Source organism: Halogeometricum pallidum JCM 14848, assembly GCF_000337095.1.
GTDB classification, from domain to species: Archaea; Halobacteriota; Halobacteria; order Halobacteriales; family Haloferacaceae; genus Halogeometricum; species Halogeometricum pallidum.
This window is the reverse complement of sequence record NZ_AOIV01000042.1, coordinates 55,887-112,577: the sequence shown is the minus strand read 5'-3', so window position 1 is coordinate 112,577 and position 56,691 is coordinate 55,887. Positions and strand designations below refer to the sequence as shown.

The following is a 56,691-nucleotide window of genomic DNA, read 5'->3' as shown; positions in this document are numbered from 1 at the left end:
GCGGCGTCGCGACCCTCGCGCCAGAAGTAGTAATCGCGGTACTCGGCGTCCTTCGACTCGAGGGCGTTCTGGAACCACTCGTGCTCGTCGGAGGTGTGGTTCACGACGAGGTCCATGATGAGACGCATCCCCCGTTCGTGGAGGGCGTCCCGGAGGTCCTCCCAGTCGGCCATCGTCCCGTACTCCCCGTGGATGGCGCGGTAGTCGGCGATGTCGTAGCCGTTGTCCGCCTGCGGCGACTCGTACACCGGGTTGAGCCACACCACGTCCACCCCGAGGTCGTCGAGGTGGTCGACTCGCTCGGTGATGCCGGGGATGTCGCCGATTCCGTCCCCGTCGGAATCGTTGAAGCTCCGCGGGTACACCTGGTAGACGACCGCCTCCTTCCACCACCGTCGCGTCTCCCCGCCGGGCAGGCGTTCGTCCTTGTTCTCGCCAGTCGCGTCGTTCATACGCTGTCGTCGTCGGAGGCGCACTTAGCATCCGTGCCCGTCGGACGAGTCGGATGTTCTTTTACGCGGGGACTCGAACGGTCGCGTATGAGCGACGAGACCAGAGAGAACCCCGACGACGACTACGGCAACCCGAGCGAAGAGTTCGAGAGCGACCACGACCAGTACGCCGAGGCCCACCACTCCTCGGACCCCGGCCGCGTCACCGCCCCGATGCAGGAGTTCTCCGCCGGGAAGGCGGCGACGGGGTTCGTCGTCCTCGTCGTCGGTCTCGCGGTCATCTTCGGACTGCCGTTCCTCCTCTGAGTTCCCCTTCCCCTTTCGCCTCCCTTTTGCGTCGAGCGTCCCTAACGCCGGTGTGAAGTCTATCGTCGTCACCGAGTTCGGTTCCAGCGACGTCCTCGAAGCACGGGAGACCGAAACCCCCGAACCCGACCCGGGGGAGGTCAGAATCGAAGTCGCCGCCGCGGGACTCAACTTCGCGGACGTGATGCAACGGCGCGGCCACTACCGGGGCGGCCCGGAACCGCCGTTCGTCCCCGGGATGGAGGCGGCCGGGACCGTCGACGCCGTCGGCGACGACGTCGACAGGGAGGTCGGCGACCGAGTCGTCGCACTCGCCGACGGGGCGTACGCCGAGTACGTCACCGCGCCCGAGGCGTCGCTGTTCGACGTGCCCGAGTCGATGTCGTTCGCGGAGGCGGCCGGCTTCCCGGTCCAGTTCCTCACCGCGCACAACTGCCTGCACAACTGGGGCGACCTGACCGCCCACGACCGCGTCCTCGTGCACGCCGCGGCGGGCGGCGTCGGGACGGCGGCCGTCCAGTTGGCCGACCACGCGGGCGCGGAGTCGTTCGGCACCGCGAGCACCGAGGAGAAACTCGAACTCGCCTCGGACCTCGGTCTCGACCACGGCGTCAACTACGAGGAAGCGGACTTCCGCGAGACGGTCGACGCCGAGACGGACGGGGAGGGCGTCGACCTCGTGTTGGACGGCGTCAACGGCGAGACGTTCGATCGGAGCCTCGACGCCCTCGCGTCGTTCGGGCGCATCGTCGTCTACGGGGCGGCGTCCGGCGACGTGGCGCGGCCGGAGACGACCGACCTCCTGTTCGAGAACAAGTCCGTGCTCGGCTTCCACCTCGGCAACGCCATCGAGGAGGGCCCCTCGCGCGTCCTCGGCGCGGTGAGCGACCTCCAACGCCTGCTCGCGGAGGGGGAACTCGAAGTCGTCGTCGGCGAGACGTTCCCGCTCGAAGACGCCGCCGAGGCGCAGGAGTACTTAGAGACCAGACGGAGCGTCGGGAAGGTCGTCCTCGAACCGTAACGCAGATGAACTGAATACGACGACGGAACGTCGGCTACCAGACTTTTCAGCGGACCGTCCGAAGTCGAGGTATGCCCACCCGCACGTTCGAAATCGCTGACTACGACGTCGCGGTCGAACCGTGGAGCCCCATCAAACGACGCATCGTCGTCCGGTCGCCGGCCGACGGCGACGCCCCGCGCGAGGAGGCGACGCTCCTCTTCACCGAGAGCAGGACCGAGACCGGTCTCGTCTCCGGCGTCGACGGGTCCGACGGCGTCTCCGCGTGGACGTACTTCGACATGAGGGAGTTCGACGACGTGTTCCGCCTGCTGGAGTCCGACGGCGAGGCGTACCTGCACCTCGGACACGTGAGCGGAACCGGCGCCACCCGGTCGCTGTACTTCGTCTCCGTCGAGACGTCGGCGTCGGTGCCGGGCGACGACGACGAGGAGATAGAGTCGTCGCTCCCGTTCGGCGTGCAGAACGGCGAGGAGTCGCTGGAACTGCCGGGCGACGACGAAGGGAAGGCGCGCGTCCGCGACCGAACCGGAAAGCGTCGGAACTGACCGTCTACCGGCCGACGCTCGGCGCCGAACCCGGGCGCCCGGCGCTCAGTCTAGTTCTCGCGCGAGGACGTCCCGGAGTTCGGCGATGTCCTCGGCTTCGTACTCCAGCATCTCCCCGGCGACGGTCAGCGACAGCGTGCCGTCCGTCGTTGCCGACCCGAGCATCGTCACGGGGGCGACGCCGTCGAAGGCGGCGCGGACGGCGTCGGCGTCCGCCGTCTCCACGACGGCGCGGCCCGGCGTCTCGTCGAAGAGCGTGAGGAGGCTTCCGAGCGCCACGTCCGCGCCCGCTTCGGCGGTGACCATCTCCGCCAGCGAGACGGCGAGGCCGCCGTGGCTCACGTCGTGGACGGCAAGCGTCGTCTCGGCGTCGGCCACGTCGGCCAGCGTTCGCAGCACCTCGCTCGCGTTCTCGGGCAGGGCCGGGAACGCGTCGGACCCGCCCGCCCGCGCGAGGAACTCCGACCCGCCGAGGGCGCCGCCGGACTCGCCGACGAGGAGGAGTTCGCCCTCGCCCGCGAACGCGGCCGGCGGAGCGTCGTAGCCGGCTTTCGTCCCGATAGCGGCCAGCGTCGGCGTCGGCGGGATGGGACCGGAGACGGAGTCGTTGTACAGCGAGACGTTGCCGCCGATGACGGGCACCGAGAGCTCCCGGCACATGTCGGCGAGACCGTCGACGATGCCTTCGAAACCGCCGTACACGTCCGGCTTCTCGGGGTTACCGCCGTTGAGGCAGTCCACCGCGGCGAGGGGCGTCGCGCCCTTCGCCGCGAGGTTCGTCGCGTTCTCCAGGGCGACGGCGCGCGCGCCGTCGTACGGGGCGCACGTCGTCCAGTTGGGGTTGGCGCCCGAGGAGATGGCGAGTCCCGTCCCCGCCTCCCTGATGGCCATCACGGCCGCGTCGTCGCCGGGTCGGACCGCCATCCGGAGGCCGACCTCGTGGTCGTACTGGCGGTACACCCACCGCTTCGACGCCGTCGACGGCGATCCGACGACGGCCTCGAACGCCTCGGTGAGGTCCGCGTCCGGCAGGTCCCGCGCCGGTCGTTCGGGGTCGACCGAGTCGAGGTCGTTCATCGGCGCCCCCTCGGCGAGGAATTCGGGGGGCACGTCGACGACCGTCTCGCCGTCCTTGGTACAGACGTAGTTACCCTCGGCCACTTCGCCGATGACCGAACAGCCGAGGTCGTATCGCTCGGCTATCTCGGCGACCCGGTCGACGTTCACCGCGCGCACCTCGTAGCACATCCGCTCTTGGGACTCCGCCAGCAGGATTTCCAGCGCGCTCATGTTCGGTTCGCGCTGGTGGACGCGGTCGAGGTCGATTTCGGCGCCGAAGTCGCCCTTGGCGACGAGTTCGGAGGAGGCGCCGCCGAGACCCGCCGCGCCGAGGTCGCGGGCCGACTCGACGAGGCTCTCGGCGACCAGGTCCTCGTTGGCTTCTATCAGGAGTTTCTCCGAGTAGGGGTCGCCCACCTGCACGGCCGGGCGGTCCTCCGTCTCGGCGTCCTCCGCGAGGTCCTCGCTGGCGAAGGAGGCGCCGCCGAGGCCGTCCCGTCCCGTGGCGTTACCGACCAAGACGAGTTTGTTGCCGGCGGACTGCGCTTCGGCGGTGACGAGACGCTCCTCGTCCAGCAGACCGACGCAGGCGACGTTGACGAGGGGGTTACCCTCGTAGCCGTCGTGGAACTCGACGCTGCCGCCGACGGTGGGGACGCCGATGGCGTTGCCGTAGTCGGCGATACCCTCCACGACGCCCTCCAAGAGGTAGCGGGAGTGCTCGCGGTCGAACCCGCCGAAGTAGAGGCTGTCCGCGAGGGCGATGGGGTAGGCGCCCATCGACAGCGTGTCGCGGACGATGCCGCCGACGCCCGTCGCCGCGCCGTCGTAGGGGTCGACGTACGAGGGGTGGTTGTGGCTCTCGATTCCCATCGTGACGTACGTCTCGCCGTCGGGGTCCTCAACCTCGTTCCCGTCGGCGTCGTGCGTCGGCAGTCGGACGACGGCGGCGTCGTCGCCGGGGCCGACGACCACCTGCTCGCCCTCCGAGGAGAACGCCGAGAGGAGGGGGCGCGAGGAGCGGTAGGCGCAGTGTTCGCTCCAGAGGTTCTCGAAGAGCACCGTCTCCGCAGGTGTCGGGTCGCGTCCGAGTTCGGCCACGACGAGTTCGCGGTCCGCGTCGGAAAGACTCATTCACTGGTGTGGTCAGAACGCAGGCTATAAGGCCTTTCTATGTGCACGGATGTGGGTATCAACCGTCGCCGAACCGCCGGCCGGGCGGCGGGTCGGACCGCGCCGCTTTTCTAATCGGGGCGATAAGCGTTACCCGTGTTATCGGTCGAGTTGCACGCGCATTCGTCGCTGTCCTACGACGGCCGCGACCCGATAGAGCTCCTTCTCGAACAGGCGCAGGCGGTCGGACTTGACGCCCTCGCGGTCACCGACCACGACGAGATAGAGGCGAGTCTGCGCGCCGCCGACGTGGCCGAGGAGTACGGTCTCGTCGGAATCCCGGGTATGGAGGTGACCTCGGCGGCGGGGCACGTCCTCGGACTCGGCATCGACGAACTCGTCCCCGCAGGCCTCTCGTTCGACGAGACGCTGGCGGAGATACGCGACCAGGGCGGCATCGCCGTCGTCCCGCATCCGTTCCAATCCTCCCGACACGGGGTCGCCCCGCACATCACCCGCACGCAACTCGCCGGCGCCGACGCCATCGAGGTGTACAACTCGCGGCTGTTCACCGGCCGCTCGAACCGCAAGGCGGAGAAGTTCGCCACCGCGCGGAACCTCCCGCGGACCGCCGGCAGCGACGCCCACATCAGCGAGATGGTCGGGCAGGCGGTCACGAAGGTCGCCACGGACGACCGCTCGGTCGAGGGCATCCTCGACGCCGTCACCCGAGGAGAGACGAGCGTCGTCGGCAAGCGGACGCCGTGGCGCATCTCCCTCCGGCAGTTCGGCGGCGGCGTCACCCGCCGCGTGAAGCGCGGCGTCGCCGACCTCCTCTGATGCTCCGCGGGGCCGACCCGGAGACGGTCCGCGCCGCCGTCGAGTCGGGCGACCCCCTGCCCGGTACCGCCGGGTTCGCGGGCGAACTCGACGGTGCTCTCGTCCGCGACGTGCTCGGCCGGCAACCGCTCTTTTCCGAACGCGACGCCGCCGACCCGGGTGCGCCTGGCGCGTGGTCGTTCGACCGGCGTGACCTCGACGATCCGGTTCGCGTCCCGGCCGGGACCCGCCGGAGCGCCGACGGGGACGAGACCCCGTGGACGCTCCCGATGCCCGCCGTCGAGACGAACCGAGCCGAAGCGCTCTCGGCCGTCGCGGACGCCGTCACCGAGTCGGTTCGCGGCGTCGACGACGAGGGCCTCGCGGTGGCGTTCTCCGGCGGCGTCGACTCGGCCGTCGTCGCCGCGGGCGTCCCGGACGCCCCCTGCTACGTCGCCGGGTTCGGGGGCAGTCACGACGTGGCCGCCGCGCGCGACGCCGCCGCGGCGATGGACCGGCGGTTGCGCGTGGTCGAACTGACCCACGACGCCGTCCGCGAGGCCGTCCCCGAACTCGTCTCGATACTCGGCCGGACGAACCCGATGGACCTCCAGATAGCGCTCCCCCTCTACCTCGCGGCGAAGCGGGCGTCCGCCGACGGCTTCGACCGACTCGCCGTCGGACAGGGCGCAGACGAACTGTTCGGCGGGTACGCCAAGGTGGCCAAGGCGCCCGAGGACCCCCGCGTTGAGGCGGACACCGTCCGCGGCGCGACGACCGAGATGGTGCGGACGCTCCCCGACCAGTTGGAACGCGACGTGCTGTCGCTCCGCGCGGCGGGCGTCGAACCCGTGGCGCCCCTGCTCCACGACCGGGTCGTCGCCGCGGCCCTCCCGCTGCCCGGGGAACTGCTCGTCGCCGACGGCCGCCGGAAGGTGGCGCTCCGCGAGGCGGCGCGCCGACTCGTCCCCGAGTCGGTCGCCGCCGCGGAGAAGAAGGCCGTCCAGTACGGGACGTACGCCTCCCGGGAGTTGGACCGACTCGCCCGGCAGGCGGGCTACAAGCGGCGGATGGACGACCACGTCGAGACGTACGTCCGGTCGCTGGTCGAGGACGAAGGATAACCCCGCTCCGCGGCGTCAGTCCGCCCGGTCAGCGGCGTCGATGGCTTCTAACGAGAACTGCACGGTGTCGGCGTCCAGGTCGCTTTCCCGTAGAGCTTCTGCGTCGTACCACTCCCACGCCGCGGCGCCGGCCTCGTCGTCGCCCGCGGGGTCCACCTCGCGCGAGTCGACCGTCGCGTAGTAGACGTGGTCGATGTGCTGGTGGCCGACGCGGCCGTCCTCGCGGACGTCGATGTCGTACAGCATCTGGCGGCGCGGGTTGGGGAGGACGGTTCCGGCGGGGGCGGCCACCGGGTCCGTCTCGTCGAGCAACTCGGCGACGAGGCCCGTCTCCTCGCGGACCTCCCTGAGTCCCGCCTCGTGCGGGAGTTCGTCCCGGTCGACGTGGCCGCCGGGCGGGACGCGGATGCCGAGTCGCTCGTGTCGGTGCAGGGCGACGGCGCCGTCGTTGACGATGTACACCGTCGCGGTGAAGTGTCGCGTCGTCTCCATGGACGCCGGTTCGCGGGCACCGGGTTGGGTGTTACGTTCCGCTCCGAACCCTTCGGTGAGCGCGGTCCGGTTCCCGCGCGCGGACGAAAAGAGTCGAACGGAACAGAGCGGAGAGGAAAGGAGGGAAAGAGGAGGTGGAGGTATCGCCGGGCGGGGTGAGGCGTTGCCGGGCCGTTACGCCATCAGGTGCTCTTCGGCTTCGAGCAGTTCGTGATACCGGTTTCGGATGGTGACCTCGGAGATGTTGGCCACCTCGCTCACCTGACTCTGCGTCACCTTCTCGTTGGCGAGCAGCGAGGCGGCGTAGATGGCGGCGGCGGCGAGACCGACGGGCGATTTGCCCGAGTGGATTCCCTGCTCTTTGGCCGTCTTCAGGAGCTGTCGGGCGTGTCGCTCGGATTCGTCGGACAGGTCGAGGTCGGAGGCGAACCGCGGGACGTACTGCTCGGGGTCGGCGGGTTCGATCTCGAGTTTCAGTTCGCGGACGACGTAGCGGTACGTCCGGGAGATTTCGTCTTTGCCGACGCGGGAGACGTTGGTTATCTCGTCGAGCGACCGGGGCGTGCCGGCCATCCGCGCGGCGGCGTACAGCGCCGAGGTGGCGACGCCCTCGATGGAGCGGCCGGGCAGCAGGTCGTCGTCGAGCGCGCGGCGGTAGATGACCGAGGCCGTCTCGCGGACGTTGTCCGGGAGGCCGAGCGCCGAGGCCATGCGGTCTATCTCGCCGAGCGCCTGTTTCAGGTTGCGCTCCTTGGAGTCGCGGGTGCGGAACCGCTCGTTCCACGTGCGGAGTCGCTGCATCTTCTGACGCTGGTTCGAGGACAGGGAGTTGCCGTAGGCGTCTTTGTCCTGCCAGCCGATGTTCGTCGACAGCCCCTTGTCGTGCATCATGTTCGTCGTCGGCGCGCCGACGCGGGACTTCGAGTCGCGTTCCGAGGAGTCGAACGCGCGCCACTCGGGGCCGCGGTCGACGGCGTCCTCCTCGACGACCAACCCGCACTCCTCACACACCGTCTCGCCGTGCTCGCTGTCGTTCACGAGATTCGTCGAACCGCACTCGGGGCAGCGAAGCGTCTCGTCGTCCTCCTCTCGGGTCTCTTCTTCCTCTCCTTCGTTCTCGCGCGCGCGTGCGCTACGCGTACGAAAACTTCGGGTGGTTTCGGTCATTTTGGTTGGGTGCAGAGAATGGGTCGGAGGGTTCTCCGTGTTAGAGACTACGCGCGACGCGTCCATATATCTGATGGCTAGGGGACGACGAAATCGGGTCACCGGGGCGTCGCGGCGGCGTCTCGGACGTCTCGGCGCCCACACCGAAACCCTTACTCCCGACCCCCGGTTCGTGAGGAATATGAGCGAGACGCCCGTGGACGCCGATGAGGTGCGTCACGTCGCGGAGTTGGCGCGGGTGAACCTCGACGAGGACGAAGTCGAGGCGTTCACCGCCCAGTTCGCCGATATTCTCGACTACTTCGACGCCCTCGACGAGGTTCCGGAGGTCGAGTCCGAACCCGACCTCGTGAACGTGATGCGGACCGACGAGGTTCGCGACGGTCTGAGTCAGGAGGAGGCCCTGCAGAACGCCCCCGAGTCGGAGGACGGCTTCTTCAAAGGTCCGCGGGTGTCGTAGATGGGCGCGAACATCTTCATCACCGAGGAGACGGTCGACGGCGACGACGACGGCCCGCTTGCCGGAACGACCGTCGCCGTCAAGGACAACATCAGCACGGAGGGGGTCCGCACGACGTGCGGGTCCGCGATGCTGGAAGACTACGTCCCGCCGTACGACGCCACCGTCGTCGAACGCCTGAAGGAGGCCGGCGCGACGATCGTCGGCAAGACGAACATGGACGAGTTCGGGATGGGCGGGACCACGGAGACGTCGGCGTTCGGCCCCACCGAGAACCCCGTAGACCGAGAGCGCGTTCCCGGGGGGTCCTCGGGCGGGTCGGCCGCCGCCGTCGCCGCCGGCGAGGCCGACGTCGCACTCGGCACCGACACCGGCGGGTCGGTCCGCAACCCGGCCGCCTTCTGCGGCGTCGTCGGCATCAAACCCACCTACGGGTTGGTCTCCCGCTACGGTCTCGTCGCCTACGCGAACTCCTTAGAGCAGGTCGGCCCCATCGGTTCGACCGTCGAGGACGCCGCCGCCCTCCTCGACGTCGTCTCGGGCGCCGACGAACGCGACGCGACGACGCGGTTCGACCAGTCGACGGACGCCCACCCGGCCGAGGGGTCGAACTACGCCGCCGCCGCGGACGGCGACGTCGACGGTCTGACCGTCGGCGTCATCACGGACCTCCTCGACGGCGCGGACGACCGCGTCGTGGAGACGTTCGAGGACGCCGTCTCGGACCTCGAATCGCGCGGCGCCGAAGTGACGGAGGTCAGCCTCGAATCGCTGGAACACGCCGTGCAGGCCTACTACGTCATCGCCATGTCGGAGGCCTCCTCGAACCTCGCGCGCTACGACGGCGTGCGCTACGGCCTCTCGACGGGGACGGACGGCAACTGGAACGAGACGTACGCCGAGACGCGCGAGGAAGGCTTCGGCGCGGAGGTCAAACGGCGCATCCTCCTCGGCACGTACGCCCTCTCGGCGGGCTACCACGACAAATACTACAAGAAGGCCCAGGACGCCCGCGCGTGGATAAAACAGGACTTCGACGCGGCGTTCGAGGAGGCGGACGTCCTCGCGACGCCGACGATGCCCGTCCTCCCGCCGAAACTCGGCGAGAGCCTCTCGGACCCCCTCCAACTGTATCTGATGGACGCCAACACCGTCCCGGTGAACCTCGCGAACCTCCCCGCCATCTCCGTCCCGGCGGGCGAGGCGGAGGGCCTGCCGGTGGGTCTCCAGCTAATCGGACCGAAGTTCGGCGAGGAGACGATGATTCGGGCGGCCTCCGCGGTAGAGCGGTAGTTCGCGGGTTTTTCCTCCAGGTTTTGCGGGGGTGAACGGAGTGAACCCCCGGAAAAAGTGGGGTTGTAGACACCCCGACGCGGAACGGTTACTTGTCAGTCAACGCCCGCAGCGCCACGCCCGCGAGGATGGTCACGATGCCGATGATGGTCGCGATGGGCGGAATGGGGATGAACAGGAACACGACGCCGACGAGTATCACGATGGTCGAGAGCTTCATGCTTCGTTCGACGCACATCAGACGGAAAAACGTGGTTGCCACAGGACGTGTTCGTAGACTGTCACCGAATCCTACCTCTCGGGAGTTCGAGTCGGGTCTCGGGGTCGGGACCGAACCGCACCGCACCGCGTCGGAGCGAACCGCAACACGACAGTTTTTCGGCGGGTCCTCTCGGACTCGAAGGCAAGGATGTACATCATCATCGTCGGTGCCGGCAACATCGGCACGCCGCTCATCGAAATCGCCACAAAGGGCGGCAACGAGGTGGTCGTCATCGAACGCGACTCCGAGAAGGCCGACGAGGCCGCCGGCGCGTTCGACTGCCTTGTTATCAACGACGACGCGACGGAGAAGTCCACGCTGTCGGACGCGGGCGCGGACCGCGCCGACGCCCTCATCACGACGACCGATCAGGACGCGACGAACATCATGGTGTGTCTGCTCGCCAAGGAGTTGGAGATTCCCGACATCGTCTCCGTCGTTCACAACGCCGAGCACATGGACATCTACCGACGCATCGGCGTCAACACGATGGAGAACCCGCAGCGACTCATCGCCGAGTATCTCTATCGTGCCGTCAAGCGGCCCTCCATCGTCGACTACATGCGCATCGGCGAGCAGGCCGAGGTGTTCGAGATATCGGTCGACGAGGACGCACCCATCGCCGGCCTCACCATCGAGGAGGCCGCCTCATCGGGCCACCTCGACGACGACATGCTGATCGTCGCTATCGAGCGGGACGGGCGTGGAAACCCCATCACTCCGCGGGGAGACACCGTCATCGAGGCCGGTGACCTCCTCACCGTCTACTCCGCCGAGGGGGCGACGCCCGAGGTGACGGACCTGTTCGGCCACTACGAGGACCACTGATGTCGTCGTCCCGTCGCCCGACCGTCGCCGGGTGGCCCGCCGACCTGGCGACCATCGCCCGCGACGTGGGGTCGCTTCTCACCCTGGAGTCGGTGCTCATGACCGTCTCCGTCCTCGTCGCCCTCGCCTTCCGAGAGTGGTACGTCGCCCTCGCCTTCCTCACCGCCGGCGGGGTAACCGCGGCGGTCGGACTCGGCGCCCGCACCGCCTTCGCGGAGGCGCCCAACCCGCGCATGAAACACGGGATGATAATCGCGGCCGGCGGGTGGCTGATGACCGCCGTGTTCGGTTCGCTGCCCTTCCTCTTCGCGGCGTACTTCCTCCCACCGGACGTGGCCGCCTCGTACGTGCCCGCCGGCGCCGACTACGCGGCGTCGAGCGTCCGCTACTTCCGCAACCCCCTGCACGCCCTCTTCGAGAGCATGAGCGGGTGGACGGGGAGCGGACTGACGATGGCCGTCCACGAACCCTCTCTGCCCAGAGGCATCCAGTGGTGGCGCTCGCTCATCCAGTGGGTCGGCGGCGTGGGCGTCATCGTCCTCACCGTCTCCATCCTCGCGCGGCCGGGGAGCGGAAGCTACACGCTCTACCGCTCGGAGGCCCGCGAGGAGAAGATTCACCCGAGCATCATCACCACTGTTCGGACCGTCTGGAAGATATTCGTCGCCTACACCGTCGTCTCCGTCTGCGTCCTCTTCGTCGCCATCCGTCTCTCGGAGTACGGGTCGCAGTTGCCCCTGTGGCGGGCCGGCTGGCAGGCGCTCAACCACGCGATGACCGGCCTCTCGACGGGCGGATTCTCCGTCACGGATAACTCCATCGCGACGTACGATTCACCGCTCATCGAGGGGGTTCTCCTCCCTATCATGGCGCTCGGCGCCATCGCCTTCCCCGTCCACTACCTCGTCCTGCGCGACAGGGAGCTCTCGCACCTGTTCGAGGACTTACAGACGAAGTGGCTGTTCGTCGGCTTCGCCGTCGGTATCGCCGTGCTCATCGCGCAGAACGTCGCTTCGATTCCCGCTACCGACGGCGCGTTCGTCGGCACGCCCGAGTGGTTGGGCGTCGGTGCGTTTCTCGGCCCGGCCGCCGCCGACGCCTTCCGCGACTCCGTGTTCCAGTGGATCAGCGCGCTCACCTGTACGGGCTTTCAATCGGCGCCCATCGGCCGGTGGGCGGCGGGCGGGAAACTCATCGTCTCGGGGGCGATGATCGTCGGAGGCGCGGCGGGGTCGACCGTCGGCGGCATCAAAATCATCCGCGCGTACACCATCAGTCGCGGCATTGCATGGCAGTTCTCCCGCGTGTTCCTGCCGGCGAACGCCGTCGTCGGCATCACGATGAACGGCCGCCGCCTCGACCGCAACGAGATGGAACGGGAGTTCAGCGAGGCTGCCATCGTCTCCATCCTCTGGCTCATCATCCTCGTCGCCTCCAGCCTCCTGCTCGTCAACCTCGCCGCACCCCAGTTCACCTACGCGGACGCGCTGTTCGAGGTGGCCTCCGCGCAGGGCAACGTGGGCCTCTCGACGGGCATCACTGGTCCGGAGATGAACCCGTTCGCCGAGGCGATGTTCCTCCTGAACATGTGGATCGGTCGCTTGGAGATAATCCCGGTGTTGGTGTTCGCGCGGTCCGTCGTCTACGGGCTGGACCCCTGAGCGGACGTGTCATTTCGACCCCGAAAAACTGTTTTACGGCGACGCGACGACTCGCTCGTATGGACAATTCCTTCGCCGAGACGGTCCCGAGGTGGACGTGGCGGTTCGCGGCCGGCAGCGCGACGCTCGCGGTTCTCTCGTATCTCTTCGGCGGTCCCGGGACGGAACTGCTCACCGGCGCACTCGCCGCGGCGTTTCTCGCCGTCTCGGGCTACATCCTCTACGAGTGGAGACGCGGCCGCGAGGGACCGCCCCGAAACGGCGGTGGCGACGACGAGGGGCAGGGGCAGATGCACCGGACGGAGACGACGGCCGAAGCGGGCGGCGACGGCGGCCCGTAGCTCCCGTCAGTTCGTAGTTCTTCGTCCGCGTCACCGCCGCCAGTACTCCGGCGTCAGGAGCACGAGCACGGGCAGTATCTCCAGCCGTCCGATCCACATTAGCGCGACCATGAACAGTTTGCCCGCGTTCGAGAAGGTGATGTAGCTACCCATGGGACCGACGACACCGAACCCCGGACCGACGTTGCCGAGCGTGGCCGCGACGGCGGACATCGTCTCGAGGACGGTGAACGTCTGCCCGTACCGCACCGAGTCGAGGAACAGGAGACCGGAGGCGACGAAGAAGATGACCAAGTAGAGGAGGGTGAACGCGTAGATGCCGCGAATGGCGCGTTCGTCGAGAGCGCGGCCGGCGAGTCGGACGGGGCGGACCGCTTCGGGGTGGCCCGTCGTGAACAGCTCCCGGCGGATGGACTTCAGGATGACGTACCAGCGGACGACTTTCACGGACCCGCCCGTCGACCCGGCCGACCCGCCGATGAACATCGCGAACAGGAGGACGTACTTCGCGGCCGGACTCCACGCGTTGAAATCCATGCTGGCGTACCCCGTCGTCGTCACGATGGAGACGACTTGGAACAGCGCCTGCCGGACCGCGGGTTCGACCTGTCCGGCGACGAGATTCGAGAACTCCGCGAGGTACGCGGCGTCGAACGTCTCCCCGCTCGGAGCCGCAGAGACGAAGCCCGCGCCCGCGAACAGGAGCATCGAGAGGATGGCCGTGAGAACCGCCATCACGCCGACGTAGGAGCGGAACTCCGTATCCCCGAAGATGCGCCGCGGGTTTCCGGTCAGCGCGTGCCAGAACAGCGCGAAGTTCGTCCCGGCGGCGATCATGAACGGAATGATTATCCACTGCGCCGCCGCCGAGAACGCCTCGATGCTGCGCGCCTCCGGGGAGAACCCGCCCGTCGGCATCGTCGTGAGGGCGTGCGCGACGGCGTTGTAGAGGGTCATGCCGTCGTCGATGCCGAGCAGGAACAGCCCGTACAACAGCGTGGCTTCGAGGACGGTGAAGCCGAGGTAGGCGCCCCAGAGCGCGCGAGCCGTCTCCGCGATTCGGGGGCTGAGTTTCTCGATTCCGGGGCCGGGCGCCTCGGCGTCCATCAACTGCGCGCCGCCCACCGAGAGCTCCGGCAGGATGGCGACGGCGAGGACGACGATACCCATCCCGCCGAGCCACTGGGTTAGCTGCCGCCACATCATGATGCCGCGGGTGTGGGCGTCGAACGATATCTCGCCGAGCACCGTCGCGCCCGTCGTCGTGAACCCGCTCATGCTCTCGAAGAGGGCGTTGGCGGGGTTTCCGAGCGTCGAGGCGGGACGGACCGCGGCGACGACGGGCGGGATGCCGTGCGCCTCGACGAGGTACGGGACGGCGCCGACGACGGCGACGGTGAGCCACGTTAGCGCGACCATGAGAAAGCCCTCGCGGGCGCGGATGTCCGGGTCGGGGTCCAATCGCTCCAAGCCGGCGCCGAGAGCGACGGTCAGGAGCATCGTGACGACGAACGGGACCACCGTCTCGCCGTAGTACAGCGCCACGAGGAGCGGAAAACAGAGCGGGACCGTGAGGTACTTGAGGACGGTTCCGACGAGGCTGAGGCTGGCCCGGTAGTCGACGCGTAGCTTCATGGACGTACTGTCCCCGTCCTCCCGGGTCGACGCGTACTAGCTCGTTGGGCCGTCAGCGGATCCGTCACCGGGGCGAACGATCGAGGGCTCACAGTCTGGGGGTCACCTCGTTGACGACGGCGGCGTCGACGAAGAGGACGACGTGGTCGCCAGCCTCGACGACGGTGTCCCCGCGTGGGGTGATGAACTCCCGGTTGCGCGTGATGGCGCCGACGACGACGCCGTCGGGGAGTCGCTTGATGGACTCGCGTATCTCGCGGCCGGCGAGGACGCTCGCGTCGTCGACCTCGATTTCGAGCACCTCGGCCTTGTCGGACTCGATGAGCGCGACGTTCTCCGCGCCGCCCTCGCGGGTGAACCGCGTTATCTCCTCCGCGACGACTTCGCGGGGACTCACGCCCACGTCGACGCCGACGGCCTCGAACAGGTCGACGTAGTCGGTGGTGTCGATGACGGCGACGGTGCGTTCGACGCCCAACCGGGCGGCGAGAAGCGAGACGAGGAGGTTCTTCTCGTCGGATTCGAGAGCGGCCACTACGAGGTCGGCGTCGCCGACGTGCTCGCGTTCGAGGAACTCCATGTCCGTGGCGTCAGACTCCATCACGACGGTTCCGGGTAGTTCCTCGGCGAGCCTCCGCGCCCGTTCGGGGTCGCGTTCGATGAGGCGCGGGCGGAACCCGCGCTCTTCGAGCAGTCGGGCGACGTGGTAGCCGACTTCGGACCCGCCGACGATGACCACCTCCTCGGCCGTCCCCGGCGACTCGTCCGGGGCGACCGACCGCGCGAACTCCTGGACGCTCTTCGGCGTGCCGATGACGACGACGCGGTCGTTCGGTTGGATGACCGTCTCCCCGCGGGGTATCTCGACGGTGCCGTTCCGCAGGATGGCGGCGAACGTCAGCGCCTCGAAGCGGTCGGCCTCGCGGATGGTGACGTTCGAGACGGGGCTGTTCTCGGCCACCTCGAACTCCGCCATCTGCACCTGCCCGCCGGCGAAGGGGTCCACGTCCCGCGCGGCCGGGAGGCCGATGATGCGCACGATGGACTCCGCGGCGAGCAGGTTCGTACACACCATGAAATCGATGCCGAACGCCTTCTTCGAGCGCTGCCACGTCCGCAGGTACTCGGTGTTCTTCACGCGGGCGATGGTGAACGCGTCGCTGATGGCCTTCGCCGTCGAGCAGACGACGATGTTCGTCTCGTCGTCGTCCGTCGAGGCGATGACCATCCCGGCGTCGTCGATGCCCGCCTCTTCGAGCGTCGAGACGGCCGTGCCGTCGCCGGCGATGGCTAACACGTCGTGCGAGTAGTTCAGGTCCTCGACGAGTTCGGCGTCCGAGTCGATGATGACGACCTCGTGCACGTCGGCGAGGTCGGCCGCGATGCTCGACCCGACCTGTCCGGCGCCGACGATAACTACGCGCACCCGTCGCTCCCTCCGAGTACCATCTCTGTGAAGGGTTTCGACCGAGCCGGTATTCTTCTTTCGACATCCGCCGGCCGGAGAGTGCGCGCCTCCGGGCCGATGCACCCCGATTCGCTCAGCCCTTCCGCCGGTCGACGGTCAGTTCGACGGGGCGGCGACGGCCTTCGAGGTCCTCGACGATGCGGGAGACGACGCGTTCGGCCTCCTTCTCTAAGGCGGGTTTCAGCTTGTCGATGACCCACCCGAACGAGACGAACCGCGGGAGGTTGAGCGTGCTCTCGTCGGCGGAGTCGGCGTCGTAGGTGACCTCGAAGATGACGCGACAGGCGGTCTCCGCGTCCGCGGGCGCGCGGTCGGGGAGTTCGTCCAACTCCTCGACGTGCCAGTGTCCGTGCGCGCGGAGGTCCTTGACGATTCGCCAGTCGATCCGGTCGGGGGGGTGCAGTTCCGTCACCTCCGAGACGGCCGTGTAGTTGAGTTTCCACCATGAGAAGCGCATCGCGTACCGCGTCCCCGCCTCGCCGTCACCCGTCCGACGGGTCACGTCGGTGAGGTGTTCGGAGTAGTGTACGTACCGAGGGAAGTCGGCGAGAAAGTCGTACACCTCCTCGGGCGGCAGGTAGACGACGGTGCTGACGACGATTTCGTCCACGACTTCGGGGTTCGGAGGCTGCGAACAAAGCCTTGTGGGAAACGCCCGCGGCGGAACCACAACGTTGATAGCTCTGACAACGAACTGTCGAGTCGAGATGGTGGGTGGGACCCTTAGAGATATTCGATCGCACGTGAGCGGACTGTCCGCGCCGACGGGACCGTACGCCGTGGTCTGTGCGCGTACGGCGCGCGAACCCGTTCCGCTGGCGGGCGAGCGTTTCGACAGCCGCGAGGACGCCGAGCGCGCGGCCGATATGGCCGACGAGTATCACTCCGCGCTCCGGCGGTACGACCCGGAGGCGCCGCGACATCACCTAATCGTCCGCGACGCCGCCGGTCCGCCCGCCCCCCGGTCGAACGCCGATTCCGACGTTCGACTGCGCTACGTCGCCTTCTGTCACGACGTCTCCGGCGCGGTGTTCGAGGCGCTTTCGGAGACGGGCTTTCGAGCCGCCGAGTCCGCCGCGATGGAGACGTACCTGACGCTGGCGGAAGTGGTCGAAGACCGCGACGACTTCTGTCTCGCGATGCTGTGGAGCGCGATGAACGAACTGGACATCGGACTCGACGCCGCCGACCAACGGACCGTCGTCGACGCCGCAGCGGAACTGTTCGGCGGGACGACCCGCGGCGCGACGCGACCCGCACCGACGGTCGGGTCGGCCTTAGAGCGGACGCTCGCGCGGCTCGACGAGGCGTCGTTCCTCGACGGCTACGACGTGGCGGCGTGCGCCGGCGGCGACGCGTGGGAGGCGACGTTCGCCGACTACGCCCTCGCCGAACGGACCGGTCGACTTCCGACGCTGCCGATAGCGGTCGACCTCGTGCGTCGACTCCCCGATCGCCCCGTCGCGTTCACCGAGGCGACGCCACTGGCGGACCGCCGGTGGCGGCTCCGCGTCGAGGCGGTCGACCTCTCGGACTCGAACGCAGACGACCCCGCCGGCCTCGTCAGCCTCGACGCGGCCGACGAGGGGCGGTTGAACGAGACCGACTACCGACTGTAGTCGCCGGCGCGTCCGCCCCGACTCCACCCCGACTCCGAACCGCTCTCTCCTCGCCGCGTCGTCGCCGGAACCGACGGACTCATTCTCGCCAGCGCGGTACCCCGTTTATGCAGCGAGACGAACACGCGCACGGTCCGACCGACGTCCTCGTGGTGGGCGGCGGTGTCGCCGGCCTCACCGCCGCGACCTTCACCGCCCGCGCCGGACTCGACACGCTCGTCGTCAACGACGGCGAGAGCATCTTGAACCGCAACGCCCACCTGGAGAACCTCCCCGGCTTCCCGGCCGGCGTGAACGCCCGACTGTTCGGCGACCTGCTCCGCGAGCAGGCGGACCGCAATAGCGTCCGGCGGCGCGAGGGGCGCGTCGTCTCGGTCGGACGCGTCGAGGAGGACGGCGAGGCGGGCGTGCGGTTCGTCGCCGAGGTGGAGGCGGAGGACGCCGTCGAGACGGTCCGGACCTCTGCCGTCGTCGCCGCGTCGTGGTCCGACGCCGACTACCTCGACGACCTGAACGTGACCACCCGCGAGGCCGGGAGCAAGCGCTACGTCGACGTGGACGAACGGGGCCGCGCCTCGGTCGAAGGCGTCTACGCCGCCGGCCGACTCGCCGAGAAGTACCACCAAGCGGTCGTCTCGGCCGGCCACGGCGCCGAGGTCGGTCTGACGGTCGTCCACGACAGCGACGCCGCCTACTACCACGACTGGGTCGCCCCGGAGGGCTACTTCACCGACCGCGGGCGCGAGGTGCCGCCGGGGTGTGAGGAGATAGACGCCGAGGAACGAGAACGCCGCGAGGCCGAGTCCCGCGAGGTGATGACCGACTTCTTCGCCGACCCCCACCCCGGACCCNCGGGGTGTGAGGAGATAGACGCCGAGGAACGAGAACGCCGCGAGGCCGAGTCCCGCGAGGTGATGACCGACTTCTTCGCCGACCCCCACCCCGGACCCCAGCGGACGCATCCGAGCCTGGTCGAGGACGAACGCGGGCGAGTGGACGAGTAAGAGAGGAGGGACGGCGTCGAGAGCGAACCGCTCACTCGTAGGCGACGAGTCCGCCCGCCGTGGCGAGGTACACCTGCGACCCGGCAACGATGAGCGCCTCGGGCGTTCGCTCCGTCGCCAGCACCCACCGTGTCTCACCCGTCGCCACGTCCAACGCGTGGACTCGTGCGGAGTGTCCGTCGGTCGCTTCGGCGAACAGACAGGTGTCTCCCGCGACGACGAGCGAGGTACCCCACTCGGCCACGGACAGGTCCTCCCGAGTCCAGCGGGTCTCGCCCGAGGAGAGGTCGAGCGCGGTGACGGTCCCCTCAACGTCGCCGAAGACGCCAGTTCCGTAGAGGACGGCCGACTGGTCGGACGCCACCGCGAGGTGTGAATGGCCCCCATCGCTCGATATCGAGCGGACGTGCGTGCCGTCGCGACGGTAGACGTGCAGGTTCCCGCGCGTTCGCCCGCCTCCCGCCCGGTCGGTATCTCCGAGGACGACGTACTCGTCGGTGACGACCGGCCAGGTCGGACCACCGGGTGCGTCCGACACCCACTCGGTCGACGGGGGTCGGCCGAGCAGTGATTCGGGGGACGACCGGGGCGAAAGCGACAGTAGCGGTCCCGGTCCGGCGACGTACAGTTCGTCAGCGGCGAGTGCGGGATACGTCGCCCCCGACCCGCCGGTGTCGGCGAACGTCCACTGATAGTCGCCGTTCGAGTCGAACACCGAGAGGCGGCCATGCCCCCCGAGGAGGACGCCGTCGCCGGTCGGAAGCACGCCGTATATTCGCGCTTCTCCTCCGGAGTTCTCCGGGTAGGCAGTCTGCCACCGGAACGTCCCGTCGCGGTCGAACGCGCGAGCGTATCGTCCGTCAGCCGTGTAGAGCGAGTCGGGTGCGAGCGCCGCCGCCCGTGGGAGGCCGGCGGCGGGCGTCTGGTCTCTCCCGTAGGTTCCCCACTTCCACGCGCCGTCGTCTCGGCTCACGACAGTCGTCCCGTTCGCTCGGACCGCATAGAGCGAGTCGGCCGAGGCAAGGAGCTCGACGGGGGGACCTGTCTGAAACGCCCGAGACCAGCGTCGCCCGGGCTTGGATTCGGGCGGTGTTGCCTCCGGCGCGCAGGCCGTGTTCCGTACGTCGCGGCGAGCGGTGTGCCACTCACCCGTTGGCGTCTCCGGTGCGTCGAAGTCGCTCCCGGTGCAGCCCGCGAGACCACTCGCGGCGGCGACGGCTGCGAGTCGGAGTACATCACGTCTGGAGGGCATCGTTCGGTTGTGTGCGACCGATGCTATCAGTCTTCTCTCGGTCACGAGGAACCGACCGGACGGTTTTACTCCGCCCGTCTCGAATCTCACGACCATGTTAGAAGGCGTGAACGTCGTCCTCGGCGTCTCGGGGAGTATCGCCGCGGTGAAGGTGGTCGAGTTGGCCCACGAACTCCGGCGTCGGGGGGCGTCGGTCCGCGGCGTGATGACCGAGAGCGCGCGGGGTATCGTCCACCCGTGGGCCGTCGAGTTCGCCACCGGGAACGACGTGGTGACCGAGATAACGGGCCGCGTCGAACACGTCGAACTCTGCGGCCGCGACGGGTGGGCGGACGTGCTCTTGCTGGCGCCGGCGACGGCGAACACCGTCGGGAAGATAGCGAGTGCGGTGGACGACACCCCCGTGACGACGTGCGCGACGACGGCTCTCGGCGCGGGCGTGCCCGTCGTCGTCGCCCCCGCGATGCACGAACCGATGTACGACCACCCCGGCGTGTTGGACGCCATCGACCGCATCGAGTCGTGGGGCGTCCGCTTCGTCGACCCGAGGGTCGAGGAGGGGAAGGCGAAGATAGCGACCGAGGAGGCCATCGTCACCGACGTGGCCCGCGCGACGGCCGAGCAGACGCTTGCGGGGAAACGAGTCGTCGTCACCGCGGGCGCGACGGCCGAACCCGTCGACCCCGTGCGCGTGCTGACGAACCGCGCCTCGGGGAAGACGGGCCGGGAGGTGGCCCGCGCCTGTTACGTCCGCGGCGCGGACGTGACGCTGGTGCAGAACGGCGCGGACGCGCCGTACGCCGAGACGGTCCGCGTCGAGACGGGCGCTGAGATGCTCGAGGGCGTTCGAGATTCGGTGGCGGACGCCGACGCCCTCGTCTCCGCGGCGGCCATCTCCGATTACACCGTCGAGGCGGCGGCGGAGAAACTCCGTTCGGGCGAACCGCGGACGCTCGACCTCGAACCGACGCCGAAACTCATCGACAGCGTGCGCGAGGCCCGCCCCGACCTCCCCGTCGTCGGGTTCAAGGCCGAGACGTCCGGCGACGACGAGGCGATGGTGGCGGCGGCGCGGCGGATTCTCGACCGCGCCGGACTGGCGTTCGTCGTCGCCAACGACGCCGCCGTGATGGGCGAAGAGGCGACGCGAGCGCTGTTCGTCCGCGCCGACGACGTCGCGGTGTTCTCGGGGTCGAAGGCCGACTTGGGCGCGCGCGTCGCAGACGAGTTGGCCGCGGAACTGGCGTGAGAGCGGGGAGCGGAGAGCGGAATGAAAGAGAGAAGAGCGGAGAGAAGCGAAGCGGAGTCAGTCGTCGCTCGGCGCCGCGCTTCCGTCGTCCTCCGAGTTCGGACCGGCCGTCGAGTCGTCGGGCCGGGCGTCCTCCGGCGGGTCCGGCGGCGGCGCGGGCCACGACACCTCTTCGAGGAAGTCGATGCCCATGCGCTGGGCGGCGCGCGAAATCATGTGTGCGCCCGTCGGCGCCGTGAGGAACAGGAACACGACGATGACGAGCGACATCAGTCCGTCGCCGCCGGGGCCGTAGAAGACGAACCCCGCGAGCGCGATGCTCGCCGCCCCGAGCGTCGTCGCCTTCGAGGTGGCGTGCATCCGGTTGTAGACGTTCGGCAGGCGGAGGAGACCGACGGTCCCGACGACGAGGAAGAACGTCCCGACGACTAAGAGGACGATCAGGAGCGCCGTCTGGATCGGCCCGACGGAGTGCGTCGCCTCGCCGCCCTCGGCGGCCAGCGGAATCGGTCGGGCGAGCGCCGACGCGAGCGAGAGGGCGTCCGGCGCGGGTGGCGTCGGAATCATTCGATGATGTCCCCCTCCGTGACGTACCGCGCCACGGTAACCGTGCTGATGAACCCGATGATGGCGAGGACGACGCTCACGTCGATGAAGTAGCCCTGCCACGTCAGCATCGAGTACAGCACGGCGATGGCCACGACGTTCGTGCCGATAGTGTCGAGGGCGACGACGCGGTCGGGCACCGTGGGCCCCTTGATGACCCGGTAGCTGACGAGGAGCGTCAGCGCCGCCGAAACGACGAGGGCGGCGAAGACGACGGCGCCGAGCAGTCCGTGCAGCGTCTCAGTCGCCACCGTCGTCACCCCCCGCGGGGTCGGCGCGTTCGACGGCGCCGTCGCCGTCGCCGCCGTCGGTCTCCAGTTGGGGAACCGGGTCGCCCGGTTTCAGCTCCTCGTCGAAGATGACGAGGGCGTAGTCCTCCCACGTTCGAATGGGCTCCAACAGCGCGTCGGGGTCGGAGCCGTCGAGGCTGTGCACGTAGAGCGTGTTCGTCTGCGCGTTGTAGTCCATGGTGAGCGTTCCCGGCGTGAGGGTGATGCTGTTGGCGATGGTCGTGATGGCGGCGGCGGTGCGGACCCGGAGCGGAACCTCGATGACGCCGGGGTCGATGGGCATCGAGGGCGCGAGGACGCGCTTGGCGACGTCCCAGTTAGCGGTCACGAGTTCCTTCAGGAACACCAGCAGGTACAGCCCCGCGTACGGCGCGACCTTGAACGCCCGCACGGGGCCGAGCGTCGGGGTGTAGAACCCGCGCAGGAAGTACGCGATGAGCATCCCGACGACGAGGCCGATGAGGAGTTCCCCGACGAGCGCCCGGGGGTCGAGTTCGACCCCGCGGACGAATATCCAGAGAACGGCGAGCAGCGCCCCCGTCAGCGGCCAGCGTCGAGTCATCCGACCACCCCCGCGAGGGCGGCGGCCGACCCGAGAACGGCGTCGACGTACCCCTGCGTGTCGAGGGCCGCCCGCGCCGCCGCCGTCGCCGAGGCGTACAGCGCGTCGAATCCGATTCCGAACCCGACCGCTGCGAGGGCGAGGACGAGCACGACGGTCACCTGCCCGGTGAGCGCGAAGTCGTCCGAACCGGTCGTCCCCTCGCCCTCCTCGGCCCCTATCTCGACCGGACCGGACCAGCGACCCGGCAGCGACGCCTCCACGGCGGGGCCGGGCGCCCCCCAGAAGGCGTCGTTCCACGCCCGCGTGTAGTAGGCGATAGTGAGCACCGCGCCGGCGAGGGCGACGGCAAGCGCCGCGCCCGCGCCGGCGGCGCTTCCGGAGAACGCGCCGGCGGCCGTCTGGAAGACGAGCAGTTTGCCGAAGAAGCCCGACAGCGGCGGGACGCCGATGAGCGTCAGGGCGCCGAGCAGGAAGCCCGTGGCCAGAATCGGCGCGCGGCGGGCGAGGCCGCCGAGTTGGTCGAAGCGCGCCGTGCCGACCGCCTCCTGCACCGTCCCGGACGCGAGGAACAGCAGGCTCTTCGCGAGGGCGTGGTTGAACGCGTAGACGAGCGTCGCGGCGACGCCCAGCGTCCGAACCGCCGCGCTCTCGGCCGTCGCCGCCACCGCAAGCGGCAGGAGGATGAAGCCGACCTGACTGATGGAGGAGTACGCCAGCAGTTCGTCGAGGTCCGTTCTCCCGACGGCGCCGACGCCGCCGAGGACGATGCTCGCGGTGGCCATCAGGAACATCACGGGGCCGAAGAACGCGAGCACCGAGTCGCCCGAGACGAACGGGAGCGAGACGGGGAGGCTCGCGGCGGCGAACACCGTGAAGTACAGGCGGACGATGGCGTACACGCCCACCTTCTTCACGACGCCCGCGAGCATCGCCGTCACCGGCGCGGGGGCGGCGCGATACGCCGCCGGCACCCAGAACTGGAACGGGACGAGGCCGGCCTTCAGCGCGAACACCGAGAAGAGGACGGCCGAGAGGCCGAGAACCGGGGTGACGGCGACGTTCGAGCCGTCGGCGAGTCGCTGCGCGAGGTCCGCCATGTTCAGCGTCCCCGTCGTCGCGTACAGGCCGCCGATGGCGAGCAGCATCACCGCGCTACCGAGGAGGTTCAAGACGACGTAGTTCAGCGCCGCGCGGGTGTGCTCGGGGCCGGAGTAGAAGAGCACGAGGATGTAGCTCGACATGAGCATCACCTCGAACCAGACGAACAGGTTGAAGATGTCCCCAGTGAGGAACGACCCCGTGACGCCGACCACCATGAAGTGATACAGCGTGTGATAAGAGAGCTTCTGCCCGTAGGCGTCGACGTAGAGGACGGAGTACGCGAGCGCTCCGAGCGAGACGAGGGAGGCGAACCCGACCATGAACGCCGACAGCGGGTCGGCGACGAGGACGATGCCGAACGGCGCCTGCCAGCCGGACACCTGATACACTATCGTCCGGCCGGCCGAGCCCAGGGGGAGGACGACGCTACGGAACAGAAGCGCCGCGGCGGCGAGGTAGCCCACGCCGCCGAGCAGGCTGACCGCCCGCTGGACCGTCAGGTTCGTTCGCGTCACGAGCGTCGCGATGGCCGTCACGAGGGCGACCAACAGCGGCGCGATGACGACGGTGCTCATTCGCCGTGACCTCCGAGTTCGTACATGTCGATGGTTCCGTGTTCCTCGTAGACGCGGTACGTTAGCACGAGCGCCAGCGCCGTCGTCCCGAAGCCGATGACGATGGCCGTGAGGACGAGCGCCTGCACGAGGGGGTCGGTGACCGACTCCGCGGACCCGCCGTGGCCGGTGATGGGCGCGAATCCGGACAGTCCGCCCATCGTGACGAGGTAGACGTTCGCGGACTGGCTGATGATGGTGATGCCCCAGACGACGCGGACCACGTCCCGCCGAAGGACGAGGTACGTCCCGAGGGCGAACAGGACGCCGAGGACGGCGGCGAGGACGAACTGCGGCTGTCCTCCCATCATTCCGTCCCCACCTCCGCGGCGACGGTGAGAAGCGCGCCGACGACGGTGGCGTACACGCCGAGGTCGAAGAAGAACGCGCTCGCCACCTCGAACTCCTCGTACAGCGGGACGTGCTTGAAGAACCACACCCCCTGCGTGAGGAACTCGTAGCCGAACAGGATGGGGGTCAGCCCGCTGAGCACGGCCAGCGCGAGGCCGCCGCCGAACAGCCAGCGGTACGCCCCGACGGGGCTGTGACCGTCCCCGTCGGGCGACATCCGGAGCACGTCCGTCTGGACGTACTCCAGTCCGAAGATGACGTAGATGAGGACGAACGCCGCCGCCGTGAGGACGGCGCCGATGAAGCCTCCGCCGGGCAGGTTGTGCCCCTGAAGCAGGAGGCTGACGGCGGTAAGGAGGATGAGCGGGACGACGATTCGCGTGACCGTCCGCGAGATGACCGTCGTTCGCCGGTCGCCCTCGTAGTCGTACGGTCGGTTGTCGAGTTCGCGTCCGCTCACTGCGTCTCACCCCGTTCGCGCATGCGGATGAGCGTCAGGATGGCCAGGGCGGTCATCGCGACGACGGATATCTCGCCCATCGTGTCGAACGCCCGGAAGTCCACAAGGATGACGTTGACGATGTTGCCGCCGCCGCCGGCGTTCGTGAAGAAGGGGGGGTGCTCGGCCGGGACGCCCGCGTTCTCCGCTAAGAAGCCCGCGATGGGCTCTGCGGGCGAGGCGGCGGTGGTGACGAGGACGGTGACGAACACCGTCGCGCCGACGGCCAGAGCGAGGACGGCGTCCCGCGCCGCCCGCGAGCGGTTCACCTCGCCGTAGAACGCCGGCAGGCGGTTCAAGACGAGCAGGAAGATGACGAGCACCAGCGTCTCGACGACCAGTTGGGTCAAGGCGAGGTCCGGCGCGTCCGCGAGGATGTAGAAGATGGCGACCATGAACCCGAGGATGGAGAGCGTGAGGACGCCGGCCACGTGCGACGGGGCGATGTCCACCGCGACGGCCCCGACGACGGCCACGAGGAGGACGAGGAAGATGGGCAGCGTGATGGCGAAGCCCTCGAAGGCGGGCAGTGACACGCCGGCGGCGGCGTAGCCGCCGAGTGCGAGCACCGTGACGCTCGCCAGCGCCCACGTCGCGTACGTGCGGAGCAGGCCGTTCTGGACGGAGGGGATGGTTCGAACGCTCGTCGCCGAGAGCCCCTCGACGGCGCCGTCGTACCACCAGTTCGCCCGCACCGGCCCGCGCAGGAGCGCGTTGATGCCGTCGTGCAGGCGGTCGTAGAACGGGAACAGCGCCGCGCCGACGAGAATCGTTACCGCGCTCATCGCCGCGTACGGGGACAGTTCCGTCGGGAAGTGCACGGAGAAGCCGTGCGGGTCGCCGGGGGAGACGCTGCCGTAGACGTGGCCGACGAACGCGTTGATGGGCGTCTCCGGGCCGAGTCCGAGCGTCGCCGAGGCGCTGATTCCGAGCACCAACAGCCCCAGAATCGCCGGCGGGACGAGCATCGTCGCCGGCGGCGAGTGGACGTGGCCGAGGTTGTCGTTCTCCTCGCCGAAGAACAGCGAGGCGAACTTCACCGAGTAGAGGAACGTGAACACGCTCCCGAAGACGGCGACGACCGGGAAGAGGTAGCCGAGGCCGCCGATCTCCTTACCGGCGTACCACGCCGCCTCGAACAGCAGCTCCTTCGAGTAGAAGCCGTTGAACGGCGGGATACCCGCCATCGACAGCGACGCGACGGTGGCGATGGCCGCCGTCACGGGGAGGTGTTTCCGCAGGCCGCTCAACTTCGATATCTGCCGGGTCCCCGCCTCGTGGGCGACGATGCCGGCGACGAGGAACAGCGCGGCCTTGAACGACGCGTGGTTCAGGATGTGGAAGGCGCCCGCCTCCGCGCCGTACTCGTTGGCGAAGCCGAACGACGCGACGATGAGTCCGAGGTGGGAAGCGGTGGAGTACGCGAGCAGTTCCTTGATGTCGGTCGACGACACCGCCAGAATCGCGGCGACGGTCATCGTCGCGAGGCCGAGGATAGCGAACAGGAGCGTCCACTCCCCGAGCAGGGGCGCCTCTTCGGAGAGGAACAGCGGTCGGAGCCGACCGACCAGGTAGACGCCGGCTTTCACCATCGTCGCCGAGTGGAGGAACGCCGAGACGGGCGTGGGCGCCTCCATCGCGTTCGGCAGCCAAATGTGGAAGGGCACCTGCGCGGACTTCGTGGCCGCGCCGAGGCCGACGAGGACGAGGGCGGGGACGAGCAGTCCGCTCGCGGTCAGCGCCTCCCGGATGGCGTCGGCGTTCTCCAGGAGGACGACGAGGCTGTACGTCGACTCCGGGAGGGCCTGTCCGGACGCCCAGACGAGGAGAAGGAAGCCGACGAGCATGAACAGGCCGCCGGAGACGGTGATGAGCATCGACTTCCGCGCGGCGTACTTGGAGGCGGATTCGCTGGTGTAGTGGCCGATGAGGAGGAACGACGACAGACTCGTCAACTCCCAGAACACGAACAGCGAGATGAGGTCGCTGGCGAGGGCGACGCCGAGCATCGATCCTAGGAACGCCAACAGCGTCGCGTAGTACTTCGCCTGACCCGGTTCGCCGTGCATGTAGCCGCCGGAGTACGTCAAGATGAGCACTCCGACGCCGCTGGCGAGGAAGGCGATGAGGAGCGCCAATCCGTCGACGTAGAACGCCAGCGAAACCCCGAGTGAGGGTATCCATTCGTAGGAGACGGTTCCATGCGCCCCCGCCAATGACAACTGGGTGACCAGTCCGAAGCAGACCAGCGCCGTCGCCGCCGCGAAGTACGCGGTTCGCTCTCCGAGAACCCGAAACACCGCCGGGGTGAGCGCTGCGGCGACAAACGGCAGGAAGACTACGGCGAGGACAACCTCCGGTGTCGGTTGCACGCGTGCATCTATCGGGAGACTGGACTTAGGTGTTGTCAAACCTCGGTGTACGTTTCGAACCGTGGTGTCCCGTAGCTCCCCCCGAAAACGGAGTCCCGCGCACCGTCGACCCGAACTTCCGCACGGACGTTGGGATAGGTTACGAAACGTATCTTTCTACCTTAGTGAACTTTCACCTAAAGTTTTATAAGATATCGTGTTTATCTAATGGAGTATGAATGTTCCAGGCGTGGATTCGGGGGATGGGAGACTCCCGCGTCGGGACGGAGGCGTGTGCGGATGATACGTAACCCCGCCCAGATGAAAAGTGCGAACTGGCCTGGTCCGAACCGCGACGTGGCGATGGAGACGTTGCGCCGGGCGGCCGACGAGCCGATAGATCTCGTCGCCGTCTACGGCGCGACGTCGTTCGACCTCTTTCACGTGAGCGACGCGCTCTCGGCGTCGTACGATGACCGGGCGTCGCTCGTCGCGACCATCTCCGATCTGGCCGAGGAGATGCGGGAGGAGTTCGTCCGTCACGGTCTGTTCGCGGGCCTGCGCCCGACGCAGAAGCAGGTCGAGTACAAGTCGGGGAGGCTCGACGGGCGGAAACTGCTCCAGGTGTACTGCGGCGGCCGCGGGATGGTGCTCTTGGTCCACCCCGACCAGCGAGAGGAACCGCTCGTCCGCGCCGCGATGGAACTGCTCGGCGTCTGAGCGGCCGCGGGACGCGGTGGCACGACCCGTGCGGACGGTCCGTACGCGGGGGGACGAACCGCCACCTTTTATTCCCGAACCGATGAACCGGCGACATGGACCAGTTGCGGCGGTCGCTCCTCGAAGCGCCGATAATCGAGAAAGGGGACTACGAGTACTTCGTCCACCCCATCAGCGACGGGGTGCCGATGCTCGAACCCGGCCTCCTCCGCGAGATAGTCATTCGGATCATCCGGAAGGCCGACCTCGAAGACGTCGACAAGATAGTCACGCCGGCGGCGATGGGCATCCACATCTCGACCGCCGTCTCGCTGATGACCGATATCCCCCTCGTCGTCATCCGTAAGCGACAGTACGGCCTCGACGGTGAGGTATCGCTGAGCCAGCAGACCGGCTACTCGGAGAACGACATGTACATCAACGACGTGTCGGAAGGCGACCGCGTCCTCGTCCTCGACGACGTGCTCTCGACGGGCGGTACGATGTGCGCGGTGCTCGACGCCCTGAAGTCCACGGGCGCGGACGTCGTCGACACCGTCGCCGTCATCAAGAAGGCCGGGCCGAACGAACTCGACGACACCGACCACCACGTCAAGACGCTCATCAATGTCTCCGTCGAGGACGGGGAAGTCGTCATCGTCGACGAGAACGGCGACGACTGACCGCTCCGAACCGACCTCCCGTCTCCGTCGGACCAGTCACGGACGGAAGATAATTATATACTCGAACGGATGAGAGTTAGATACGGGTATTCTATCACTATCTCGGGTCGCGACCGCCCAACAACCCGTCCAATCGTTCAACGTTCTCCTACCTCTCCCCTCCGGAAGAGTGATAACGCGCTGTTCATTTTTTGAGATGTGTCACGGATGAACGAACGAGGCGGCGACGACGAGCGGAACGGAATCAATCGTCGGACCTGGCTCAAAGCGCTGGGCGTGGCGGGCGCGACCGGACTGGCCGGCTGTAGCGGCGACGACGGGGGCGGGAGCACGGGGACGGGGTCGACGGCGACTGCGACCGACGGCTCCGAACTGGGGACGGCGGAGGGAACCGACGCCGCCGTCGACGAACTCCCCGAGGTCGGCGGCACGTACCGAACCATCGTCTCCTCGCCGCTGGCGACGATGAACCCCCTCTACAACAACGAACAGGGCGCGGCGGACGTGGCGTCGTTCGCGCTCGACCTGTCCTACGGGTTCCGGCCCGGGACGCGGTTCTTCCCGCAGCTCTACGACCTGACGACGGACGGCGGAAACGTGTGGGTCGCGAGCCTCCGCGAGGGACTCCAGTTCGGCGGCGACTACGGCGAGGTGACCGCCGAGGACTTCGTCTACCAGATAACGCAGCTTCACCAGAGCGAGTGGGCCGCGACGGCCGACGCCTCCTCGTGGCCGAGCGAGGTGAACGTCGAGCAGACCGGCACGTACGAGTTCCAGATCGAACTGCCCAACGTCAACCCGCTGTACCCCGAGACGTACGACCCCCTCCTGTACCCCGTCCCGAAGGCGCTCGTCCAGCCGTTCGTCGAAGAGGAGAACGCGCAGGGCCTCGAAGACAACCCGGAACTCGTCGAACTGCAGTACACCGAGGGCGGGAACCTCGGAGCGTACACGCTCGAACAGTGGAACCGGTCGAGCAGGCTGGTGTTCACCCGCAACGAGGAGTACTACCTCAGGGAGGCCGACGACGTGCCGGACCTCTTCGGCAACGCCCCCTACTTCGACCGGGTCGAGGTGCAGGTGGCCCAAGAGCAGTCGGCCCGTCTCGGCGCGCTGGAAGCGGGCCAGACCGACACGGCCGCGGTGCCGCCGAATCGGGTCACCGAGTTCGACGGGATGGACGGCGTCGACGTCTATCAGGTCCCCCAGCCGTTCAACGAGGTCTGCGTCTACAACATGCGCGACAACGGCTGGAACGCCGGTCCGGGGAACCTCTTCCGAAAGCAGAAGTTCCGGCAGGGACTCGGCTGCGCCGTCGACAAGCAGTCGCTCGTGCGGGGGGTCTTCCGCGACTACGCGCAGGTCCAGTACACCTGGCAGCCGCCCTGGTCGCAGTGGTACCCCGGCGACGAGGAGATACTGCAGTTCGGGACGGGCGAGTTGTACGGTCCGGAGGCCGCGCGGAGCCGCATCCGGGAGGCCGTCTCCGACACCGACTACGGCTACGACGGCGGCCAGTTGCTCGACCCGAGCGGCAACCAAGTCGAGTTGAGCCTCTATCACAGCGCCGGGCAGAACACCGAGCGCAACATGGGTCAGTACATCGCCCAGGAGTTCGCCGACAACGCCGGCATCCAAGTGAACCTGCAGGCCATCGACGGCGTGCAGTTCGTCAACAACTACTGGCAACAGCAGGTCCCGGAGAACCCCGACCAGTACGAGTGGTCCAACGGACCGTACAACGCCGGTCCGCGCGAGGTCACGGGCGCGAAGCCGTGGGACATGGCCATCGTGTTCGCGCTGAACACGTACCCGCTCAACCCGACCACCGCCGACGTGTTCTTCCAGCGGGACTCCTCGTACAACCCGTACGGCTACTACCCCTCGTGGAACGCCAAAGAGCTATTTCAGGAGGCCCGCGCCGCGACCAGCCAAGAGGAGATTCAGCCCATCTTCACGGAGATATTCAAGCGCGTCGCCGAAGACCAGCCGATGGGGATGCTGGCGTTCCCCGCAGACACCATCGGCTACTCGTCGGACATCGTCGGTCCGGCCGAGAACTTCTTCAGCGGATGGAACTCCGCGGCTTGGTACCGCGACGAGTGACCCCGGTCGCTCGCCGAGCACAGTAGACGAACGCATTTCAACACACTTGGAGAGACGCACAATATGGGACTCGGATGGTACATCGCTCGTCGGGTCGCGTGGTCGTTCGTCGTCACGTTCATCATCGTGTCCGTGACGTGGGGACTGCTCACCGCGGCGCCGAACCCGGAAGTACAGCAGGCGGCACAGCAGGCCGCGATGGCCGGTGACAACCCCGCCGAAGCGCAGGACAGGGTACGACAGTTACGCGGACTGGATAGACCGCTCTACGAGCAGTATATCGGCTACATGACCAACATCTACACGCTCAACTGGGGGTGGTCGGACTCCAGGGCGCAACCGGTGACCGAGGCGGTGACCGAGGCCCTGTACTACACCGTCCAGTACTCCGTCCCGTGGACGCTGCTGGTCGTCACGCTGGGTCCGCTGGTCGGACTGTACTCCTCGGCCAACCAGTACTCCTGGAAGGACCACCTCGCGACGGGGTTCGCCTTCTTCGGCTACGCGATACCGAACTTCTTCTTCGGTATCATCCTCCTCCTCATCTTCGGCGTGGAGTTGGGGTGGATTCCCATCACGTACAACACGGACGTGCCGGTGTTCAGCGTCGAGAACGCGATTCAGCTCGCGGTTCCGGTGTTCGTACTCGTGACCGGCTCTATCGGGGGAATCATGCGCGTCTCTCGGAACGAGTCCTCGGAGTACATGAACGCCGACTTCGTGAAGACGGCTCGCGCGAAGGGCGTCTCGACGTTCCGCATCTACGCGAGACACGTCCTCAGACCGACGATGGTCCCCCTCTCGACGACGATGGTCGCGCAGTTGCTCGCGCTCTTTACGGGGTCGTCGATACTCGTCGAGGTGGTGTTTTCGATACCCGGCCTCGGACGGCTTCTGTTCCGCGCCATCGTCGCACAGGACACAAGCGTCGTGCTCGGCACGTCGCTGTTTTTCGTGTTCGTCGCGACCATCGGCAACCTCCTGCAGGACCTCGTGTACACCGTACTGGACCCGCGAATCAGCTTCGACGAGAGATAATGGCCACGGAAGATTCACCACGATTCGACACGGTCGATTGGGACGAGATAACCAGCGGCGGCGGGCGGGAGGTGACGAAGAGTCTCGTCGCCCTCGGCGCGTCACTCGCGGGACTTGCCGCGTTACTCCTCTACGACTACGTCGTCGTTCCCGACCGCACGGCGACGTTCGCCGCCGTCGGGTGGGGCTACGACGTGACGAAGCTCGATTGGCTGCTCGCGCTCTCGCTGCTGTTCGTCGCGTTCTACGGCGCCCTCCCCCTGTACCGAAACGAGCGGATGACGCGCTACTACTGGAAGGAGTTCAAGAAGAACCGCCCCGCGGTGGCCAGTCTCGTCTTTCTCGCCGTCGTCTTCGTCGGCGGCGTCTTCGGACCGCTCGTCATCAGCAGCCCCGAGTCGGAACTGCTCCGGCAGTTCCAGCCGCCGGTGTTCATGGAGATTCCGCAGAACTACGTCATCGAGTGCGTCGGCGAACGGGCCGCCGGCGTCTGTCGGGGAACGTGGCAGCACCCGCTCGGAACCACGCCCGACGGGCGCGACATCTTCAAGATGATCGTGTACGGGATGCAGATATCGATGAAGGTCGGGCTCATCGCGACGCTCATGGCCGTCGTCATCGGCGCGAGCGTCGGCACCGTCAGCGCGTACGCCGGCGGAATGGTCGACGAGGTGCTGATGCGCTACGTCGACATCCAGCAGTCGTTCCCGACGCTCGTGCTCTACTTGCTCATCATCTACACCTGGGGCGGCGGTCTGTTCACGATGGTCCTCCTGTTCGGGCTGTTCTCGTGGGAGGGTACCGCGCGGTACGTGCGGAGCAACGCCCTCTCGAAGAGCGAGGAGGAGTACATGAAGGCGAGCCGTCTCAGCGGCGCCGGAACGTACCACACCATCCGACGACACCTCATCCCGAACACGGCCAGCAGCATCATCACCGACGCGACGCTTCTGATTCCGGCGTTCCTCTTAGCCGAGGCGCAGTTGTCGTTCCTCGGATTGGGCGATACCAGCGTCGCGTCGTGGGGGCAACTCATCAGCGTCGGACGGGACCACCTCTCCTACGCGCCGTGGATCACCTTAGCGCCGGGGCTCGTCCTGTTTTTGACCATCCTCGCGTTCAACTTCCTCGGCGACGCGTTGCTCGACGCGCTGAATCCCGAGGCGCGCGCGGAGGCGGAGTCATGAACGCGAGCGCAAACGCGGACAGACCGCTGCTGTCCGTCGAGGGGCTGACGACGACGTTCGACACCGACGCCGGCGTCCTCACCGCCGTGGACGGCGTCGACTTCGACGTGCGGCGGGGCGAGACGGTCTGCATCGTCGGCGAGTCGGGGAGCGGAAAGACCGTCGCCAGCGAGTCTGTCACCCGACTCATCCCCTCGCCGCCGGGGACCGTCGAGGGGTCGATTCGGTTCGGCGAGGTGGAGAGGGTCCGCGAGTTCGCCGAGCGGTTCCCGAAGCGGGTGGTCGACGCCGCCGACCGACCGGAACGCGACGGAGCCGACCGGGTCGGCGACGACGACCGATTCGTCGTCGTCGAGGAGCGAACGGACGGCGAGATAACCCGCGGCTACGTGGACCTCGCGCGCGCCCCGGAGACGGCGCTTCGGCGCGTCCGGGGGGCCGACATCACCCACGTGTTCCAGAACCCGCAGGACGCGCTCAACCACTGTTACACGGTCGGCTGGCAGATCGTCGAGGCGATTCAGGTCCACGAAGACGTCGGGAAGGCGGCGGCGAGAGAGCGGGCGGTCGACCTGCTGGAACGGGTCGGCATCGCCAACGCCGCGACGCGGTTCGACGACTACCCGCACGAGTTCTCCGGCGGGCAGAAACAGCGCGTGATGATCGCGATGGCGCTGGCCACGAACCCGGACCTGCTTATCGCCGACGAACCGACGACGGCGCTGGACGTGACCGTCCAGAGCCAGATTCTGGACCTCATCGCCGACATCCAGCGGGAGTACGGGATGGGAATCCTGTTCATCACGCACGACCTCGGCGTCGTCGCCGAAATCGCCGACCGCGTCGTCGTCATGTACGCCGGGAAGGTGATGGAACGCGGCGACGTCTACGAGATATTCGAGACCCCCTCGCACCCGTACACGCGCGCGCTCATCGACTGTCTCCCCGGCGGCGGACGGGCCGCCGGCGGCATCGAGGGGACGCTTCCAAACCCGGTGGACCCGCCCGACGGCTGTCGGTTCGCCCCGCGCTGTCCGTACGCGGTCGAAGAGTGCACCGTCGGCGAGCAGCCGCCGGAGATACCCCTCTCGGAGAGCCACCGCGTCTCCTGTGTCTACTACGGGGAGGGGTTCGACGAGTCGGTCATCGTCGGGTCGGCCGACGAGGAGCCGTCGGCGGAGGGAGGGACCGCCGATGACTGAGCGACCGCTCCTCTCGGTTCGGAACCTCGAGAAACACTACCCTATTACGGAGGGCGTCCTCTCGCGGCGGGTCGGCGCGGCGCGGGCCGTCGACGGCATCAGCTTCGACATCGCGCGCGGGGAGACGCTCGGCCTCGTCGGCGAGTCCGGGTGCGGCAAATCGACCGCCGCCTCCTCGCTCATCCGGTTGGAGGAGCCGACGGGCGGGCGGGTGCTGTTCGACGACGGCCGGGGGGAGGGTCTGCGGGACGTCACGCGGTTCGACGAGGCGGACCTGAAGGCGTTCCGCCGGAACGCCCAGATGATATTTCAGGACCCCTCCTCCAGTCTCGACCCGCGGATGACGGTCGGAAGCTCCGTCGCCGAGTCGCTGATGGTTCACGGGATGACCGACAGAACGCGACGTCGGAAAATCGTCGAGAACCTACTGGAGGACGTCGGCCTCTCCGCGGACGACTACGACCGGTACCCCCACGAGTTCTCCGGCGGGCAGAAACAGCGCATCGGACTCGCCCGAGCGCTCGTGCTCAATCCGGACCTGATAATCGCCGACGAACCGGTGAGCGCGCTCGACGTCTCCGTCCGCGCGGAGATTCTCTCGCTCGTCGACCGCTTACAGGAGGAGTACGGGCTCTCGATGCTGTTCATCAGCCACGACATGTCCGTCGTCAGGGACGTCTGCGACAGGGTCGCCGTCATGTACCTCGGGAAAATCGTCGAAATCGGCGAGACCGAGGAGGTGTTCGCGAACCCGCAACACCCCTACACCGAGGCGCTGCTCTCGGCGATTCCGACGCCCGACCCGCGGCAGCGTCGAAAGGGGATCGAACTGACGGGGAAGGTTCCGAGCCCCGTCGACCCGCCCGACGGCTGTCGGTTCCACACGCGCTGTCACCGCGTGATTCAGCCCGACGAGTACGACCTCGAACAGTCCCACTGGCGCTCCCTGTTGAACTTCCGGGACGAGGTGGTCGCCGGCGCCGTCGACGTCGGGAAGGTCCGCGAGTCGGTCGAGGCCGGCGCGGCCGACGGGGACGCCGAGGCGACGCCGGATGCGGCGGTCGAACGGGAGATTCGAGCGGATTTCGGCCTCCCGGAACGGCTGTCGGACGCCGCGGCCGAGCGACGCCTCGGAGACGCGTTCGACCGATTGCTGAGCGGGAACGAGGACGAGGCCGCGGAGACGCTGGCCGCGGCGTTCGTCACCCCGTGCGAGGAGTCGGTCCCCGAGTTCGTCGACCACGGCGACGGTCACCGCTCGGCCTGTTTCCTCACCGCCCGCGACGAACGCGCGCTGGAGCGACCGGCGAACGCCGAGCGGTAGCGCGAGGCGATTCGGAGCGCGCGGCCGAGATTCTCTCCGTTCTCCGACCCGTCTGTTCTCCCCTCGCCGTCCCGCCGGACCCCGCGTCGGACTTCCGGGGCCGGGTCGCTTTTTCCTCGCGCGTCCATACGGGGGAACACAATGTCCGACACGACAGCGCTGTTTATCGTCAGCGAGGCGGGCTACTGGGGCGAAGAGTGTACCGAACCGCTGACCACGCTCTCGGACGCCGGCGTCGACGTCACCGTGGCGACGCCGACGGGCGAGAAGCCGGTCGTCGACGAGCGCTCGGTCGACCCCGGCGAGGTCGGCGAAGAGACCTCCGAGGCGGTACTGGAGGTCCACGAGAACGACGACCGACTGGCGAACCCCGAGCCGATAGCGACGGTGGACGCGACGGACTACGACGTCGTGGTGTTCCCCGGCGGGCACGGCACCGCGTGGGACATCAACCAGGACCGCCACGCCCGACAGGCCCTGCTGAGCGCCGTCGGCGGCGACGAGGGGAAGGCGCTCGTCGTCTGCCACGCCGTCGGCCTGCTCGGATTCACGCGCGAGGCGGACGGCGGCTTCCTCGTCGAGGACCGCGAGGTCACCGGCTTCCCCAACGAGTGGGAGGAGGGAATCGTCGACGAGAACGACCTGATGCCCGACGGCCGGAAACTCCCCTACTGGGTCGAAGACGAGGTGAAGGCCGCCGGCGGCGTCTGGGACGCCGAACTCGATAAGGACGCGAGCGTCACCGTCGACGGCGACCTGATAACCGCGCGCGGTCCGGGTTCCTCGCACGCCGCGGCCGAGACGCTGCTCGACGAACTCGGCATCGAGGCGTAAGCGGAGCGACGCGACCGGCGCCGACTCGTCTCAGAGAGGTTCGACTGCCAACATTTTTCGCGGCGGAGCGCGACCGAGCGGTGTGCGACTCGCGGACCTCGAACTCGAACCGGGCGCCGCGTACGAAGCCGCCGAACTGCGAGAGGCGTTCGACCGGCGGATGACCGGACGAGGTATCGAGATATGCTACGACGACGACGACAGACGCCAGCGCTATCTGCGCCTGTTCTCGACCGATTCCGGACCGTACGAGGACGACGTGACCGGCGGGCAGTTCACGTACGTCGGCGAGGGGCAGAGAGGCGACCAGACGCTCACGGGCGGCAACCGCTACCTGAAGAACGCCGCGGACGCGCCGCTCCCGATATTCTTCTTCCACCGCGAAGCGGGGGAGTCGGCGTGGGAGTATCAGGGACAGGTGGACGTCTTGGCCTGCGACGAAGCCGAACACGGCGGTCGGACGGTCTACCAGTTCACCCTCCAACGGCGGAGCGAGACCCGAGAGCGAATCGACCGCACGGAGGCCGCCGCGGACCTCGACGCCCCCGAGCGCGTCGAGACGAGTCGGAGCCGCGTCGTTCGGAGCACGCCGGTCGTCCGGGCGCTGAAAGAGCGGTACGGCCACGCGTGCCAACTGTGCGGTGCGACGCGGCGACGGGGNTGGACCTCGACGCCCCCGAGCGCGTCGAGACGAGTCGGAGCCGCGTCGTTCGGAGCACGCCGGTCGTCCGGGCGCTGAAAGAGCGGTACGGCCACGCGTGCCAACTGTGCGGTGCGACGCGGCGACGGGGGGTGGGAGAGGGTTACGCCGAAGGCCACCACGTCAGACCGCTCGGACGACCGCACGACGGCCCCGACGCCGAGTCGAACCTCCTCGTCCTGTGTCCGAACCACCACGCCGACTTCGACTACGGCCTCGTCGCCGTCGACCCGGATTCGTACCGCATCGCGCACGCCTACGACGCCGCCGTCGACGGCGGAACGCTGTTCGTCCGCGGGGACCACCCGCTCGACGCGCGCGTTCTTGAGTACCACAACCGCGAGATAGCCGACTTTTAGCGGCTCACTCGATTTTGAACACGGCCTCTTCGATGCGCTCGGACCGACAGTCCGGACACCGCGAGGGGTAGTTCACGGGGTCGTCGAACGCCGAGAAGCCGCACTCGCGGCACTCCGGCGGCGCGACGAGAAACCGCTCTTCGCCGCCCGAGTCGACCGACTGGGCGACGTGTCTCAGGTGGCGGTACGCCGACGAGCGCGGAATGCCGACCGTCTCCGATAATTCACTCGCCGTCCGCGGCGCCTCCCGCAGGGCGTCCGTGATTCGCTGCCGCGTCGTCGCGTCCGAGTCGGACTCCGACATAGCCGGGAGTAGGCGGCCCGCAGCGGTTAGTCCTTCCGCCCGTCGGCGACGCCGACGCGCGGGCCGGAATTCGGTCAGTCGCGTCGCAGTGGCTCGAAATTCGTATCACGAATCGGGCAAGATGGGAAAAGAACTTGACAGAGCGGTAAGTCCATTCGAGCATGAAGGCTGTCGTCCTTGCAGGAGGGTACGCGACGCGAATGTGGCCCATCACGAAACACCGCCCCAAGATGTTTCTACCGGTGGGCGAAGAGACGGTGATAGACGTCATCTTCGAGGATTTAGAGGAGGACGACCGGGTTTCGGAGGTGTTCGTCAGCACCAACGAGCGCTTCGAGGAGGTGTTCGAGGAGTACCTCGACGACTCGCCGTTCGAGAAACCGACGCTCTCCGTCGAGGAGACCGTCGAGGAGGACGAGAAGTTCGGCGTCGTCGGCGCGCTCGAACAACTCATCGACCGCGAGAACGTCGAGGAGGACCTCGTCGTCATCGCCGGCGACAATCTCCTGTCGTTCGACGTGGGCGAGTTCGTCGACTTCTTCGAGGAGAAGAACACCCCGTCCATCGCCGCCTACGACGTCGGCTCGAAGGAGCGGGCCAAATCCTACGGCCTCGTCGAACTGGATGGCGATAAGGTCGTCAACTTCCAGGAGAAGCCCGAAGAGCCCAACAGCACGCTCGTCTCCATCGCCTGCTACGCGTTCCCGGCGGAGACGCTGCCGAAGTTCGACGAGTACCTCACCGGCGGCAACAACCCCGACGAACCGGGCTGGTTCATCCAGTGGCTTCAGGGTAAAGGCGACGTACACGCGTTCACGTTCGACGGCGCGTGGTTCGACATCGGGACGCCCGAGAGCTACCTCGACGCGGTGTCGTGGTACCTCGACGGCGAGAACTTCGTCCACGAGACGGCGAACGTCGAGAACAGCGACCTCGGCGAGAACGTCCACGTCATGGCCAACAGCGTCGTCGAGAACTCGACGCTGGAGAAGACGGTCATTTTCAAGGATTCGATTATCCGTAACGCGGACATCCGCAACACCATCGTCGACGAGGACACGCACATCGAGAATCTCGACCTCTCGAACGCCCTCATCGGCGCGCACTCGCACCTCGAATAGCGGCGCGACGCGGGAGAGACTGCTTCGTCGGCGACTACTTCTCGTTTTTCCGCTCGCCGAGGCGCGCGTCCGTCACGTCGATGCGGCCCCGCGTTCCCTCCCACACCGTGTCGTACGTCAGTTCGATGGGCCGAGACATGTGCGGGCCGTCCGTGACGAACGTCTCGAACTCGCCGCCCTCGCCGAGGGGGTGGACGCCGTAGCGCTCCTCGAGTTCGGTCAGTTCGTCCAGCGCCTCGTCGTCGAGCGTCCGACCGAGCCACGACTCGTTGAGGCCGCGCGCGGCGACCTGTACGATTCGGATCTCGAACCCCGCCTCGAGCATCGCCTCGCCGAGTTCGCGGGGGTCCTCCTGCCAGAGCGGGGCGAACAGGTCGATTCCGAGGCGGTCGCACATCGCCTGGATGCGGTTCGTCTGGAACTCGCTCTCTATCGCGCCGGCGGTGACGCCCGCGAGGTCGAGTTCGTCCCGCAGGTCCCGGAGCGCCGCTTCGAGCGGTTCGAGTTCGGCGTCGCCCTGCGCTCCGGAGTCGGTCGCGTTCGGCGCTCCGAGGTCATCGGGCGTCACCTCGACGAGGTCGATGCCGACGCTCTCGGCCGCCAGCGATGCGAGGTGCGTCGCCGGGACGTGGTACATGTAGGAGTCGGAGCCCTCGCCGGGGTGGACGGTCAGCAGTCGGGTGACGTTCAGTCCCTCCTCCAACGCGCGGTAGAGCGCCCACGAGGAGTCCTTGCCGCCGGAGAAGAGGCCGACCCAGTCGCCGGATTCGGTCATCGATGGTCGTAGAACGGAAGTTCGTATACCTCCTCCGATTCGGTCGGGGTCACGGGGTCGGAGAGGCCGGTGTCCGCCCGCGAGAACTCACATGTAGCCGAGGTCGCGGAGGCGACCCATCAGGTCCTCTTTGTCCTGCGCGCGGCCCGCGCGCTCTTTGCTGGCGCCGAGGTCCTGCGCCCAAGCCGGACGGTCGTCGGACTTCGCCGATCCCGACTCGGTGCCGAGCGACCGGAACCCCTCGAAATACTTCGGTGAGACGGGGATGTCCGCCGCCACGATTCCCTCGGGGAGGTCGCTGGCGCTCTCGGGGACGTGGCCCGTCGGATAGCCCGCGGCCGCGTCGGGAACGATGTAGTTCCAGAACGCCGCCCAGATGTCGGCCTCCTCGAACTGGAGGATGGAGTGCACGCGGTCGTGCGGCGGGTACTTCTCGGAGTCGTGCCGCGGCGAGAAGAACGTCTCGCCGGCGCGGGACTCCTGTTCGTCCCAGCGAACGCCCGAGAAGATGCCGTCGAACTCGTACTCGGTGACGACGTCGTTCAGCGCCACCGTCTTCAGCAGGTGGTTCCCCTCGAAGGAGTCGGCGTCGAGGGTGAGCGTCTCGCCCTCGTGCTCCAGACGCCGGAGTTCGCGGCGGTTCGCCTCCGAGAGGTCGGCGACGGGAATCTCGTCGCCGGGGGCGGCCCCGAGGCGAACGAAGTCCTCGTTCTTGGCGACGACGAGGTCGAGGTCCCACGCGTCGGTCCAGCGCTCGACGAACTCGACGGTCTCGGGGAAGTGCTCGAAGTGGTCGATGAAGACGACGGGCGGGACGTCGACGCCCATCTCGGCGGCGACTTCGCGGACGACGTAGAGGACGACGGTGGAGTCCTTTCCGCCGGTCCACATGACGGCCGGTCGCTCGTACTGCTCGAGGGCCTCACGCGTCACCTCGACGGCTTTGCCCATCTTGTCTTCGAGCGTCGGGTAGTCGGCCGCGCTCTCGCCGCGGCCGGCGTCGTAATCGAGCGTCACGTACGACGGGAAGGAGGTAGTCATCGGTCCGACCTATCGCGCGGCGAGGATATCTACCTTGCGTCGCTCACTGTTCACACGACTCGTACGCAGCGCTCGGCGGTGAGCCAGTGAAAAAGGGGCGTGCGACCGCGTTCGCACGGGAGGCGGAATCCGTCCGCGGACGGACGGGTCGAGTCGAGTTACGCGAACTGCACGTTCACTGAGCGGACGCGCGCGTTCGTCCCGACTTCACATGTAGCCGAGGTCGCGCAGGCGCTCCATCAGGTCCTCTTTGTCCTGTGCGCGGCCCGCGCGCTCGGTCGTGTTCTCCATGTCCTGGAGCCACGCCGGTTCCTCGGTGGTCTTGTCCGTCGACACCTCGCTGCCGAGCGAACGGAACCCGGCGAAGTACTTCGGCGAGACGGGGATGTCGTCCTGCGTCAGGTCGTTCGGCAGGTCGTCTGCCGACTGCGGAACGTAGCCGTCGTCGGGGTAGCCCTCGACGGTGTCCGGGACGACGAAGTTCCAGAACGCGTCCCAGACGGACGCCTCGTCGAACTGGAGGATGGGTTGGATGCGGTCGTGCGGCGGGTAGATGTCGGGGTCGTGCCGCGGCGAGAAGAACGTCTCGTCGGCGCGGGCCTCCTGTTCGTCCCAGCGGACGCCGGAGATGACGCCGTCGACGTCGTACTCCTCGAGGGCGTCGTTCAGCGCCACCGTCTTCAGCAGGTGGTTGCCGACGTAGGTGTCGAGCAGGAACGGGAACGTGTCGTCCTCGTACTCCAGCAGGTTGCGGATGTGGTGCTGGTTGTGCTCGGACAGTTCGTCGACGGGGATGTCGTCGCCGGGTTCGAGGCCGTGTTCGTCGACGTAGGCGCCGACGTCCTCGTTGCGGGCGTAGATGACTTCGAGGTCCCACTCGTCGGCCCACTTCTCGACGAAGTCGTGAATCTCGTCGAAGTGCTGGTAGTGGTCGATGAAGACGGCCGGCGGCACCTCATAGCCGTGCTTCTCGGCGACCTCCTTGATGAAGTACAGACAGAGCGTGGAGTCCTTTCCGCCCGTCCACATCACGACGGGGTTCTCGTACTGTTCGAGACCATCTTTCGTGACTTCGATGGCCTTCTCTATTTTGTCCTGGATGGACGGATAGTCGTCGGGAGTCTCTCCTTCGCCGTTCGTGTAGTCGACGTCGAGGTAGTCGGGGAAGCCTTCCGGCATACAGTAATTACATCTAATTACAGCCCTAAAGCGTCTTTCATCCTGTTCAGGCCGTGCGAACAACTTCCGTGCGACGATAGCAGTTTCGCGACGCGCGTGCGAACGCCAGCGCACGCGAGCGGTGTGCGCTGTCGCTTCCGACTCTACTCCGAGCGCGGCCGACCGCGCGAAGCGAACCGCGTCGCCGCGGCCGCGACGCCCCAGAGCGCGCCGACGACTCCCGTCCCGAGGGCGAGCGTCACGTCGAGGGCCGAGACCCACGACGGGAGCGCGTACAGGAGGCCGTGGAGGACGCGGGGCGGGACCAGCGAGACGAGCGAGTAACGGACGTACTCGACTCCGGGCCCGACCGCTCCGACCAGTCGAGCGCCGACCGACTCTCCCTCACCCGAGGCGGCGTTCGCCGGGGGCGTCCCGTCGAGCGACGGGCCCACCACCGAACCCCGCATCGAGGTATTCCCGTCCGAAACGAGCGAACTCGGCCGCCGGGACCGGAGGCCGAGTTTCGACGCGCTGGTCCCGTTCGCGCTCTCGTCGCCCGTGCCGAGAAGTTCCACGTCGTAGCTCCCAGTGGGGAACCGCTTCGACCACGCGACGGCGCCGTCCGATCGGACGCTCAGTATCCGCTGCCCGTGCGAATCGGCGACGAGCGTCCGGCCGGAGGGGAGTCGGTCCGCGTCCCGCGGCCACTGCAGCGTCGTATCCCGCCACGTCCAACTGCGGGTCCACGACCCGTTCGTCCGCTGGTACTCGACGAGGCGGTTGTTCTCCGAGTCGGCGACGACGACCGCCGGGCCGCCCCGCGCTTCGGGGATGTAGTCGGAGTTGTGCGCCTCGAAGAGAACCCCGTGCTCGCCGTCGGCGCCGAGCGTCCAGTTCGACTGCACTCCCTCGCCCGGTTCGACGAAGACGACCTGGTCCTGGTTGCGGAGGTTCACCATGACGCGGCCGTCCGGAAGCATCTCGACGTCGTTGACGTGCGTCCAATCGGAGGGATAGCTCCCGCCGCTCTCGGGGGCGAACGCCTCCGAGGCGCGCCACTGCCAGACGACTTCGTCCGTCGTCACGTTCACCATGTACACCCGGTCGGGGTAGCTGATGTCGGCGACGAGGAACGTCGACTCGTTTACCCGGTCCACGTCGTGTATCTGCGTCGACCCGTTGCGCCGGTGGACCCGTTCGTACACCCGGGTCACCTCCCCGGTGGTGAGGTTCACCCGTTCGATGACGTTCCGCAGGCAGGCATCGCCCGAGCAGGCGTCCTCGTCGGCCGCGTCCGAGGCGACGTACGTGACGGTGCGCTCGGCCCCGGGGGTCGGGTCCACGTCGTGGTACAGCGTCAGCGAGTCGTTCCGGTAGACGACCCGCCCGTCGGCGTCGTAGGCGACAATCTGCCCCGGTCCCACGCCGTCGATGGTCGCGACGACGCGGGGGGCGCCGACGCCGGCGTCGGCGCCGGGTTCAGGACCTTCCGCCGCCGCGCCCCCGGCGTCGACGGGGTCGTACGTCAGAAACGACACGCCGGCGGAGAGAAGCGTGAAAGCGAGGAGGCCGACGAAGGCGAGGCGGAGCCCTCGAACCGCGGCGGTCCGACTCGGGAGGCGACGGCGGCGCTCGCCGGTCATTCTGGTCCAGGACCGACGCGTGAGCATCTCCCGTTTCTCTTCTCCCGTCCGCGGCCCGTCCCCTGTCCGTCCGAGTAGTGCGAGACTATCGTCTCACGAGAACTGTCGTCCACCATCCGGTCTCCGAGATAGGCCGACGGCGGAAACCTCTGTCGACATCCGGCGTCGCCGTCGCTTCTGGGGTCGCGAGCGAAAGACGAACGCCGCTTGGAGGAACAGGGCGACTGTATTCGATGGGCGAGTTAGCTGATGAACTTGTTGTCGCGCCAGTTGACGCCGCCGCCGCCGGACCCGCTTTTCGAGGGGTTCTCGACGACTTCGATGGTCGCCGGACGCTCCTCGCCCTCGACGATTCGCGTGGCGGCGAGTTCGCCGTCGAACTCGGTGATAGCGGTGAGCGTCCCCTTCTCGGCTATCATCGCCAGTTCCCGAAGCACGAGGAACATCGGGTACTGGAGGGCGGTGTTCTGGAGGACAGTCTCCCGGTCGCCTTTGAAACACGCGAACTCGACGAGTTCGGAGGGAATCTCCTCTTCCTCCTCGCCCCATCGCGGGGCGCCCGCGCGCGGCGGTTCCTCCTCGTACACCCGGTTTTCGGTGACGCTCGCTTTGAGTTGCGCCGTCGGGGTGTACTTGCTGAGGTTGTCGTCGGCCGCGACGGCCTTGAGGATGAGCGTGTTGTTCCTGCGGGTGACTTCCACGTCCTCGACCTCCGGCGGGAGGTCGGGGTCGTTCTCGAAGAACTCCATGACGTCTTCGAGTGGCAGTTCGAGCGTTGAGTGGAGTCGGAATACGCGGCCTGACATTGTTGGAACAGTATCGTTAGTGCTGGCGCGCGGCGGCGCGACGTCGATACCTGTGTTGATGTAGGGCCTGCGAACTTATTAGGCCTACTCTTTGGTTCGCCCGCGCGAACTGAAATACAACTCCTTCGGGCGGTCAGGCCGACACCGTCTCGCCGAGTTCGCCGCGCTCGTCGAGTTCCGAGAGGATGTCGCTCCCGCCGACGAAGTCGCCGTTCACGTACGCCTGCGGGATGGTCTCCCACCCGCTGTGCTCTTTCAGGGCGGCGCGGTAGGCGTCGAGGGCGGGGAGGACGTCCACCGTCTCGAACTCCTCGCGGTGCTTGCCGAGGAGTTCGACTGCGCGGGCGGAGTAGCCGCACTGGGGCATCAGGCGGTTACCTTTCATGAACAGCACCACGTCGTTCGACTCGATGAGGTCGTCGACGCGCGCTTGAATCTCCTCTTCGGACAGGTCGCTCCCGGGTTGGAACGTCATGTACGGGGATAGGTGACGACGCGTCAAATGGGTTGCGTCGTCGGCGTCCCGGTGCGGGCGACGCCGCGGGACGCCGAAAAGCGAACTGCGGTTACTCTCGGCCGACGCCGACGACGTCGATGAGCGAGTAGACGGGGACATCGTCTATCTCTTCGAGACCCTGCTTGTCGACGATGACGACGCAGGCGACGGGTCGACCCCCCTCCTCGCGGATGGCGTCGATGGTCTCTTTCATCGTCGTCCCCGAGGTGACGGTGTCGTCGACGACGTAGCACTGCCGGTCGCGTATCTCCGAGAAGTTCCGCGAGAACGACCCGCCCAGTTCGTCGATATCACCCTCCTCCCACTGGTGCTTCGCGGGCGCGTACGTCCCGAGGTCCGTGTCGAGTTTCTGCGCGACGACGGTGGCCAGCGGTACTCCCGCCTTCTCGATGCCGATGGTGAGGTCGACGTCGTCGCCCTCCCCACCCAGCAGGTCCGACATCGCGCGTGCGACGTACCCCATGCGCTTCGAGTCGCGGCCGATGGCGCTCCAGTCGACGTGGATGTCCTGCGGTCCGCTCGTCTCGGTGGTGGTCGCCTCCCGCTCGGGGTTCGACGCGCCGCTACGGTCGACGAGCCAACTGGCCGTCTCCCGCGAGACGTTCAGTTCGTCGGCGATTTCGCCCTTCGACAACCCGCGGTCCGCGAGTTCTGCCGCGCTCTCGATGAGATCATCGACGTTCTTCATACGTGCTGAATTGAACGGCGGTTTTTATAGTGGTATCGTCGTCGTCGAACGCTGACGCGAAGTCGTCGAGACCGTACACGTTCGTGACTAACGCCTCGGTGAACCACGGGGGGAGTTCGGCCAGCGTATCGACGGCCGACTCGAAGTGGCTCACGTGCGAGTTGACGCTCCCGACGAGCGCCTTGTTCTGCATGACGAGTTCGTTGTGGAGCGACCCGCCGTCTATCTCGAACTCCCAGGGGCCGGGGACGCCGAGAAGCGCCGCGACGCCGTTCGGCGCGAGGGCGTGGACGCTCTCGAAGGCGTGCTTCGCGTAGCCCGTCGCCTCGAAGACGAAGTCCATCGGCTCGAACGCCTCCGGCATCTCGTCGGCGGGCGTCTTCCGGGAGTCGACGTACGTCGCCCCCAGTTCCTCGATGATGTCGACGGTCGGGTCGGGTCTGTCGCGGCGGCCGAGACAGTACAGACGCTCGTACCCGAGTTTGTCGCGCAGAAGCGCGAGCGTCAGCAGTCCGAGGCTCCCGTTGCCGAGGACGGCCCCCGCCTCCGGTTCCCACGTGAAACTCGACCGGGAGGCGTACGCGAGTTCGACCGCCTTCTCGGCGATGGATATCGGTTCGACGAGGAACCCGAGGTCCGTGAGCGACGCCGGAACGTCCACGAGGAACTCCTCCTCGCTGACGAAATACTCCGCCATGAAGCCGTGCGCGCCGAGGATGCCGCGTTCGTGGTACATCCCCTCGGGCGCCATATCGGGTTCGCCGCGTTCGAAGTACTCGTTCTCTCCGTTCGGCGGCCGTCGGACCGTCGGCGCGACCACGTCGCCCGCCTCGAATCGGGTGCCGTTCGGGTCCTCGACGACGCCGACCGCCTCGTGTCCGAGGACGAGATGGTCCTCGCCCTCCGGGCACCCGCCGTGTCCGCCTGTGATGACCTCGTGGTCGGTGCCGTCCACTCCGACCGAGAGGGTGCGAACGAGGGCCTGACCCGGTTCCGGCGTGGGACGCGGTTTGTCCACGAGCACCGGCCGGTTCTCCCCCTGTTTCACTGCGATAGCTTTCATGTTCACCCGCTACGCCCCCAGCCACCAAAAGATTTATTCTATGATGAGTAAAGGAAGATGCACGGTGAGGGCCGCGCCGTGCCAGCCCGCGGCGTCATTCACGAACCATCCAGTCCGTGTCGGCGCTCACCGGACGTGTCGCATCTCCGTCTTCTCCCATCTCTCCGGCTCTGTCGAAATCTTCGGATTCTGCAGAATTCGCGTGCCGCGTACAGAGAGTGAGTTCAGCATGTTGAACTAGGAGTCCCAGTCGCTTCGAGGGGGTCGGAAGTCCCGTTACCTCGGAGCGATCGAAGGAGATTCATGGTATCCCGACTGCTCGTACCTCCTTGTGTACCCGTTCATTGCATGCTGCCACCCGTCCGTACCGGCATCCGGGGCTACCCCCTGTCTATCGGTCTGTCGAGCGAATAAAACGAGCCACCCTACGCATGAGGTCTTTGGATGACGATGCGGGAGTGTCTTCGTGCTTGACCAGATGGACGAATAGTGTTGAACGATGCCCCATTTGCAACGTGCCGCGAAGTAGCGTCTCGTACATTGGGAAAGAATCGTCGTTGAAGGTCACGTAAGCGTGCTCGAGAACCCAGTCATCGTCACGAGGATGGGGGTCGTATCTCAGATAGACAGGGAACTGGTCTGCCTGCTCGACGAATAACTGTGGCTGACGCGGGTCGTTGAGCCAACCGTTTTCGACGTTGTCATCCTTGCCAAACCTGATGGTGTCGCCAGCACCCAACTCGAAATCGTCTTCGGGAGTGTTGATTCTGAATTCGCGTCCGCAAACACCCAGATAGACGTGCCCATCCGTATCGGCGCCCACCGGGAACCCGACATCTCCCGTCTTAACATATAGGCGAAGCGTCTCAATCGGTGGCATCGGCTAGCTCCACCGCCCGCGGTTCACGGAGCGACGTGTCCCGCCCCGGTTGTCGGCGAACGTATTCTCTACAAATGTGAGTTTCTGAGTCCCTACAGCCGTTTCAATACTCGCGTCCGCGTTTCTGTGGGTGCCCTCGTATGGTAGCATGGGTCAGAGGATACGGCGACAAATATAATAAATATACAACAATATCACGGTTATTTGAGTACTGATTAATCGAGTGACGATATGTCCGTCAAAGGTACTCGGCTATGTGTGAGCGATATCGAATTGTATAGAGCGGTGGCGGTCTGGAGTGGAATCTGACTGCAAGACATGCGCCCTCTATTCAGCACGCCTCTGAGGACGTGTAAGAGGTGGAGAATTTCAGCAGAGCCGTCTGTCTCCCTCCTCCAAACCGGGGACAGACCCAATCCCGGCCTACCGCAGTTCGTCGACGAGTTGGTCGCCGAGTCCGACGTACGTCGTCGGCGATAGCGCCCGCAACTCCTCGCGGACGGACTCCTCGACGTCGAGTTCGTCGAACAGGTCGCGGAAGTCCTCCAACGTCACCTCGCACCCGCGCGTGAGTTCTTTCACGCGCTCGTACGCCTCGGTGTCGCCCTCGCGCCGGAGGATGGTCTGGACCGCCTCGCCGATGAGTTCGGGGTGGGCGTCCAGTTCCTCGCGCATCACCCGCTCGTTCGGGACCACCTTGTCGAGACCGGCGGCGGTCTTTCGGTAGCCGATGAGACAGTGGGCGAACGCCGACCCGATGTTTCGCTTGACCGTCGAGTCCGAGAGGTCCCGCTGGAGGCGGGAGTTCGTCACGTAGTCCGCGAGAAACCCGAGGTCCGCGTTCGCCTTCGAGAGGTTCCCCTCGCTGTTCTCGAAGTCGATGGGGTTCACCTTGTGCGGCATCGTCGACGACCCCGTCTCGCCCGCGGCGGCCTCCTGTCCGAGGTAGCGCTGGGAGACGTACAGCCACACGTCGCGGTCCAAATCGAGGAGGACGTTGTCGACGCCGCGGAGGGCGTCGAAGACGGCCGCTAAATCGTCGCAGGGGTTCACCTGCGTCGTCAACGCGGTGTGTTCGAGGCCGAGACCGGCGACGAACTCCCGGGAGAACGCCCGCCAGTCCACCTCGGGGTAGGCGGCGACGTGCGCCGCGTAGGTCCCCGACGCACCGGCGAGTTTGCCCGAGAGACCCTCGACCGCCTCCTTCACGCGCCCGAGTTGCGTCCCGAGGCGCGCGGCGTAGACGGCCATCTCCTTCCCGAAGGTCGTCGGCGTCGCGGGCTGACCGTGCGTCCGCGCGAGCATCGGCGTCGCGCGGTGTTCCCGCGCGAGTGCGGCGAGTTCGTCCCGAATCTCCTCGATGGCCGGGACGAGCACCCCTTCGACGGCCGGTTTGACGAGCAGTCGCTGCGCGAGGTTGTTCACGTCCTCGCTCGTGAGTCCGAAGTGAATCCACGGGTGGACGCGGTCGTCCGTCTCCGTCCGGACGAAGTACTCGACGGCCTTCACGTCGTGATTCGTCGCAGCGTAGCCCGCGGCGCCCTCGGTTTCGAGGCGCTTCACGAGGCGGGCGTCCTCGCCGTCGAACTCCTCGTAGAGCGCCCGAACCGTCTCCCGTTCGGACTGCGAGAGCGACAGCGGCGTCGCGTCGAGGTCCGAGAGCGCCAGCAGGTACTCGGCCTCGACGCGGACGCGGGCGCGCATGAGAGCCGCCTCGCTGGCGTACGGAACGAGCGGTTCGGTTCGACCGGCGTACCGGCCGTCGAGCGGCGACACGGCGGCGAGCGGGTCCGAGCGGGAGAGGTCGTCCATGCGCGAGGATGCCTCCGGGCGACGCAAAAGCGTGTCGATGGACTATCCCACTCTCGTGCATACATTACCGGCCTCCGCGCGCTCACAGCGCTCTTTGTATGCTCGAACGTGTACACTTCGGCGCTGAAGACCGCAACTGTTTTTCTCCCGGCGCGAGGCACCTCTCACATGACCAAGATCGCCGGTCTGGCGAGCAACCGCGGGCGGAACCTCCTGCACATCGACGACCGAGCGCCCGGCGGGGCGGAACTCGCCGTCGTCCTCGCGAACGAGGAGGGCGCGCCCGTCCTCGACGCCGCCTCCGAGCGGGGTATCCCGACGGAAGTCGTCGAACGCGACGCCGAGGAGTCCCGCGAGTCCCACGAGCGCCGCATCGTCGAGTGTCTCTCGGGGTACGACTTCGACCTCGTCTGCCTCGACGGCTACATGCGCATCCTCACCGAGGAGTTCGTCGAGCGCACGCCGACGACGCTCAACGTCCACCCCTCCCTGCTCCCCTCCTTCCCCGGCATGGACGCCCACGAGCAGGTGCTCGACGCCGGCGTCCGCACCACCGGCTGTACGGTCCACGTCGTCACCGAGGAGGTCGACGCCGGCCCCATCGTCACGCAGGAGGCCGTCCCCGTCTACGAGGACGACGACGAGAACTCGCTCAAAGAGCGCGTTCTTCGCGAGGGCGAGTTCACGGCGTACCCGCGTGCGGTCCGCTGGTTCGCCGAGGGGCGCGTCGGCGTCGAGGACGGGACGGTGACCGTCGACGGCGACCGCGGCGGCGACTTCCCCGAGCGTCGACTCGTCTCCGACGACAAGGCGGCCGAACTCCGCTACGGGGAGAACCCCCATCAGGACGCCGCCGTCTACGCCGACGACGCCTGCGAGGAGGCCTCCGTCGTCCGCGCCGACCAACTGAACGAGGGCGCGAAGACGCTGTCGTACAACAACTACAACGACGCCGACGGCGCCCTCAATCTGATAAAGGAGTTCGAAGAACCCGCCGCGGCGGTCATCAAGCACGCCAATCCGGCCGGGTGCGCCACCGCGGACTCGCTGGCCGAGGCGTACGCCGACGCCCTCTCGACGGACGCGATGAGCGCCTTCGGCGGCATCGTCGCCCTCAACCGCGAGTGCGACGCGGAGACAGCCGAACTCGTCGTCGACTCGTTCAAGGAAGTCGTCGTCGCCCCCGGCTACACCGACGCCGCCCTCGACGTGCTGACCGAGAAGCAGAACCTCCGCGTCTTGGACGTGGGCGAACTCGGCGAGCGCACGGACCGCCTGACCGAGAAACCGCTCGTCGGCGGCCGACTCGTGCAGGAGCGCGACCTGTGGGCGCCGACGGAGGACGATTTGGAGGTCGTCACCGAGACCGAACCCACCGACGAGCAACTGGAGACGATGCTGTTCGCGTGGAAGGTGCTCAAGCACGTGAAGTCCAACGGCATCCTGCTCGCCGACGGCACCGAAACCGTGGGCGTCGGCATGGGACAGGTCTCCCGCGTCGACGCCGTCCGCCTCGCCGCGATGAAGGCCGAGGAGCACGCCGAGGGCAAGGGCCCCGAGGGGACCGTGATGGCCTCCGACGCGTTCTTCCCGTTCCCGGACGGCATCGAGGAGGCCGCCGACGCGGGCGTCGAGGCCGTCATCCAACCCGGCGGCTCGGTGAACGACGAGGACGTCATCGCCGCCTGTGACGAACGCGGCGTCGCGATGGTTTTCACCGGTCGGCGGACGTTCCGTCACGACTAGGGGCGAACGTCGGCGAGTCGAAGCGCCCCGAACCGCACTCGGGCGGCCGTCTCGCACGCTCTCAGACACCGCTGAACCGCGGTTCGAGGCGGCGACGCGTGTTTCGGCGGCGTGCCTTCCGAGTTACTTCTCCCCGATGCTCACCACGAGGATGGGTCGGTCGGTGTTCTCGACGACGCGTTCGGTGACGCTCCCCAGACTCGCCAGTTTGTCGCGTCCGGTGCGCCCGTGCGTCCCCATCACCACGAGGTCGACGTCCGCCTCCTCGGCGTAGTCGAGGATGCATTTGTAGGGGACGCCGTCGCGGACGGCGGTGGTGCACTCCACGTCCGCCTCGCGGGCCGTCTCGGCCACGTCGTCGACGGCGGCGACGGCGTCCTCGTGCAGCGACTCCTGCAGTTCGTCCTTCTGGTCGTCGCTCGCCGCGAGGTAGAGGCGTCGGTCGACCACCGAGAGGGCGCGAACTGTCGCTCCCGAGAGGGAAGCGACTTCGAGCGCGTGTTCGAGCGCCGTCGCCGTCCCCTCGCTGCCGTCCGTCGGAACCAGAATCGAGTCGTACATCGACCGGCACTTAGTCACCCTCGGTAATTAATATCCGTCCGAAGTTTCCCGCAGAAGTGAGCCGGTTCGACACTCCTAAGCGCGACGCTCGTGACCTTCGCGTATGCAGTACCACGAGGCGGTACGCTTCCTCTTCGACCTCCGCCGGTTCCAGGTCAAACCGGGGACGGCGTCGGTTCGGGCGCTCCTGGCCGAGTTCGACGACCCCCACGAGGACGTGACGTTCGTGCAGGTGGCGGGGTCGAACGGCAAGGGGAGCACGGCCCGGATGACCGAGTCGGTCCTCCGGGAGGCCGGACTGAGCGCGGGCCTCTACACGTCGCCGCACTTCGAGACGCTCCGCGAGCGAATCTGGGTCGACGGACGGAAGATTCCCGAGGCGTCGGTGTGCGAGTTCGTCGAACGCGCGAAGCCGTGGCTGGTCGGACGGGCCGCCGACGGCGACCCGCTCACGTTCTTCGAGGTGATGACGGCGCTGTCGGTGTGGTACTTCGCGGAGGCGAACGTGGACGTGGCCGTGCTCGAAGTCGGCATGGGCGGAAAACTCGACGCGACGAGCGTCGTCGACCCCGTCGCCGCCGCGGTGACGAACGTCTCGCTCGAACACACTGCCGTCCTCGGCGACACCGTCGAGGAGATAGCCGAGAAGAAGGCCGCCGTCGCCCCCGCGAACCGGCCGCTCGTGACGGGCGCGACGGGGGCGGCGCTCTCGACCATCCGCGAGCAAGTCGGAAGCGTCGTCACCGTCGGCGCGGCGGGGACGGGCGGGGCGACGCCGAACGACGCGGACGTGACCGTCCGCTCGGAGGGCCGCGTGAACCACCAGGAGTCCGCGGTCAGCGTCGTCGGCGACGGCTGGCGCGTCGACGGACGGGTGCCGCTGCTCGGCGCCTACCAGGCGGAGAACGCCGGCATCGCCTGCGTCCTCGCCCGACAGATCGCCGACGAACTCGGAGTCGGAACCGAACTCGACGCCGCGACGCTCGAACGCGGCCTGCGGACCGCCCACTGGCCCGGCCGCTTCGAGGTGATGGAGACGGACCCCTACGTCGTCCTCGACGGCGCGCACAACCCCGGCGCCTGCGAGTCCGTCGCCACCGTCCTCGAGGACTTCGACGTCGAGGACCTGCATCTCGTCTTCGGCGCGATGCACGACAAGGACCACCGCGAGATGGTGGACGCCCTCCCCGATCCCGACTCCGTCGTCACCTGCCGGCCGAACAACCCCCGCTCGGAGGACCCCGAGGTGCTCGCCCGCGTGTTCGAGGACGCCGGCGTCGGGGAGGTGACCGTCGGCGACGACGTGGCCTCCGCGCTCGCGTCGGCCCGCGAACGCGCCGACGCTGGCGACTGCGTGCTCGCCCTCGGGTCGCTGTTCCTCGTCGCCGAGGCGCGCGCGACGTGGACGCGCGTCGTCACGCCGAGGACCGTCCGCGACCGGTCGGACGCGGACCGCCTGCTGGAACGCGCGCACGTCGACGCCGCGACGGCCGCCGAGACGCGCGACGACGCTATCCACCGCGCCGTCACTCTCCCTCTCCAGCGCCGACAGGCGCGCGCGGTGAAGACGGCGATGCTCGAAGCCGGCGGCGACTGCGTCACCTCGGCCGACCCCGGGGACGGCGAACTCGCCGAGGCGGTGCTGGCGGGGACGCTTCCGGAGTTCGAACGGCTGACCGAGCGACTCGCCGACGCGCCGTACGGGTTGGCCGGCGTCGCCGCGGACGTGCGAGAGCGGGTCGGACTCGACTTCGAGACGGAGAGCGACGGCGCGGACGGCTACCCGTGGGCGGACGGCACGGCGGTGATGGGCATCCTGAACGTCACGCCGGACAGCTTCCACGACGGCGGCGAGTTCTACGACACGACCGCCGCCCTCGAACGCGCCGAGGCGATGGTCGAGGCGGGGGCGGACATCATCGACGTGGGCGGGGAGTCCACCCGGCCCGGGGCGGAGGCGGTGCCCGTCGACGAGGAGATTCGCCGCATCGTCCCCGTCATCGAGGCGTTGGCCGACGTGGACGCGCTCCTCTCCGTGGACACGCGGAAGGCGGCCGTCGGCGAGGCGGCCCTCGACGCGGGCGCGGACGTGCTCAACGACGTGACCGGCCTCGAAGACCCGCAGATGCGATTTCTCGCCGCCGAACGCGACGTGCCCGTCATCGTGATGCACAGCATCGACGCCCCCGTCGTGCCCGGAAAGGACGTCGACTACGACGACGTGGTCGACGACGTGATAGACGAACTCGGAGAGCGCATCCTCCTGGCCGAGAAGGCGGGCGTCCCGCGCGAAAACGTTATCGTCGACCCCGGAATCGGCTTCGGCAAATCGAAGGCGGAGAACTTCGAGATACTCGATCGGTTGGGCGAGTTCGACGCACTGGGCTGTCCGCTCCTGTTCGGCCACTCGCACAAGTCGATGTTCGAACTCGTGGACGCGGAGGCGGGCGACAACCCCGTCGCCACCGCCGCGGCGTCGGCCGTCGCCGCGGACCGCGGCGCCGACATCGTCCGCGTCCACGACGTGCCGGAGAACGTCACCGCCGTGAACGTGGCGCTGGCGACGCGGAACCCCGAGCGGTTCGAGGAGTAGACGTTGAACGCTCGGCCGCCAAACCGCTGAGACTCGTCGTATCGACGACAACGCTCGGACACGCGGTAGCGAATCGACCGACCGCCGCGGGTGGGATTGGAAGGGAGCTTCCAACGTGTTCACTGCAACCCACCAAACGGTCGTTCTCCCGGCAAAACAGTATGAGCGCCGAACCGTTTTCTCGCCGCCGCCCCTAGACGAGAGTCGTGTGCACCCTGACCATCGCGTGGCAGGCGTTCGACGCGGCGCCCGTCGTCGTCGCGGCCAACCGCGACGAGGCGCTGGACCGACCCTCCGAACCGCCGGGCGTCGTCGACGGCGACCCGGCGTTCGTCGCCCCGCGCGACAGCGACGCCGGCGGGACGTGGGTCGGCTACAACGACCGCGGCGTTTTCGTCGGCATCACCAACCGCTGGGTCGACGTCGAGGGCGGCGGCGAACGCTCCCGGGGGCAACTCGTCGTCGACGCCCTCCGCGCCGAGAGCGCCGCCGCCGCCCGCGAAATGGTCGAATCGGCGGTGGAGGCGGACGTCTACGATGGGTTCAACCTCGTCGTCGCCGACGCCGACGACGCCTTCGTCTTCGAGTGGGACGGGGCCCTGCGGACGACGTCGCTCGACCCGGGCGTCCACGTCGTCGTCAACGTCGGGTACGACGGCGACGTCTTCGAACCGACAGAGCGACCCGAGGTCGGTCGGGAGCAGGCCGACAACGCCCGGCGCGTCCGCGAGGCCCTCGAGCCGCGCGCGGAGTCGCCCGAGGAGTGGCGCGACCGGGCGGCGTCGGTGCTGCGCGACCACGAGTACGGCGTCTGCGTCCACGACCCCGAGGGTCGCTACGGCACTCGCTCGTCGTCGCTCGTCACCCTGTGGGCCGACGGCGGCGCCGAGTACGCCTTCGCCCCCGGGCCGCCCTGCGAGACGGCGTACGAGCGGGTCGAAAGTCAGGTTTAAACGGGACGCGGGCGACCCAACGTACATGAGCGTAGGCGAGGCCGAGGCCGACCTCTCGGAGGACGAACGCGCGGGACTCGAACTCATCCGGGAGAGCGGCGGCATCCATCAGAGCGACTTCTGGAAGGAACTGGACATCACCTCCCGGAAGGGGAGCCGAATCGCCGAGCGTCTGTTCGAACTCGACCTCATCGAACGCGAGGAGACGGTGTACAACGGGCACAACACCTACTACCTCGAACCCACCGCCCGGGACCTCGAGTTCGCGATGCTGATGGCGGGCGACATGCTGTCGCCGTTCATCGGCGAGGAGGAGGTCAACCCCAACAGCAACGCGTTCTCGCAGTGGCTGATGAACCTCGCGTACGAAGACTACTGAGGCGCGTTCTCGCCGTCTTTTACTGACCCGGAGTTGCATCGCTCGCCCGGAAACGATACAGAGAGCGGCGGGAGGACCTGACGGCGTCGGGGAAAAGCGAGAAGATTCGAACCGTGGGATGCGGGGCGGTCGCTTCCGGTCGCGCTACCTTATTCGGCCGTCTCGTCGCCGTCGCCCTCGTCTTCGTCCTCGTCGTCCTCGCTGGGTTCGAGGTCGTTGTCGGCGATGTAGTCGGCTATCTCGTCGTTCTCCAGTTCGACGAACGTCTCCGTCTCCCCGGAGACCGTACCCACGTCGACGCCGCCGGCGTCGAGTTCGTCGTCGTTCGTCGAGGCGATGGCGCGGAGGGCGAGGCCGATGCCCTCGTCGAGCGTGAGGTCCTCGCGGTAGTTCTCTTCGAGGTAGTCCTGAAGGTCCCCGCGGTCGGCGCCGATGGAGACGGCCTTCCACTCGTACGGCGTCCCCGACGGGTCCGTCTCGTACAGGCGCGGCGTGCCGTTCTCGATGCCGCCGATGAGGAGGGCGACTCCGAACGGGCGGGCGCCGCCGACCTGCGTGTACTGCTGGATGTGGTCCGTGACCTCCTTCGTCAGCGTCTCGATGCCGATGGGTTCGCCGTAGCGGAGGCGGTTGACCTGCGCCTGCCGCCGGGCGAAATCGATGAGCTGGCGCGCGTCGGCGACGTGGCCGGCCGAGGCGATGCCGATATGCTCGTCGGCTTTGTGGATTTTCTCGACGCTCGTCGGTTCCATGAGCGGCGAGCGCGAACGCTTGTCGGCGGCGAGGACGACGCCCTCGGAGGTGCGGACGCCGATGCTCGCCGTGCCTCGTTTGACTGCTTCACGCGCGTACTCTACTTGGTAGAGACGACCGTCGGGCGAGAAGATGGTGATCCCGCGGTCGTATGCCTGTTGTTGGGCTTGTCCCTGCATAAGTTATCACTCGAAATCGAGTTGCGTCGCGCCG

55 protein-coding genes and 2 pseudogenes (2 of these 57 running past the window's edge) are annotated in these 56,691 nt (G+C 67.6%); 27 read left to right on the top strand and 30 right to left on the bottom strand.

Annotated features, from left to right (window positions below):
• Positions 1-452: pseudogene (locus C474_RS18575) on the bottom strand (glycoside hydrolase family 13 protein) (it extends 1,386 nt beyond the left edge of the window).
• A gap of 87 nt (positions 453-539) precedes the next feature.
• Here C474_RS18575 and C474_RS18570 point away from each other — a divergent pair.
• From C474_RS18570 to C474_RS18560, 3 genes are all read left to right on the top strand, one after another.
• Positions 540-758: a DUF7550 family protein gene (locus tag C474_RS18570; protein ID WP_008389581.1), complete on the top strand. Its 219-nt coding sequence runs from the start codon at positions 540-542 to the stop codon at positions 756-758.
• A 52-nt stretch (positions 759-810) separates the two neighbouring features.
• Positions 811-1,779, top strand: a complete 969-nt coding sequence (locus C474_RS18565) for a quinone oxidoreductase family protein (protein ID WP_008389580.1) — start codon at positions 811-813, stop codon at positions 1,777-1,779.
• A 71-nt stretch (positions 1,780-1,850) separates the two neighbouring features.
• Positions 1,851-2,327: a hypothetical protein gene (locus C474_RS18560; protein ID WP_008389579.1), complete on the top strand. Its 477-nt coding sequence runs from the start codon at positions 1,851-1,853 to the stop codon at positions 2,325-2,327.
• Positions 2,328-2,372: 45 nt separating this feature from the next.
• Here the strand turns inward: C474_RS18560 and purL are convergent, their stop codons facing one another.
• Positions 2,373-4,520 carry a phosphoribosylformylglycinamidine synthase subunit PurL gene (gene purL, locus C474_RS18555; protein WP_008389578.1) on the bottom strand — a complete coding sequence of 716 codons (2,148 nt, stop codon included), beginning with the start codon at positions 4,518-4,520 and terminating at the stop codon, positions 2,373-2,375.
• Positions 4,521-4,655: 135 nt separating this feature from the next.
• Between purL and C474_RS18550 the strand changes: the two genes are divergently transcribed.
• On the top strand, positions 4,656-5,339 hold the full coding sequence (locus C474_RS18550; RefSeq protein WP_008389577.1) for a PHP domain-containing protein: 684 nt from the start codon (positions 4,656-4,658) through the stop codon (positions 5,337-5,339).
• Positions 5,339-6,442, top strand: a complete 1,104-nt coding sequence (locus tag C474_RS18545) for an asparagine synthase C-terminal domain-containing protein (protein WP_008389576.1) — start codon at positions 5,339-5,341, stop codon at positions 6,440-6,442. The genes C474_RS18550 and C474_RS18545 overlap by 1 nt, the downstream gene beginning before the upstream one ends.
• A gap of 15 nt (positions 6,443-6,457) precedes the next feature.
• On the opposite strand, the gene C474_RS18540 is transcribed toward C474_RS18545, so the two are convergent.
• A complete protein-coding gene (locus tag C474_RS18540) occupies positions 6,458-6,934 on the bottom strand; it encodes an NUDIX domain-containing protein (RefSeq protein ID WP_008389574.1) in 477 nt (158 codons plus the stop codon).
• Between the two features lie 174 nt (positions 6,935-7,108).
• Positions 7,109-8,101: a transcription initiation factor IIB gene (locus C474_RS18535; protein ID WP_008389572.1), complete on the bottom strand. Its 993-nt coding sequence runs from the start codon at positions 8,099-8,101 to the stop codon at positions 7,109-7,111.
• 181 nt (positions 8,102-8,282) lie between these two features.
• Between C474_RS18535 and gatC the strand changes: the two genes are divergently transcribed.
• Together gatC and gatA are read left to right on the top strand one after the other, a co-directional pair.
• The gene (gatC, locus tag C474_RS18530; RefSeq protein ID WP_008389570.1) at positions 8,283-8,561 is read left to right on the top strand and encodes an Asp-tRNA(Asn)/Glu-tRNA(Gln) amidotransferase subunit GatC; all 279 of its coding nucleotides are present in this window, start codon (positions 8,283-8,285) and stop codon (positions 8,559-8,561) included.
• Positions 8,562-9,854, top strand: a complete 1,293-nt coding sequence (gene gatA, locus C474_RS18525) for an Asp-tRNA(Asn)/Glu-tRNA(Gln) amidotransferase subunit GatA (protein WP_008389564.1) — start codon at positions 8,562-8,564, stop codon at positions 9,852-9,854.
• 88 nt (positions 9,855-9,942) lie between these two features.
• Here the strand turns inward: gatA and C474_RS18520 are convergent, their stop codons facing one another.
• Entirely contained in the window at positions 9,943-10,074 is a 132-nt protein-coding gene (locus C474_RS18520; RefSeq protein WP_049917185.1) for a hypothetical protein, read from the bottom strand.
• A 189-nt stretch (positions 10,075-10,263) separates the two neighbouring features.
• Here C474_RS18520 and C474_RS18515 point away from each other — a divergent pair, with 189 nt between their 5' ends.
• Genes C474_RS18515 through C474_RS18505 form a run of 3 tightly spaced genes read left to right on the top strand, consistent with a single transcriptional unit; the run spans position 10,264 to position 12,946 of the window.
• Positions 10,264-10,944 (top strand): potassium channel family protein, encoded by a 681-nt coding sequence (locus C474_RS18515; RefSeq protein WP_008389560.1) that lies wholly within the window; start codon positions 10,264-10,266, stop codon positions 10,942-10,944.
• Positions 10,944-12,605, top strand: coding sequence for a TrkH family potassium uptake protein (locus C474_RS18510; RefSeq protein WP_008389559.1), 1,662 nt, complete (start codon positions 10,944-10,946; stop codon positions 12,603-12,605). Before C474_RS18515 ends, C474_RS18510 begins: the two co-directional genes overlap by 1 nt.
• Before the next feature lie 59 nt (positions 12,606-12,664).
• Positions 12,665-12,946: a hypothetical protein gene (locus C474_RS18505; protein WP_008389556.1), complete on the top strand. Its 282-nt coding sequence runs from the start codon at positions 12,665-12,667 to the stop codon at positions 12,944-12,946.
• A 30-nt stretch (positions 12,947-12,976) separates the two neighbouring features.
• On the opposite strand, the gene C474_RS18500 is transcribed toward C474_RS18505, so the two are convergent.
• The 3 genes from C474_RS18500 to C474_RS18490 form a co-directional block, all read right to left on the bottom strand.
• On the bottom strand, positions 12,977-14,581 hold the full coding sequence (locus tag C474_RS18500) for a TrkH family potassium uptake protein (protein ID WP_008389555.1): 1,605 nt from the start codon (positions 14,579-14,581) through the stop codon (positions 12,977-12,979).
• An 88-nt stretch (positions 14,582-14,669) separates the two neighbouring features.
• Positions 14,670-16,007 carry a Trk system potassium transporter TrkA gene (trkA, locus tag C474_RS18495; protein ID WP_008389553.1) on the bottom strand — a complete coding sequence of 446 codons (1,338 nt, stop codon included), beginning with the start codon at positions 16,005-16,007 and terminating at the stop codon, positions 14,670-14,672.
• Between the two features lie 115 nt (positions 16,008-16,122).
• Positions 16,123-16,659, bottom strand: a complete 537-nt coding sequence (locus C474_RS18490; protein ID WP_008389551.1) for a type II toxin-antitoxin system RatA family toxin — start codon at positions 16,657-16,659, stop codon at positions 16,123-16,125.
• A gap of 97 nt (positions 16,660-16,756) precedes the next feature.
• On the opposite strand from C474_RS18490, the gene C474_RS18485 reads away from it, so the two are divergent.
• A complete protein-coding gene (locus C474_RS18485; RefSeq protein WP_049917177.1) occupies positions 16,757-17,668 on the top strand; it encodes a DUF7551 domain-containing protein in 912 nt (303 codons plus the stop codon).
• Positions 17,669-17,775: 107 nt separating this feature from the next.
• Positions 17,776-18,672, top strand: coding sequence for an FAD-binding protein (locus C474_RS18480; RefSeq protein WP_008389548.1), 897 nt, complete (start codon positions 17,776-17,778; stop codon positions 18,670-18,672).
• A gap of 31 nt (positions 18,673-18,703) precedes the next feature.
• On the opposite strand, the gene C474_RS18475 is transcribed toward C474_RS18480, so the two are convergent.
• Positions 18,704-19,645 (bottom strand): outer membrane protein assembly factor BamB family protein, encoded by a 942-nt coding sequence (locus C474_RS18475; protein ID WP_008389546.1) that lies wholly within the window; start codon positions 19,643-19,645, stop codon positions 18,704-18,706.
• A 373-nt stretch (positions 19,646-20,018) separates the two neighbouring features.
• Here C474_RS18475 and coaBC point away from each other — a divergent pair, with 373 nt between their 5' ends.
• Positions 20,019-21,173, top strand: a complete 1,155-nt coding sequence (gene coaBC, locus C474_RS18470; RefSeq protein WP_008389544.1) for a bifunctional phosphopantothenoylcysteine decarboxylase/phosphopantothenate--cysteine ligase CoaBC — start codon at positions 20,019-20,021, stop codon at positions 21,171-21,173.
• A gap of 57 nt (positions 21,174-21,230) precedes the next feature.
• Here the strand turns inward: coaBC and mnhG are convergent, their stop codons facing one another.
• From mnhG to mbhE, 7 genes are read right to left on the bottom strand one after another with little or no spacing between them, the layout of a single operon-like run.
• Complete coding sequence (mnhG, locus tag C474_RS18465; RefSeq protein ID WP_008389542.1) at positions 21,231-21,740, bottom strand: monovalent cation/H(+) antiporter subunit G; 510 nt, start codon at positions 21,738-21,740, stop codon at positions 21,231-21,233.
• Complete coding sequence (locus tag C474_RS18460) at positions 21,737-22,030, bottom strand: monovalent cation/H+ antiporter complex subunit F (protein WP_049917176.1); 294 nt, start codon at positions 22,028-22,030, stop codon at positions 21,737-21,739. The genes mnhG and C474_RS18460 overlap by 4 nt, the downstream gene beginning before the upstream one ends.
• Positions 22,020-22,631, bottom strand: a complete 612-nt coding sequence (locus tag C474_RS18455) for a Na+/H+ antiporter subunit E (protein WP_008389538.1) — start codon at positions 22,629-22,631, stop codon at positions 22,020-22,022. The genes C474_RS18460 and C474_RS18455 overlap by 11 nt, the downstream gene beginning before the upstream one ends.
• On the bottom strand, positions 22,628-24,310 hold the full coding sequence (locus tag C474_RS18450; protein ID WP_008389532.1) for a Na+/H+ antiporter subunit D: 1,683 nt from the start codon (positions 24,308-24,310) through the stop codon (positions 22,628-22,630). Before C474_RS18450 ends, C474_RS18455 begins: the two co-directional genes overlap by 4 nt.
• Positions 24,307-24,657 (bottom strand): sodium:proton antiporter, encoded by a 351-nt coding sequence (locus C474_RS18445; protein WP_008389530.1) that lies wholly within the window; start codon positions 24,655-24,657, stop codon positions 24,307-24,309. Before C474_RS18445 ends, C474_RS18450 begins: the two co-directional genes overlap by 4 nt.
• Entirely contained in the window at positions 24,657-25,160 is a 504-nt protein-coding gene (locus C474_RS18440; protein WP_008389528.1) for an MnhB domain-containing protein, read from the bottom strand. Before C474_RS18440 ends, C474_RS18445 begins: the two co-directional genes overlap by 1 nt.
• Positions 25,157-27,571, bottom strand: coding sequence for a hydrogen gas-evolving membrane-bound hydrogenase subunit E (gene mbhE, locus C474_RS18435; protein WP_008389527.1), 2,415 nt, complete (start codon positions 27,569-27,571; stop codon positions 25,157-25,159). The genes C474_RS18440 and mbhE overlap by 4 nt, the downstream gene beginning before the upstream one ends.
• Positions 27,572-27,871: 300 nt before the next feature.
• Here mbhE and C474_RS18430 point away from each other — a divergent pair, with 300 nt between their 5' ends.
• The 9 genes and pseudogenes from C474_RS18430 to C474_RS23705 all read left to right on the top strand — a co-directional run bounded on the left by C474_RS18430 (position 27,872) and on the right by C474_RS23705 (position 37,682).
• Positions 27,872-28,270 carry a hypothetical protein gene (locus C474_RS18430; protein WP_049917175.1) on the top strand — a complete coding sequence of 133 codons (399 nt, stop codon included), beginning with the start codon at positions 27,872-27,874 and terminating at the stop codon, positions 28,268-28,270.
• 95 nt (positions 28,271-28,365) lie between these two features.
• Positions 28,366-28,932: a hypoxanthine/guanine phosphoribosyltransferase gene (hpt, locus tag C474_RS18425; protein WP_008389524.1), complete on the top strand. Its 567-nt coding sequence runs from the start codon at positions 28,366-28,368 to the stop codon at positions 28,930-28,932.
• Positions 28,933-29,139: 207 nt separating this feature from the next.
• The gene (locus C474_RS18420) at positions 29,140-31,038 is read left to right on the top strand and encodes an ABC transporter substrate-binding protein (RefSeq protein WP_008389523.1); all 1,899 of its coding nucleotides are present in this window, start codon (positions 29,140-29,142) and stop codon (positions 31,036-31,038) included.
• Between the two features lie 63 nt (positions 31,039-31,101).
• Positions 31,102-32,076, top strand: a complete 975-nt coding sequence (locus C474_RS18415; protein WP_008389520.1) for an ABC transporter permease — start codon at positions 31,102-31,104, stop codon at positions 32,074-32,076.
• Positions 32,076-33,263, top strand: coding sequence for an ABC transporter permease (locus C474_RS18410; RefSeq protein ID WP_008389518.1), 1,188 nt, complete (start codon positions 32,076-32,078; stop codon positions 33,261-33,263). The genes C474_RS18415 and C474_RS18410 overlap by 1 nt, the downstream gene beginning before the upstream one ends.
• Positions 33,260-34,465, top strand: a complete 1,206-nt coding sequence (locus C474_RS18405; RefSeq protein ID WP_008389517.1) for an ABC transporter ATP-binding protein — start codon at positions 33,260-33,262, stop codon at positions 34,463-34,465. Before C474_RS18410 ends, C474_RS18405 begins: the two co-directional genes overlap by 4 nt.
• Positions 34,458-35,789, top strand: a complete 1,332-nt coding sequence (locus tag C474_RS18400) for an ABC transporter ATP-binding protein (protein WP_008389515.1) — start codon at positions 34,458-34,460, stop codon at positions 35,787-35,789. Before C474_RS18405 ends, C474_RS18400 begins: the two co-directional genes overlap by 8 nt.
• 141 nt (positions 35,790-35,930) lie before the next feature.
• The gene (locus C474_RS18395) at positions 35,931-36,623 is read left to right on the top strand and encodes a type 1 glutamine amidotransferase domain-containing protein (RefSeq protein ID WP_008389509.1); all 693 of its coding nucleotides are present in this window, start codon (positions 35,931-35,933) and stop codon (positions 36,621-36,623) included.
• An 82-nt stretch (positions 36,624-36,705) separates the two neighbouring features.
• Positions 36,706-37,682: pseudogene (locus C474_RS23705) on the top strand (HNH endonuclease).
• 4 nt (positions 37,683-37,686) lie between these two features.
• Here the strand turns inward: C474_RS23705 and C474_RS18380 are convergent.
• Positions 37,687-37,986, bottom strand: a complete 300-nt coding sequence (locus tag C474_RS18380) for a transcriptional regulator (RefSeq protein WP_008389506.1) — start codon at positions 37,984-37,986, stop codon at positions 37,687-37,689.
• Between the two features lie 161 nt (positions 37,987-38,147).
• Here C474_RS18380 and C474_RS18375 point away from each other — a divergent pair, with 161 nt between their 5' ends.
• Positions 38,148-39,107, top strand: a complete 960-nt coding sequence (locus tag C474_RS18375; protein WP_008389505.1) for a sugar phosphate nucleotidyltransferase — start codon at positions 38,148-38,150, stop codon at positions 39,105-39,107.
• Positions 39,108-39,141: 34 nt separating this feature from the next.
• On the opposite strand, the gene C474_RS18370 is transcribed toward C474_RS18375, so the two are convergent.
• The 10 genes from C474_RS18370 to purB all read right to left on the bottom strand — a co-directional run bounded on the left by C474_RS18370 (position 39,142) and on the right by purB (position 49,493).
• Positions 39,142-39,882: a diphthine--ammonia ligase gene (locus C474_RS18370; RefSeq protein WP_008389504.1), complete on the bottom strand. Its 741-nt coding sequence runs from the start codon at positions 39,880-39,882 to the stop codon at positions 39,142-39,144.
• 87 nt (positions 39,883-39,969) lie between these two features.
• Entirely contained in the window at positions 39,970-40,923 is a 954-nt protein-coding gene (locus C474_RS18365) for a phosphoadenosine phosphosulfate reductase family protein (RefSeq protein ID WP_008389503.1), read from the bottom strand.
• A gap of 207 nt (positions 40,924-41,130) precedes the next feature.
• Positions 41,131-42,102 (bottom strand): phosphoadenosine phosphosulfate reductase family protein, encoded by a 972-nt coding sequence (locus tag C474_RS18360; protein ID WP_008389502.1) that lies wholly within the window; start codon positions 42,100-42,102, stop codon positions 41,131-41,133.
• 143 nt (positions 42,103-42,245) lie between these two features.
• The gene (locus C474_RS18355) at positions 42,246-43,727 is read right to left on the bottom strand and encodes an aryl-sulfate sulfotransferase (protein ID WP_049917173.1); all 1,482 of its coding nucleotides are present in this window, start codon (positions 43,725-43,727) and stop codon (positions 42,246-42,248) included.
• 242 nt (positions 43,728-43,969) lie between these two features.
• Complete coding sequence (locus C474_RS18350; RefSeq protein ID WP_049917172.1) at positions 43,970-44,533, bottom strand: DUF7110 family protein; 564 nt, start codon at positions 44,531-44,533, stop codon at positions 43,970-43,972.
• A 133-nt stretch (positions 44,534-44,666) separates the two neighbouring features.
• The gene (locus C474_RS18345; RefSeq protein WP_008389499.1) at positions 44,667-45,008 is read right to left on the bottom strand and encodes a glutaredoxin family protein; all 342 of its coding nucleotides are present in this window, start codon (positions 45,006-45,008) and stop codon (positions 44,667-44,669) included.
• A gap of 91 nt (positions 45,009-45,099) precedes the next feature.
• Positions 45,100-45,738, bottom strand: a complete 639-nt coding sequence (gene gfcR / locus C474_RS18340; protein WP_008389497.1) for a transcriptional regulator GfcR — start codon at positions 45,736-45,738, stop codon at positions 45,100-45,102.
• A complete protein-coding gene (locus C474_RS18335) occupies positions 45,722-46,801 on the bottom strand; it encodes a glucose 1-dehydrogenase (protein WP_008389495.1) in 1,080 nt (359 codons plus the stop codon). Before C474_RS18335 ends, gfcR begins: the two co-directional genes overlap by 17 nt.
• Positions 46,802-47,192: 391 nt before the next feature.
• Entirely contained in the window at positions 47,193-47,681 is a 489-nt protein-coding gene (locus C474_RS18330) for a hypothetical protein (protein ID WP_008389493.1), read from the bottom strand.
• A 423-nt stretch (positions 47,682-48,104) separates the two neighbouring features.
• Positions 48,105-49,493 carry an adenylosuccinate lyase gene (purB, locus tag C474_RS18325; RefSeq protein WP_008389492.1) on the bottom strand — a complete coding sequence of 463 codons (1,389 nt, stop codon included), beginning with the start codon at positions 49,491-49,493 and terminating at the stop codon, positions 48,105-48,107.
• Between the two features lie 168 nt (positions 49,494-49,661).
• On the opposite strand from purB, the gene purH reads away from it, so the two are divergent.
• Positions 49,662-51,239 carry a bifunctional phosphoribosylaminoimidazolecarboxamide formyltransferase/IMP cyclohydrolase gene (purH, locus tag C474_RS18320; protein WP_008389486.1) on the top strand — a complete coding sequence of 526 codons (1,578 nt, stop codon included), beginning with the start codon at positions 49,662-49,664 and terminating at the stop codon, positions 51,237-51,239.
• Positions 51,240-51,362: 123 nt separating this feature from the next.
• Here purH and C474_RS18315 read toward each other — a convergent pair whose 3' ends face one another.
• Positions 51,363-51,800, bottom strand: a complete 438-nt coding sequence (locus C474_RS18315; protein ID WP_008389484.1) for a universal stress protein — start codon at positions 51,798-51,800, stop codon at positions 51,363-51,365.
• Between the two features lie 103 nt (positions 51,801-51,903).
• Here C474_RS18315 and folP point away from each other — a divergent pair, with 103 nt between their 5' ends.
• From folP to C474_RS18300, 3 genes are all read left to right on the top strand, one after another.
• Positions 51,904-54,393 (top strand): dihydropteroate synthase, encoded by a 2,490-nt coding sequence (gene folP, locus C474_RS18310; protein WP_008389483.1) that lies wholly within the window; start codon positions 51,904-51,906, stop codon positions 54,391-54,393.
• Between the two features lie 206 nt (positions 54,394-54,599).
• A complete protein-coding gene (locus C474_RS18305) occupies positions 54,600-55,346 on the top strand; it encodes an NRDE family protein (RefSeq protein ID WP_008389482.1) in 747 nt (248 codons plus the stop codon).
• 25 nt (positions 55,347-55,371) lie between these two features.
• The gene (locus C474_RS18300) at positions 55,372-55,725 is read left to right on the top strand and encodes a helix-turn-helix transcriptional regulator (RefSeq protein WP_008389481.1); all 354 of its coding nucleotides are present in this window, start codon (positions 55,372-55,374) and stop codon (positions 55,723-55,725) included.
• A gap of 149 nt (positions 55,726-55,874) precedes the next feature.
• Here the strand turns inward: C474_RS18300 and psmA are convergent, their stop codons facing one another.
• Both psmA and C474_RS18290 read right to left on the bottom strand, forming a co-directional pair.
• A complete protein-coding gene (gene psmA / locus C474_RS18295) occupies positions 55,875-56,657 on the bottom strand; it encodes an archaeal proteasome endopeptidase complex subunit alpha (protein ID WP_008389480.1) in 783 nt (260 codons plus the stop codon).
• A 6-nt stretch (positions 56,658-56,663) separates the two neighbouring features.
• On the bottom strand, positions 56,664-56,691 hold the 3' end of the coding sequence (locus C474_RS18290) for an Rpp14/Pop5 family protein (RefSeq protein WP_008389479.1). Its footprint extends 452 nt past the window's final position; only the last 28 of its 480 coding nucleotides appear in the window; its start codon lies beyond the right edge, outside the window; the stop codon is at positions 56,664-56,666.

Coding starts and splice junctions, on each gene's coding strand:
- C474_RS18570 (WP_008389581.1), top strand. CDS start 540: ATGAGCGACGAGACCAGAGAGAACCCCGACGACGACTACGGCAACCCG.
- C474_RS18560 (WP_008389579.1), top strand. CDS start 1,851: ATGCCCACCCGCACGTTCGAAATCGCTGACTACGACGTCGCGGTCGAA.
- purL (WP_008389578.1), bottom strand. CDS start 4,520: ATGAGTCTTTCCGACGCGGACCGCGAACTCGTCGTGGCCGAACTCGGA.
- C474_RS18545 (WP_008389576.1), top strand. CDS start 5,339: ATGCTCCGCGGGGCCGACCCGGAGACGGTCCGCGCCGCCGTCGAGTCG.
- C474_RS18540 (WP_008389574.1), bottom strand. CDS start 6,934: ATGGAGACGACGCGACACTTCACCGCGACGGTGTACATCGTCAACGAC.
- C474_RS18535 (WP_008389572.1), bottom strand. CDS start 8,101: ATGACCGAAACCACCCGAAGTTTTCGTACGCGTAGCGCACGCGCGCGC.
- gatC (WP_008389570.1), top strand. CDS start 8,283: ATGAGCGAGACGCCCGTGGACGCCGATGAGGTGCGTCACGTCGCGGAG.
- gatA (WP_008389564.1), top strand. CDS start 8,562: ATGGGCGCGAACATCTTCATCACCGAGGAGACGGTCGACGGCGACGAC.
- C474_RS18520 (WP_049917185.1), bottom strand. CDS start 10,074: ATGAAGCTCTCGACCATCGTGATACTCGTCGGCGTCGTGTTCCTGTTC.
- C474_RS18515 (WP_008389560.1), top strand. CDS start 10,264: ATGTACATCATCATCGTCGGTGCCGGCAACATCGGCACGCCGCTCATC.
- C474_RS18510 (WP_008389559.1), top strand. CDS start 10,944: ATGTCGTCGTCCCGTCGCCCGACCGTCGCCGGGTGGCCCGCCGACCTG.
- C474_RS18505 (WP_008389556.1), top strand. CDS start 12,665: ATGGACAATTCCTTCGCCGAGACGGTCCCGAGGTGGACGTGGCGGTTC.
- C474_RS18500 (WP_008389555.1), bottom strand. CDS start 14,581: ATGAAGCTACGCGTCGACTACCGGGCCAGCCTCAGCCTCGTCGGAACC.
- C474_RS18485 (WP_049917177.1), top strand. CDS start 16,757: ATGGTGGGTGGGACCCTTAGAGATATTCGATCGCACGTGAGCGGACTG.
- coaBC (WP_008389544.1), top strand. CDS start 20,019: ATGTTAGAAGGCGTGAACGTCGTCCTCGGCGTCTCGGGGAGTATCGCC.
- mnhG (WP_008389542.1), bottom strand. CDS start 21,740: ATGATTCCGACGCCACCCGCGCCGGACGCCCTCTCGCTCGCGTCGGCG.
- C474_RS18455 (WP_008389538.1), bottom strand. CDS start 22,631: ATGACTCGACGCTGGCCGCTGACGGGGGCGCTGCTCGCCGTTCTCTGG.
- C474_RS18450 (WP_008389532.1), bottom strand. CDS start 24,310: ATGAGCACCGTCGTCATCGCGCCGCTGTTGGTCGCCCTCGTGACGGCC.
- C474_RS18445 (WP_008389530.1), bottom strand. CDS start 24,657: ATGGGAGGACAGCCGCAGTTCGTCCTCGCCGCCGTCCTCGGCGTCCTG.
- C474_RS18430 (WP_049917175.1), top strand. CDS start 27,872: ATGAAAAGTGCGAACTGGCCTGGTCCGAACCGCGACGTGGCGATGGAG.
- hpt (WP_008389524.1), top strand. CDS start 28,366: ATGGACCAGTTGCGGCGGTCGCTCCTCGAAGCGCCGATAATCGAGAAA.
- C474_RS18420 (WP_008389523.1), top strand. CDS start 29,140: ATGAACGAACGAGGCGGCGACGACGAGCGGAACGGAATCAATCGTCGG.
- C474_RS18415 (WP_008389520.1), top strand. CDS start 31,102: ATGGGACTCGGATGGTACATCGCTCGTCGGGTCGCGTGGTCGTTCGTC.
- C474_RS18410 (WP_008389518.1), top strand. CDS start 32,076: ATGGCCACGGAAGATTCACCACGATTCGACACGGTCGATTGGGACGAG.
- C474_RS18405 (WP_008389517.1), top strand. CDS start 33,260: ATGAACGCGAGCGCAAACGCGGACAGACCGCTGCTGTCCGTCGAGGGG.
- C474_RS18400 (WP_008389515.1), top strand. CDS start 34,458: ATGACTGAGCGACCGCTCCTCTCGGTTCGGAACCTCGAGAAACACTAC.
- C474_RS18395 (WP_008389509.1), top strand. CDS start 35,931: ATGTCCGACACGACAGCGCTGTTTATCGTCAGCGAGGCGGGCTACTGG.
- C474_RS18380 (WP_008389506.1), bottom strand. CDS start 37,986: ATGTCGGAGTCCGACTCGGACGCGACGACGCGGCAGCGAATCACGGAC.
- C474_RS18375 (WP_008389505.1), top strand. CDS start 38,148: ATGAAGGCTGTCGTCCTTGCAGGAGGGTACGCGACGCGAATGTGGCCC.
- C474_RS18370 (WP_008389504.1), bottom strand. CDS start 39,882: ATGACCGAATCCGGCGACTGGGTCGGCCTCTTCTCCGGCGGCAAGGAC.
- C474_RS18365 (WP_008389503.1), bottom strand. CDS start 40,923: ATGACTACCTCCTTCCCGTCGTACGTGACGCTCGATTACGACGCCGGC.
- C474_RS18360 (WP_008389502.1), bottom strand. CDS start 42,102: ATGCCGGAAGGCTTCCCCGACTACCTCGACGTCGACTACACGAACGGC.
- C474_RS18355 (WP_049917173.1), bottom strand. CDS start 43,727: ATGACCGGCGAGCGCCGCCGTCGCCTCCCGAGTCGGACCGCCGCGGTT.
- C474_RS18350 (WP_049917172.1), bottom strand. CDS start 44,533: ATGTCAGGCCGCGTATTCCGACTCCACTCAACGCTCGAACTGCCACTC.
- C474_RS18345 (WP_008389499.1), bottom strand. CDS start 45,008: ATGACGTTCCAACCCGGGAGCGACCTGTCCGAAGAGGAGATTCAAGCG.
- gfcR (WP_008389497.1), bottom strand. CDS start 45,738: ATGAAGAACGTCGATGATCTCATCGAGAGCGCGGCAGAACTCGCGGAC.
- C474_RS18335 (WP_008389495.1), bottom strand. CDS start 46,801: ATGAAAGCTATCGCAGTGAAACAGGGGGAGAACCGGCCGGTGCTCGTG.
- C474_RS18330 (WP_008389493.1), bottom strand. CDS start 47,681: ATGCCACCGATTGAGACGCTTCGCCTATATGTTAAGACGGGAGATGTC.
- purB (WP_008389492.1), bottom strand. CDS start 49,493: ATGGACGACCTCTCCCGCTCGGACCCGCTCGCCGCCGTGTCGCCGCTC.
- purH (WP_008389486.1), top strand. CDS start 49,662: ATGACCAAGATCGCCGGTCTGGCGAGCAACCGCGGGCGGAACCTCCTG.
- C474_RS18315 (WP_008389484.1), bottom strand. CDS start 51,800: ATGTACGACTCGATTCTGGTTCCGACGGACGGCAGCGAGGGGACGGCG.
- folP (WP_008389483.1), top strand. CDS start 51,904: ATGCAGTACCACGAGGCGGTACGCTTCCTCTTCGACCTCCGCCGGTTC.
- C474_RS18300 (WP_008389481.1), top strand. CDS start 55,372: ATGAGCGTAGGCGAGGCCGAGGCCGACCTCTCGGAGGACGAACGCGCG.
- psmA (WP_008389480.1), bottom strand. CDS start 56,657: ATGCAGGGACAAGCCCAACAACAGGCATACGACCGCGGGATCACCATC.